The 55,405-nt window shown below is 62.9% G+C and carries 58 protein-coding genes and 3 pseudogenes (2 of these 61 running past the window's edge); 42 read left to right on the plus strand and 19 right to left on the minus strand.

What is annotated here, in order from left to right; translation table 11 throughout:
- Positions 1 to 256: the start of a porphobilinogen synthase gene (gene hemB, locus AB7951_RS10520; RefSeq protein WP_120292157.1), read on the minus strand. Its footprint begins 806 nt before the window's first position; 256 of the gene's 1,062 nt are visible here — the first part of the coding sequence; it begins with the start codon at positions 254 to 256; the stop codon falls past the left edge of the window.
- A gap of 230 nt (positions 257 to 486) precedes the next feature.
- Here hemB and AB7951_RS10525 point away from each other — a divergent pair, with 230 nt between their 5' ends.
- The 6 genes from AB7951_RS10525 to AB7951_RS10550 all read left to right on the plus strand — a co-directional run bounded on the left by AB7951_RS10525 (position 487) and on the right by AB7951_RS10550 (position 4,692).
- Entirely contained in the window at positions 487 to 966 is a 480-nt protein-coding gene (locus tag AB7951_RS10525; RefSeq protein ID WP_089263845.1) for a DUF6163 family protein, read from the plus strand.
- Positions 967 to 1,021: 55 nt separating this feature from the next.
- Positions 1,022 to 2,587 (plus strand): AMP-binding protein, encoded by a 1,566-nt coding sequence (locus AB7951_RS10530; protein WP_439061698.1) that lies wholly within the window; start codon positions 1,022 to 1,024, stop codon positions 2,585 to 2,587.
- Positions 2,588 to 2,926: 339 nt separating this feature from the next.
- On the plus strand, positions 2,927 to 3,439 hold the full coding sequence (ldtR, locus tag AB7951_RS10535; RefSeq protein ID WP_068732529.1) for a transcriptional regulator LdtR: 513 nt from the start codon (positions 2,927 to 2,929) through the stop codon (positions 3,437 to 3,439).
- 201 nt (positions 3,440 to 3,640) lie between these two features.
- Complete coding sequence (locus AB7951_RS10540; protein ID WP_439061697.1) at positions 3,641 to 3,997, plus strand: hypothetical protein; 357 nt, start codon at positions 3,641 to 3,643, stop codon at positions 3,995 to 3,997.
- Between the two features lie 207 nt (positions 3,998 to 4,204).
- Complete coding sequence (locus AB7951_RS10545) at positions 4,205 to 4,435, plus strand: hypothetical protein (protein WP_089263849.1); 231 nt, start codon at positions 4,205 to 4,207, stop codon at positions 4,433 to 4,435.
- 35 nt (positions 4,436 to 4,470) lie between these two features.
- Positions 4,471 to 4,692 (plus strand): hypothetical protein, encoded by a 222-nt coding sequence (locus AB7951_RS10550; protein WP_068732570.1) that lies wholly within the window; start codon positions 4,471 to 4,473, stop codon positions 4,690 to 4,692.
- Positions 4,693 to 5,665: 973 nt separating this feature from the next.
- Here AB7951_RS10550 and AB7951_RS10555 read toward each other — a convergent pair.
- Positions 5,666 to 6,034, minus strand: a complete 369-nt coding sequence (locus AB7951_RS10555) for a nuclear transport factor 2 family protein (protein WP_120292163.1) — start codon at positions 6,032 to 6,034, stop codon at positions 5,666 to 5,668.
- Positions 6,035 to 6,256: 222 nt separating this feature from the next.
- Between AB7951_RS10555 and AB7951_RS10560 the strand changes: the two genes are divergently transcribed.
- From AB7951_RS10560 to AB7951_RS10615, 12 genes are all read left to right on the plus strand, one after another.
- A complete protein-coding gene (locus tag AB7951_RS10560) occupies positions 6,257 to 6,883 on the plus strand; it encodes a glutathione S-transferase (protein WP_120292165.1) in 627 nt (208 codons plus the stop codon).
- A gap of 54 nt (positions 6,884 to 6,937) precedes the next feature.
- A complete protein-coding gene (locus tag AB7951_RS10565) occupies positions 6,938 to 7,198 on the plus strand; it encodes a BrnT family toxin (protein WP_120292167.1) in 261 nt (86 codons plus the stop codon).
- Positions 7,188 to 7,472 carry a BrnA antitoxin family protein gene (locus AB7951_RS10570; RefSeq protein ID WP_120292169.1) on the plus strand — a complete coding sequence of 95 codons (285 nt, stop codon included), beginning with the start codon at positions 7,188 to 7,190 and terminating at the stop codon, positions 7,470 to 7,472. Before AB7951_RS10565 ends, AB7951_RS10570 begins: the two co-directional genes overlap by 11 nt.
- 203 nt (positions 7,473 to 7,675) lie before the next feature.
- Entirely contained in the window at positions 7,676 to 8,977 is a 1,302-nt protein-coding gene (gene glyA / locus AB7951_RS10575; RefSeq protein ID WP_120292171.1) for a serine hydroxymethyltransferase, read from the plus strand.
- Positions 8,978 to 9,049: 72 nt separating this feature from the next.
- Positions 9,050 to 9,532, plus strand: a complete 483-nt coding sequence (gene nrdR, locus AB7951_RS10580) for a transcriptional regulator NrdR (protein ID WP_068732542.1) — start codon at positions 9,050 to 9,052, stop codon at positions 9,530 to 9,532.
- Positions 9,529 to 10,683, plus strand: coding sequence for a bifunctional diaminohydroxyphosphoribosylaminopyrimidine deaminase/5-amino-6-(5-phosphoribosylamino)uracil reductase RibD (gene ribD / locus AB7951_RS10585; RefSeq protein WP_120292173.1), 1,155 nt, complete (start codon positions 9,529 to 9,531; stop codon positions 10,681 to 10,683). The genes nrdR and ribD overlap by 4 nt, the downstream gene beginning before the upstream one ends.
- Entirely contained in the window at positions 10,683 to 11,297 is a 615-nt protein-coding gene (locus tag AB7951_RS10590; protein ID WP_120292175.1) for a riboflavin synthase, read from the plus strand. The genes ribD and AB7951_RS10590 overlap by 1 nt, the downstream gene beginning before the upstream one ends.
- A gap of 212 nt (positions 11,298 to 11,509) precedes the next feature.
- Positions 11,510 to 12,001, plus strand: a complete 492-nt coding sequence (gene ribH, locus AB7951_RS10595; protein ID WP_089263855.1) for a 6,7-dimethyl-8-ribityllumazine synthase — start codon at positions 11,510 to 11,512, stop codon at positions 11,999 to 12,001.
- A 4-nt stretch (positions 12,002 to 12,005) separates the two neighbouring features.
- Positions 12,006 to 12,548, plus strand: a complete 543-nt coding sequence (gene nusB, locus AB7951_RS10600; RefSeq protein ID WP_093761462.1) for a transcription antitermination factor NusB — start codon at positions 12,006 to 12,008, stop codon at positions 12,546 to 12,548.
- Between the two features lie 2 nt (positions 12,549 to 12,550).
- Complete coding sequence (gene thiL / locus AB7951_RS10605; protein ID WP_439061696.1) at positions 12,551 to 13,549, plus strand: thiamine-phosphate kinase; 999 nt, start codon at positions 12,551 to 12,553, stop codon at positions 13,547 to 13,549.
- Positions 13,550 to 13,957: 408 nt separating this feature from the next.
- Positions 13,958 to 16,078 carry a sodium-translocating pyrophosphatase gene (locus tag AB7951_RS10610; RefSeq protein ID WP_120292179.1) on the plus strand — a complete coding sequence of 707 codons (2,121 nt, stop codon included), beginning with the start codon at positions 13,958 to 13,960 and terminating at the stop codon, positions 16,076 to 16,078.
- Positions 16,079 to 16,158: 80 nt separating this feature from the next.
- Positions 16,159 to 16,602, plus strand: coding sequence for a hypothetical protein (locus AB7951_RS10615; protein ID WP_320444484.1), 444 nt, complete (start codon positions 16,159 to 16,161; stop codon positions 16,600 to 16,602).
- Positions 16,603 to 16,688: 86 nt separating this feature from the next.
- Here the strand turns inward: AB7951_RS10615 and AB7951_RS10620 are convergent, their stop codons facing one another.
- Positions 16,689 to 19,061: a xanthine dehydrogenase family protein molybdopterin-binding subunit gene (locus AB7951_RS10620; protein WP_120292181.1), complete on the minus strand. Its 2,373-nt coding sequence runs from the start codon at positions 19,059 to 19,061 to the stop codon at positions 16,689 to 16,691.
- A 217-nt stretch (positions 19,062 to 19,278) separates the two neighbouring features.
- Between AB7951_RS10620 and AB7951_RS10625 the strand changes: the two genes are divergently transcribed.
- Together AB7951_RS10625 and AB7951_RS10630 are read left to right on the plus strand one after the other, a co-directional pair.
- A complete protein-coding gene (locus AB7951_RS10625; RefSeq protein WP_120292183.1) occupies positions 19,279 to 20,358 on the plus strand; it encodes a Ppx/GppA phosphatase family protein in 1,080 nt (359 codons plus the stop codon).
- Positions 20,359 to 20,448: 90 nt separating this feature from the next.
- On the plus strand, positions 20,449 to 21,159 hold the full coding sequence (locus AB7951_RS10630) for an RlmE family RNA methyltransferase (protein ID WP_068730972.1): 711 nt from the start codon (positions 20,449 to 20,451) through the stop codon (positions 21,157 to 21,159).
- Between the two features lie 21 nt (positions 21,160 to 21,180).
- Here AB7951_RS10630 and AB7951_RS10635 read toward each other — a convergent pair whose 3' ends face one another.
- The 4 genes from AB7951_RS10635 to AB7951_RS10650 all read right to left on the minus strand — a co-directional run bounded on the left by AB7951_RS10635 (position 21,181) and on the right by AB7951_RS10650 (position 24,596).
- Positions 21,181 to 22,047, minus strand: coding sequence for an EamA family transporter (locus AB7951_RS10635; protein ID WP_441255772.1), 867 nt, complete (start codon positions 22,045 to 22,047; stop codon positions 21,181 to 21,183).
- Between the two features lie 66 nt (positions 22,048 to 22,113).
- Positions 22,114 to 22,650 carry a TetR/AcrR family transcriptional regulator gene (locus AB7951_RS10640; protein WP_439061695.1) on the minus strand — a complete coding sequence of 179 codons (537 nt, stop codon included), beginning with the start codon at positions 22,648 to 22,650 and terminating at the stop codon, positions 22,114 to 22,116.
- 203 nt (positions 22,651 to 22,853) lie between these two features.
- Positions 22,854 to 23,117, minus strand: a complete 264-nt coding sequence (locus AB7951_RS10645) for a hypothetical protein (protein WP_120292185.1) — start codon at positions 23,115 to 23,117, stop codon at positions 22,854 to 22,856.
- A 3-nt stretch (positions 23,118 to 23,120) separates the two neighbouring features.
- Positions 23,121 to 24,596: an MFS transporter gene (locus AB7951_RS10650; protein ID WP_115029190.1), complete on the minus strand. Its 1,476-nt coding sequence runs from the start codon at positions 24,594 to 24,596 to the stop codon at positions 23,121 to 23,123.
- A 310-nt stretch (positions 24,597 to 24,906) separates the two neighbouring features.
- Here AB7951_RS10650 and guaB point away from each other — a divergent pair, with 310 nt between their 5' ends.
- From guaB to AB7951_RS10665, 3 genes are all read left to right on the plus strand, one after another.
- Entirely contained in the window at positions 24,907 to 26,394 is a 1,488-nt protein-coding gene (gene guaB, locus AB7951_RS10655; RefSeq protein ID WP_089263865.1) for an IMP dehydrogenase, read from the plus strand.
- A 245-nt stretch (positions 26,395 to 26,639) separates the two neighbouring features.
- Complete coding sequence (locus AB7951_RS10660; RefSeq protein ID WP_089263866.1) at positions 26,640 to 27,266, plus strand: hypothetical protein; 627 nt, start codon at positions 26,640 to 26,642, stop codon at positions 27,264 to 27,266.
- An 87-nt stretch (positions 27,267 to 27,353) separates the two neighbouring features.
- The gene (locus AB7951_RS10665) at positions 27,354 to 28,376 is read left to right on the plus strand and encodes an NADP-dependent oxidoreductase (RefSeq protein ID WP_120292187.1); all 1,023 of its coding nucleotides are present in this window, start codon (positions 27,354 to 27,356) and stop codon (positions 28,374 to 28,376) included.
- 24 nt (positions 28,377 to 28,400) lie between these two features.
- Here the strand turns inward: AB7951_RS10665 and AB7951_RS10670 are convergent, their stop codons facing one another.
- Both AB7951_RS10670 and AB7951_RS10675 read right to left on the minus strand, forming a co-directional pair.
- Positions 28,401 to 29,252, minus strand: a complete 852-nt coding sequence (locus AB7951_RS10670; RefSeq protein ID WP_439061694.1) for a metallophosphoesterase family protein — start codon at positions 29,250 to 29,252, stop codon at positions 28,401 to 28,403.
- Between the two features lie 70 nt (positions 29,253 to 29,322).
- On the minus strand, positions 29,323 to 29,976 hold the full coding sequence (locus tag AB7951_RS10675; RefSeq protein WP_439066565.1) for an acriflavin resistance protein: 654 nt from the start codon (positions 29,974 to 29,976) through the stop codon (positions 29,323 to 29,325).
- A 211-nt stretch (positions 29,977 to 30,187) separates the two neighbouring features.
- Here AB7951_RS10675 and AB7951_RS10680 point away from each other — a divergent pair, with 211 nt between their 5' ends.
- The 4 genes from AB7951_RS10680 (at position 30,188) to rpiB (ending at position 34,178) form a co-directional block, all read left to right on the plus strand.
- Positions 30,188 to 30,538 (plus strand): hypothetical protein, encoded by a 351-nt coding sequence (locus tag AB7951_RS10680; RefSeq protein ID WP_120292191.1) that lies wholly within the window; start codon positions 30,188 to 30,190, stop codon positions 30,536 to 30,538.
- A 40-nt stretch (positions 30,539 to 30,578) separates the two neighbouring features.
- Positions 30,579 to 31,886 (plus strand): RsmB/NOP family class I SAM-dependent RNA methyltransferase, encoded by a 1,308-nt coding sequence (locus tag AB7951_RS10685; RefSeq protein ID WP_120292193.1) that lies wholly within the window; start codon positions 30,579 to 30,581, stop codon positions 31,884 to 31,886.
- 172 nt (positions 31,887 to 32,058) lie between these two features.
- The gene (guaA, locus tag AB7951_RS10690) at positions 32,059 to 33,666 is read left to right on the plus strand and encodes a glutamine-hydrolyzing GMP synthase (protein ID WP_120292195.1); all 1,608 of its coding nucleotides are present in this window, start codon (positions 32,059 to 32,061) and stop codon (positions 33,664 to 33,666) included.
- Positions 33,667 to 33,728: 62 nt separating this feature from the next.
- Entirely contained in the window at positions 33,729 to 34,178 is a 450-nt protein-coding gene (rpiB, locus tag AB7951_RS10695) for a ribose 5-phosphate isomerase B (RefSeq protein ID WP_120292197.1), read from the plus strand.
- 101 nt (positions 34,179 to 34,279) lie between these two features.
- On the opposite strand, the pseudogene AB7951_RS10700 reads toward rpiB, so the two are convergent.
- The 3 genes and pseudogenes from AB7951_RS10700 to AB7951_RS10710 all read right to left on the minus strand — a co-directional run.
- A pseudogene (locus AB7951_RS10700) lies at positions 34,280 to 34,480 on the minus strand (PIN domain-containing protein); the annotation flags it as partial.
- A gap of 108 nt (positions 34,481 to 34,588) precedes the next feature.
- A complete protein-coding gene (locus tag AB7951_RS10705) occupies positions 34,589 to 35,188 on the minus strand; it encodes an NAD(P)-binding domain-containing protein (RefSeq protein ID WP_199712116.1) in 600 nt (199 codons plus the stop codon).
- Between the two features lie 108 nt (positions 35,189 to 35,296).
- Positions 35,297 to 36,031, minus strand: coding sequence for an SDR family oxidoreductase (locus tag AB7951_RS10710; RefSeq protein WP_120292201.1), 735 nt, complete (start codon positions 36,029 to 36,031; stop codon positions 35,297 to 35,299).
- A gap of 260 nt (positions 36,032 to 36,291) precedes the next feature.
- Here AB7951_RS10710 and AB7951_RS10715 point away from each other — a divergent pair, with 260 nt between their 5' ends.
- From AB7951_RS10715 to AB7951_RS10730, 4 genes and pseudogenes are all read left to right on the plus strand, one after another.
- A complete protein-coding gene (locus AB7951_RS10715) occupies positions 36,292 to 37,188 on the plus strand; it encodes a LysR family transcriptional regulator (RefSeq protein WP_441255773.1) in 897 nt (298 codons plus the stop codon).
- 312 nt (positions 37,189 to 37,500) lie between these two features.
- Positions 37,501 to 40,287 carry a bifunctional aconitate hydratase 2/2-methylisocitrate dehydratase gene (locus tag AB7951_RS10720; protein WP_120292529.1) on the plus strand — a complete coding sequence of 929 codons (2,787 nt, stop codon included), beginning with the start codon at positions 37,501 to 37,503 and terminating at the stop codon, positions 40,285 to 40,287.
- A 76-nt stretch (positions 40,288 to 40,363) separates the two neighbouring features.
- Positions 40,364 to 40,426, plus strand: a pseudogene (locus AB7951_RS10725) (GMP synthase (glutamine-hydrolyzing)); the annotation flags it as partial.
- A gap of 73 nt (positions 40,427 to 40,499) precedes the next feature.
- Complete coding sequence (locus AB7951_RS10730; RefSeq protein ID WP_120292205.1) at positions 40,500 to 41,153, plus strand: alpha/beta fold hydrolase; 654 nt, start codon at positions 40,500 to 40,502, stop codon at positions 41,151 to 41,153.
- 85 nt (positions 41,154 to 41,238) lie between these two features.
- Here AB7951_RS10730 and AB7951_RS10735 read toward each other — a convergent pair whose 3' ends face one another.
- The 3 genes and pseudogenes from AB7951_RS10735 to AB7951_RS10745 form a co-directional block, all read right to left on the minus strand.
- Positions 41,239 to 41,664 carry a type II toxin-antitoxin system VapC family toxin gene (locus AB7951_RS10735; protein ID WP_199712117.1) on the minus strand — a complete coding sequence of 142 codons (426 nt, stop codon included), beginning with the start codon at positions 41,662 to 41,664 and terminating at the stop codon, positions 41,239 to 41,241.
- A pseudogene (locus AB7951_RS10740) lies at positions 41,664 to 41,906 on the minus strand (type II toxin-antitoxin system Phd/YefM family antitoxin). Before AB7951_RS10740 ends, AB7951_RS10735 begins: the two are co-directional and overlap by 1 nt.
- 70 nt (positions 41,907 to 41,976) lie before the next feature.
- The gene (locus tag AB7951_RS10745) at positions 41,977 to 42,627 is read right to left on the minus strand and encodes a glutathione S-transferase family protein (RefSeq protein ID WP_120292210.1); all 651 of its coding nucleotides are present in this window, start codon (positions 42,625 to 42,627) and stop codon (positions 41,977 to 41,979) included.
- Positions 42,628 to 42,990: 363 nt separating this feature from the next.
- Between AB7951_RS10745 and AB7951_RS10750 the strand changes: the two genes are divergently transcribed.
- From AB7951_RS10750 to AB7951_RS10785, 8 genes are all read left to right on the plus strand, one after another.
- Positions 42,991 to 44,244, plus strand: a complete 1,254-nt coding sequence (locus AB7951_RS10750; protein WP_120292212.1) for a serine hydrolase domain-containing protein — start codon at positions 42,991 to 42,993, stop codon at positions 44,242 to 44,244.
- A gap of 873 nt (positions 44,245 to 45,117) precedes the next feature.
- On the plus strand, positions 45,118 to 46,275 hold the full coding sequence (locus AB7951_RS10755) for a substrate-binding protein (RefSeq protein ID WP_158596848.1): 1,158 nt from the start codon (positions 45,118 to 45,120) through the stop codon (positions 46,273 to 46,275).
- A gap of 91 nt (positions 46,276 to 46,366) precedes the next feature.
- The gene (locus AB7951_RS10760) at positions 46,367 to 46,711 is read left to right on the plus strand and encodes a Lin0512 family protein (RefSeq protein WP_089263881.1); all 345 of its coding nucleotides are present in this window, start codon (positions 46,367 to 46,369) and stop codon (positions 46,709 to 46,711) included.
- Positions 46,712 to 46,839: 128 nt separating this feature from the next.
- Positions 46,840 to 47,163, plus strand: a complete 324-nt coding sequence (locus AB7951_RS10765) for a metalloregulator ArsR/SmtB family transcription factor (protein WP_120292533.1) — start codon at positions 46,840 to 46,842, stop codon at positions 47,161 to 47,163.
- Positions 47,160 to 47,570, plus strand: a complete 411-nt coding sequence (locus AB7951_RS10770) for an SRPBCC family protein (RefSeq protein WP_120292216.1) — start codon at positions 47,160 to 47,162, stop codon at positions 47,568 to 47,570. Before AB7951_RS10765 ends, AB7951_RS10770 begins: the two co-directional genes overlap by 4 nt.
- A gap of 56 nt (positions 47,571 to 47,626) precedes the next feature.
- Positions 47,627 to 47,854 (plus strand): hypothetical protein, encoded by a 228-nt coding sequence (locus AB7951_RS10775; RefSeq protein WP_120292218.1) that lies wholly within the window; start codon positions 47,627 to 47,629, stop codon positions 47,852 to 47,854.
- A gap of 12 nt (positions 47,855 to 47,866) precedes the next feature.
- Positions 47,867 to 48,526, plus strand: a complete 660-nt coding sequence (locus AB7951_RS10780; protein WP_199712118.1) for a TenA family protein — start codon at positions 47,867 to 47,869, stop codon at positions 48,524 to 48,526.
- 27 nt (positions 48,527 to 48,553) lie between these two features.
- A complete protein-coding gene (locus AB7951_RS10785; protein WP_120292223.1) occupies positions 48,554 to 49,153 on the plus strand; it encodes a YdeI/OmpD-associated family protein in 600 nt (199 codons plus the stop codon).
- Between the two features lie 30 nt (positions 49,154 to 49,183).
- Here the strand turns inward: AB7951_RS10785 and AB7951_RS10790 are convergent, their stop codons facing one another.
- Both AB7951_RS10790 and AB7951_RS10795 read right to left on the minus strand, forming a co-directional pair.
- Entirely contained in the window at positions 49,184 to 49,822 is a 639-nt protein-coding gene (locus AB7951_RS10790) for a DUF5074 domain-containing protein (protein WP_120292225.1), read from the minus strand.
- A gap of 31 nt (positions 49,823 to 49,853) precedes the next feature.
- Positions 49,854 to 51,074: a helix-turn-helix domain-containing protein gene (locus AB7951_RS10795; protein WP_120292227.1), complete on the minus strand. Its 1,221-nt coding sequence runs from the start codon at positions 51,072 to 51,074 to the stop codon at positions 49,854 to 49,856.
- A gap of 122 nt (positions 51,075 to 51,196) precedes the next feature.
- On the opposite strand from AB7951_RS10795, the gene AB7951_RS10800 reads away from it, so the two are divergent.
- Both AB7951_RS10800 and AB7951_RS10805 read left to right on the plus strand, forming a co-directional pair.
- Positions 51,197 to 51,946 (plus strand): DUF899 domain-containing protein, encoded by a 750-nt coding sequence (locus AB7951_RS10800; RefSeq protein WP_120292535.1) that lies wholly within the window; start codon positions 51,197 to 51,199, stop codon positions 51,944 to 51,946.
- Complete coding sequence (locus AB7951_RS10805) at positions 51,939 to 52,232, plus strand: hypothetical protein (protein WP_439061691.1); 294 nt, start codon at positions 51,939 to 51,941, stop codon at positions 52,230 to 52,232. Before AB7951_RS10800 ends, AB7951_RS10805 begins: the two co-directional genes overlap by 8 nt.
- Before the next feature lie 15 nt (positions 52,233 to 52,247).
- Here AB7951_RS10805 and AB7951_RS10810 read toward each other — a convergent pair whose 3' ends face one another.
- Positions 52,248 to 52,739, minus strand: a complete 492-nt coding sequence (locus tag AB7951_RS10810; RefSeq protein WP_439061690.1) for a peptide deformylase — start codon at positions 52,737 to 52,739, stop codon at positions 52,248 to 52,250.
- The gene (locus tag AB7951_RS10815) at positions 52,736 to 54,316 is read right to left on the minus strand and encodes a winged helix-turn-helix domain-containing tetratricopeptide repeat protein (RefSeq protein WP_120292232.1); all 1,581 of its coding nucleotides are present in this window, start codon (positions 54,314 to 54,316) and stop codon (positions 52,736 to 52,738) included. Before AB7951_RS10815 ends, AB7951_RS10810 begins: the two co-directional genes overlap by 4 nt.
- A gap of 255 nt (positions 54,317 to 54,571) precedes the next feature.
- On the opposite strand from AB7951_RS10815, the gene AB7951_RS10820 reads away from it, so the two are divergent.
- On the plus strand, positions 54,572 to 55,405 hold the 5' portion of the coding sequence (locus AB7951_RS10820) for an alpha/beta fold hydrolase (RefSeq protein ID WP_439062667.1). The gene runs 171 nt beyond the window's last position; only the first 834 of its 1,005 coding nucleotides appear in the window; it begins with the start codon at positions 54,572 to 54,574; its stop codon lies beyond the right edge, outside the window.

A 55,405-nucleotide genomic window follows, 5' to 3' on the forward strand; every position in this document is an offset into this window, starting at 1 on the left:
CCGCCTGATCGACGCTGAGGCGTTCCACGCCGGGCATCGAGGCAATCGCGGCGCGCTGGTTGTCGCCGTCGATCACGAAAAGCGGCCAGATCAGGTCGTCGGTGGTCAGCACGTTCTCGCGCACCAGCCGGCGGGCCCATTCGGACTTGCGGTTGCGGCGGGGGCGGGTGGTCAGGCCGAGGGAGGGGGCATCATAAGTGGCCGGGCGGGGGGCGTGATCGCGCAATTCGATGGGGCGCCCGAACTTGATTGCCATAATACCGTCTCTCCCGCGGGCCTTCGTGAGGTCGAAAGCCCCTTAAATTCGACCTGTTCTAAGTCTAGCACCTTGATGCCCCGGCGTCACCGCGATCATGCACGTCATGCGCGCGTGACGTGACGGGCTGGGTCATTGATTTTGCAGGCCCAAAGGCTCACAAAAAGCCCCCATGAATCGCTCAAACCATCGCCCAAACGTCCAGTTCCCACCCGTGAGATCGCATTCGCATGTCTGAGCAGATGCCGCGCGACCTCGGGTCGAGAGACCCCACGTCGCGGGACCATGCCATGTCGGTTGCGGCGATCTCGTCCGGACGCATCGAATCCGACGAAAACATCTGGACCCGGCGTCTGGTCCTGTTCCTGCGCGTGATGGCCGTCGTCTCGATGATGCAGGGCCTTTATCACTGGGCGCAGGTCACCGGCTTTGTCGGCACCGAGGATGACGCCTTCGAAGTCCAGACCATGGGCTGGCAGACCGCCACGGTCTATTTCGCCGTCATCGAACTGGTCAGCGCCGTCGGCCTCTGGCTCGCGACGCCGTGGGGCGCCGTCGTATGGCTGACGACCGTGGTGTCCATGGCGGTCATCGAGCTGATGTTTCCGACCATCTATGGCGGCAATCTCCTGATTGTCGGCGTTCAGGCTGCGTTTCTCGCAGGCTACCTTGCGCTGGCATGGATGGCGGCGCGCGAACGGCCGCCATAGGCTCAGGACGTCAAGCAGAGGCCTCGCAGAAGGCCCTGCATTCAGGGAGGTCATTTTGAACCAGCTTTATTCCGGCGGCACCGCCGGCAGCATCATTGTCAGCGCCATCGCCCGCTATGGCGACCAGCCCGCGCTCGCGGACGGCCATGTCCGCTGGAGCTACCGCGAATTTGGCGACGTGGTCGCGCGTTTCATCAGCCTGTTCCGCAGCCTTGGCCTGAAGAAAGGCGATGCGCTGTCCATTCTCTCCGGCAACCGCGCCGAGAGCTGGGCCGCGATATCAGCCGCCGCCGTGATGGGCCTGCGCTACACGCCGCTGCATCCCATGGCCGCCGAAGACGATCACGCCTTCATTCTCGAGGATGCCGAGATCTCCGCGCTGATCGTGGAGGCCGGCAAGTTCGCCGCGCGCGGCCTCGCGCTGCGCAGCCGCGTGCCGGGCCTGAAACATCTGCTGTCCTTCGGCGCGCTCGATGGCGCGCGCGATCTCCTGGCCGAACTGCCGGGCGCGACGCCGGCGCCGCTGGTCGACGAGAGCAGCACCGGCGATATCTGCTGGCTGGCTTATACCGGTGGCACCACGGGCCGTTCCAAGGGCGTGATGCTGCCGCATCGCGTGCTGGTGGCGATGTCGCTGGCGATCTACGCGGACTGGGACTGGCCGGCCGATATCCGCTATCTCGCGGCGACGCCGATCAGCCACGCCGCCGGCATCACGCTGTTTCCGGTGATGCTGCGCGGCGGCTTCGCGCGGCTGGTGCAGGGCTTCGATGCGGAGACCTATTGCCGCGTGGTGCATGAGGAGAAGATTACCGCGACCTTCCTGGTGCCGACGCTGATCTATGCGCTGATCGACGCGCCGGAGCTGCGCGCCAAATACGACATGTCGTCATTGCAGATGATCGTCTACGGCGCGGCGCCGATGTCGCCGGACCGATTGCGCGAGGGCGTTGGCATCTTCAGCAATGTGTTCGTGCAGCTCTACGGCCAGACCGAAGCGCCGCAGATCATCACCACCATGCGCAAGATCGATCACGACGACTCAAAGCCGGGCCGTCTCGGTTCCTGCGGCCGCGCCAATCCGATGGTCGAGGTCAAACTGTTCGATGCCGAGATGCGCGAAGTGGCGACAGGGGAGCCCGGCGAGATCTGCGTGCGCGGCTCGCTGGTGATGGATGGTTACTGGAAACGGCCGGATGCCACCGAAGACGCGTTTCGCGGCGGCTGGCTGCACACCGGCGATGTCGCGGTGAAGGACAGCGACGGCTTCTTCTATATCGTCGACCGCACCAAGGACATGATCATCTCCGGCGGCTTCAACATCTATCCGCGTGAAGTCGAGGATGCCTTGATGGCGCATCATGCGGTGGCGTCCGCTGCGGTCATCGGAATTCCCGATGCGAAGTGGGGCGAGGCGGTGAAGGCCTTTGTCGTGCTGAAAGCCGGCGCGAATAATTCCGCGGAGGAACTTCAGGCGCATGTGAAAGACAAGCGCGGCGCGCCGTGGTCGCCGAAGACCATCGATTTCGTCAGTGAGATCCCCGTGACGGGCCTCGGCAAGATCGATCGCAAGGCATTGCGGGCGCCATATTGGGACGGGCGAACGCGCGGAGTTGCGTAAAATTGTCGAATTAATTTTCGGGGCGTTGGCGGTAAGACTTCGGTCACCCTAACGCCCCGGTTACGAACCTTACGCGAGTGTTTCGAATTTTAGGCAAGCTGTTCCGCTATGCGACAGATCGGGCGGACAAAGCTGGAACATGGGCTTCGCAGCATGAATCAAACCTTGCGAAAACCCCTTGTTTCACCGGCTTAATCTCAGATTCACTGTCTCAAATTCATGATCTCTTTATTGTCTTATTTAAGCGGTTCTTCAAACGCTCCCCCTTAAGTTGGCCCTATCAGACGGGACACAAGTTTCGTCGAATAAGTCGATAAAAACGACAACAGGGGTAGTGTCATGATGAAGACCGTTGCGACGGTGGAAAGCGTCGATCTCGTTCCGGGCCAGGCGCCGGTTCAGCCGCTTTATCTGGAAGCCTTGACGTTGGTGGAGCGTCTGCATCGCCGTCTGCTCGACGTCATCAAGGACGAATTCGATCGCCGCGGCCGCGCTGATATCAATTCGGTCCAGGCACTCCTGCTCTACAATATCGGCGACAAGGAATTGACCGCCGGCGAGCTGCGCACCCGTGGTTACTATCTCGGCTCCAACGTGTCCTATAACCTGAAGAAGCTCGTCGAACTCGGCTTCCTCGATCATCAGCGCTCGCGCGTCGATCGTCGTTCGGTTCGCATCCGTCTGACGGCGCAGGGCCAGGAAATCCGCCACATCGTCGACGCGCTGTATCAGAAGCACGTCAAGACGGTCGAGCAGGTCGGTGGCATCTCCAACGAGGAATTCGCGACCCTCAACAAGTCGCTGCACCGCCTCGAGCGCTTCTGGACCGACCAGATTCTGTATCGTCTCTGAGACTTTCGACCTCCAAGTCGCCGAACCACTGCCGACGGATTGCCCTCCGAAAGCACATCGAAATGCGCGCAAGACGCATGCGAGACTGAAATTGATCAAGGCGCCCTCGCAGGGCGCCTTTTTCTTTGGCGTTACGCCCATCCCACGCCTGCTGAACGAAAACACCTCCAAGACAGACACAGAGATATTGGAGATGATTTCATGAAGCGCTTGTTGATCTTTCTGCTCCTCTTTCCTGCCGTTGCGACTGTCGCGTTCTACGCAGTGACGTACGTCCTGACCGGCGCAGCGGTGGATAGCGGTACAGGGCCGGTGTTCATGTATCTCGTCTTTATCGTGCCGGGGCTCCTGGTCGCTTTGCTCGACTGGCTGATTGCCAGAACATCCATGCCTGCGGTCATGACGACGACACTTCTTACCTACGGTCTATCGGTGTTGGTGATGGCCTTGCTTCTCGGCTCCAGCAAGCAACTCGTGGCACTCGGTCTGATCGGCGCAATTCCAGCCGCCGTGTGTTCGTGGCTGTCAAATAAGCCAGAGGAAATCGTAAATGCGTGAGCGATGCATCGCTCGTGCCAGGCCTTGATGGGTTTTGCGGAGTTTATCATCGGGCGCGCTTCGTGTGACCTGTTGGCTCACTCCATCCCGGGGTTGTCGGCGGAGAGCGCGCAGCGTTCCGTTCTGCCCGCTCGCGAAATTTCCTTCGTCTCTCGTGGAACCGGTTCCATTCTCGCGGCTTATCGCTTAGTCGGAAGGGATCAAGTCATGCTGGTCGAACGCGGTCTGAAAGTGATGAATGTCGAGGCGGTGGGCGACGCCTATGCCATCGCTGCGAACTACCTGCGCAAGTCCGGCGCTATCCCCGACACTTATCTCACCAACGATCGGCTGCTCGAAATCATCGTTCGGATGTTTCATCGCGGCGAAGACAACAAGCTTCGCCTTGCGAACAGAGCGATCGCGCAATTCCAGGCTGCACGGGCTGAAGCCGCGTAGCCGGTTTTCTGATGTCCAACGGGGAAAATGACGACATGCAGATTGCCATCGACCGCATCATGCACACCTATGACCTGATGATGAGCCGCACCCAGGCGGCATCCGACGAAGCCCGCACCAAGGTGACCGACTATGTGCAGTCGCTGTTCGACGGCGGCGAGAAGGATCCGCACCGGCTGACGGTGTTCGGCTTGACCTATTTGCGTGAGCTTGATGGCAGCAACGATCCGGTGAAGGCCGGGTTTACCGGCCTTTGAGGGAGTAGGGCGCAATAGCGCTGCGTTTAAGCGCTGGCGCCCTGTCCAGGGCTTCATCAGATTCAAATTCAAACAGCCACGGCCCTTCAGACATGCGTCATCGCCCCCATTGTTTGCGGCGCGGGGGCGCCGTCGTCTCTTGCATTCCCGCCCCCTTGTGAGAGGGCGTGCGGAACGCCGGGTGCCCGTTGCACCCTTGGGCCTGATGCGATGCGGTCTTCCGCAATCTAGAGTGCATCAGGACTTTCGGAGGCGCCGAGCGATTGCCCGACGTTCCGCCTGCGGTGTTTTTTCGGTTGCTTGCACTTTGCCTCGACGAACGCTCCGATCGCGAATTAAAGTCCCAAGGCGATGGGAAGGGAGCCTCAAGCGACTGGGCCGAACGCGTTTTGACTTGGTCGTCCGTCACACTGTCCAGGGGTCTTTCCATCCGAAGGCCAACGTCTCCTTGCTAGTGGCAGTGCTGGCGCAGATCCGTCCTGCCCGAAGACAGACGTTCCCCCATGAACCGCGTGACGCCGCATCTCCGGCGTCCACCGCATCCTGCCCCGCGAACGTGACGATCGCGATCGCCCCTCTCGGTGAGGCAGGACGGAGGGGAATATAAACCTGATGGGGATGGTGTCAACGGGAATAGGAAAAAATGTTTAGGTGCTGTCTTGCCGCCTCACGCTGTCATTCCGGGGCGTGCGTGCATCTTTGCGCGCGCGAACCCGGAATCCCAGCATGGGAGTCTCTAGTCAGCGCCAAACATGTCGGGATTCCGGGTTCGCGCTCTGCCGGCTTCGCCGGCGACGCACGCCCCGGAATGACGATGGTGGCTGAACACATCGGGATGCCGGCTCATGCCGACCGCTTCGCAGTCCGGACTGCCCTCGGGCACACCAGTTGGTGGGGAATGACGAGCGGGACGCGATGCGCTCATCACACGCGTGCTCATCGAAGCACTGTCGTCGCGGTTCTGCTACTCGAACTATCGCTCGACAAGATGCGCGCGCGAGACTGCAGGTTCAAACCGATCGGCGAAATACTGCGTTTCGTTGGCCACCCGTCCTTCGCGGAACTCCATGATGCTCACCGCGTAGGATGGTATACCGTCATAGGTCAGGATGAATTCGGTGACCCATAATTCGCCGCTGCCGATAATCCGCCGAACCGTAAAACGTTTCTCGTTTGGCTGGACAAGCCGGCTCATCTGAATGTTGTGCCGACCGCGGATGCGTTCCCCCGATTGGGGATAATAAAGCATCGCATCCTCATGGTAGATGTCATGTTCGATATCGAAATCGTTCGCGTCCGATGCAGTCCAATGACGCTCCAGGGCGGCCCGTACATCGTCCATCTCAACCTCCTGCGATAGGCCTCAGGTTGGCGGCTTGGCTTGGTGCAGAGGGGAAGGAGAGCCGAACCTCTCCACAACGACAGACAGTCGCCTTACCGGCAAACTAGCATGGAAAAGCTCGCGAAGATTTTCTTGTTCGCTGTTTCCGCGCGATAATCCTCGAAGACTTCTCTCACGCCGACGGTCTACAGATCCGGCCGGGGACAACACAAGGACACGCCCATGCTCACGCTTCATCATCTCAACGACTCCCGCTCGCAGCGGATTATCTGGCTGCTGGAAGAACTCGGCGCGCCCTACGATCTGACAACCTATCAGCGCGATGCGCAGACGCGGCTGGCGCCACCGGAACTGGAAGCGGTGCATCCGCTCGGCAAGTCGCCGGTCATCGTCGACGGCGATGTGACCATCGCGGAATCCGCAGCCGTCGTCGATTACGTCATCCGCCGCTACGGCAAGGGCGCGATGCGGCCGGCGGAAGGCACTCCGGAGCATGAGGCCTATCTCGAATGGCTGCATTACGCCGAAGGCTCGGCGATGTTGCCGCTGATGCTCAATCTCTACGTGTCCCGCTTGAAGGAGGCCGGCGCGCCGCTGCAGCAGCGGATCGACAGCGAGATAGCCCGGCATCTCGGTCATGCCGACCGCGCGCTGCAGGGCCGTGCGTTCTTCGTCGGCGACAGCCTGACCGGCGCGGATATCCAGATGAGTTTCGTCGCCGAGGTTGCCGGCAGCTTCGACCGGCTCAAGGCCTATCCCGATCTGGCCGCCTGGATTGGCCGGATGCATGCCCGCCCGGCGTTCCAGCGCGGCGTCGAGAAGGGCGGGGTATACCGGCTGGCGAAATAGGGACGGAGCGCTCCGGACGTTGACCGATGATTATAATGTATCTACATTATAATCATGAAAATCCTCTGGGACGAGCCGAAGCGTCTCGCCAACCTGGACAAGCACGGGTTGGATTTCGCCGATCTCGATGAGGCCTTTTTCGAAAGCGCTCTGGTTCTGCCGTCACAGGTGAAAGCCAAGCGTTGGATTGGCGTCGGCCGGAATATCCGCGGCGTCATTGTGGTGGTGTTCGTGGTTCTCGGAAAGGAGGCCTTGAGCGTGATTAGCATGCGTCCCGCCAGTAAGAATGAGAGGAGGCTCTACAATGACCGTTAAAAAGCGGGGTTATAGCGCCAAAGATATGCGAGAGGTCAGCGACACCCCGGAATTGACGAAGGACGACTTTGCCAAGGCTAAGCCCTTTGCTGAAGCCTTGCCGGATCTGGCCAAATCGATCCGCAAGGGGCGTGGTCCCAACAAGGCGCCCACCAAAACGCTCGTGTCGCTGCGGCTGAGTCCGGACGTCCTGACCCATTTCAAGTCTAAGGGGCCGGGCTGGCAATCGAAGATCGATGAGGTCCTGCGCAAGGCGGCGGGCGTCAAGCGATAGGGGCGGAATCGCCGTTTACTTCGGGCGGTAGGCAATCGGCATGTGCAATCGCCGCATTTGCCGCTGCTGCCTAAATATCGCGCCCTGAAGCGCAAAACCTTGGCCCCGCCAGCCAGATATGGTATTCGGGGCACCGTTTCCTGATCGCCACTCGTGACCGTCCGCACGCCGAAAGAAGGCCGCGGCGGTGGAGATATTGCCCTATGACCACTTCGGCCAAAACCGGCTCCGCGCCCGACTCGTTCTTCTCCGCCACGCTTGCTCAGGCCGATCCCGAGATTGCCGAGGCGATCAAGGGTGAACTCGGCCGCCAGCGTCACGAGATCGAGCTGATCGCGTCGGAAAACATCGTCAGCCGCGCCGTGATGGAGGCGCAGGGCTCGGTGATGACCAACAAATATGCCGAGGGTTATCCGGGCGCGCGCTATTATGGCGGCTGCGAATTCGTCGATATCGCTGAGAACCTCGCCATCGAACGCGCCAAGAAGCTGTTTGGCGCCCAGTTCGCCAATGTGCAGCCGAATTCCGGCAGCCAGATGAACCAGGCGGTGTTCCTGGCGCTGCTGCAGCCGGGCGATACCTTCATGGGTCTCGACCTCGCAGCCGGCGGCCATCTCACCCACGGCTCGCCCGTCAACATGTCCGGCAAGTGGTTCAAGCCGGTGCACTACACCGTGCGCAAGGACGACCAGATCCTCGACATGGATGCGATCGCCAAGCAGGCGGAAGAGGTGAAGCCGAAGCTGATCATCGCCGGCGGCTCGGCCTATTCGCGCTCGTGGGACTTCAAGCGCTTCCGCGAGATCGCCGACAGCGTGGGCGCGTATCTGCTGGTCGACATGGCCCACTTTGCCGGCCTCGTTGCCGGCGGCGTCCATGCCTCGCCGGTGCCGTATGCCCATGTCACCACGACGACGACGCACAAATCGCTGCGAGGTCCGCGCGGCGGCCTGATCCTCACCAATGACGAGGCGCTGCACAAGAAGCTGAACTCGGCGATCTTCCCGGGTCTGCAGGGCGGCCCGCTGATGCATGTCATCGCGGCGAAGGCCGTGGCCTTCAAGGAAGCGCTGCAGCCGGACTTCAAGGTCTATGCCAAGAACGTTGTCGAGAATGCCAAGGCGCTGGCTGAGACGCTGCGTGCACAGGGCTACGACATTGTCTCGGGCGGCACCGATAACCATCTGATGCTCGTCGACCTCCGGCCGAAGGGCCTGAAGGGCAACGTCTCGGAGAAGGCGCTGGTCCGCGCCGGCATCACCTGCAACAAGAACGGCGTGCCGTTCGATCCGGAAAAGCCGTGGATCACCTCGGGCATCCGTCTCGGCACCCCCGCCGCGACGACGCGCGGTTTCGGCATTGCCGAATTCAAGGCAACCGGCGAGATGATCGCCGAAGTGCTGAGCGCGGTGGCGCAGGCCGGCGACGGCAGTGCACCGCTGGTCGAAGCGGCCGTGAAGGAGAAGGTCAAGGCGCTGACGGATCGTTTCCCGATCTATCAGTAAGGCCTGCTACGAGGCGGAGACCTGCGCGGTCAGAAGGTCGCGCAGGAATGGCTCTTTGGAAGGTTCTTTGGAATGCGCTGTCCGAACTGCAATAGCCTCGATACGCAGGTGAAGGACTCGCGTCCCGCGGAAGATTCCGCCGTGATCCGCAGGCGGCGCGTCTGCGTTACCTGTAACTTCCGCTTCACGACCTTCGAGCGCGTGCAACTGCGCGAACTCACGGTGATCAAGCGCAATGGCCGCCGCGTGCCGTTCGACCGCGACAAGCTGGTGCGTTCGCTGTCGATCAGTCTGCGCAAGCGCCCGGTCGATCCGGAGCGCGTCGAGACCATGGTCTCGGCCATCGTGCGTGAGCTGGAAAGCGGCGGCGAGGCGGAGATTTCGTCGGAGACCATCGGCGAGATCGTGATGGAGCATCTGCGCGGACTCGACGATGTCGCTTATGTGCGCTTCGCCTCGGTCTATCGCAATTTTCGCGAGGCGAAGGACTTCGAGGCCGTGCTCGGCGAATTGCATGCCGACGACGACGGCCGGCCGGTGGTGGTCCGAAAATGATCTTCCGGATCCTGGAAGATCAATACGCTCAAAAATCTGCCGACGCGAAAGCAACCGACCTGCGCTTTATGCAGCTGGCGCTGACGCTTGGCCAGCGCGGGCAGGGCCGGACCTGGCCCAATCCCGCGGTCGGCGCGGTCATCGTGAAGGACGGTGTCATCCTCGGCCGTGGCTGGACGCAGCCCGGCGGCCGTCCCCATGCCGAGCCTGTCGCTCTGGCGCAGGCCGGCGAAGCCGCACGCGGTGCCACGCTCTATGTGACGCTGGAGCCATGCTCACATTTCGGCAAGTCGCCGCCTTGCGCGGATGCGATCGTCGCTGCGGGCATCGCGCGCGTCGTCGCGGCGATTGAAGATCCCAATCCGGACGTGGCGGGCCAAGGTCATGCGCGGCTGCGTGCGGCGGGCATCAGGGTCGATGTCGGGCTCTGCGCCGAACAGGCCGCGCGCGATCACGCCGGGCATTTTCGGCGTATCCGCGACAAGCGCCCGCATGTCGTGCTGAAGCTCGCGGTGTCGCCGGACGACAAGATCGCTGCGGCTGGCCACAAGCCTGTCGCCGTCACCGGCGAGATGGTGCGGTCGCGCGTGCATCTCTTGCGGGCGCAATGCGATGCGGTGCTGGTCGGCATGGGCACCGTCATCGCTGACGATCCTGAACTGACCTGTCGCTTGCCGGGCATGATGAAGCGCTCGCCGGTGCGCGTGGTGCTGGATCGTGCGCTGCGCATTTCCGGTAACAGCAGACTGGTGCATTCCGCGCGTACGACGCCGCTGTGGGTGATGACCTCCAGCCTGTCGGAAGCGCCCGCCGCGATGGCGCTGGGCGCGGCCGGCACGCAGGTGCTGCGCGTGCCGACCACGACCGCGCCGCCGCCGGGGCTGGATTTGCTCGCCGTGCTGCATAGCTTGTCGGAGAAGGGCATTACGAAGCTGCTGGTGGAAGGCGGATCGAGAGTCGCGGCGTCTTTCGTGACGGCGGGACTGGTCGACGAGGTCTGGCTGTTTCGCGGGCCGAAGGAGATCGGCGAGGGTGGCATCGCCGCGCTGGATGCATTGCCGCTATCGGCGATCACCGGGTCGCCGGACTTCGTGCAGCGTGCTAGCGAGACGATCGAGAAAGATACTCTGACCATCTACGAAAGAAGCTAATGTTCACCGGCATTGTCACTGACATCGGCGAGATCGAGAGCCTTCAGCAAATCGCACAGGGCCAGCTGCACCGGCTGCGCATTCTCTGCGATTACGATCAGACCACCATCGCCGATGGCGCCTCGATTGCCTGCAATGGCGTCTGCCTCACAGTGGTCGGCTCCGGCGTGGCCAATGGCAAAACCTGGTTCGACGTTGACGCTGCCGCCGAGACGCTGGGCATAACCACGGCGAAGCACTGGAAGCTGGGCACCCGCCTCAATCTCGAACGCGCGCTGAAGATCGGCGACGAGCTTGGCGGCCATATCGTCGCCGGCCATGCTGACGGCATCGCCACCATCGTATCGCGCGAGAACCTGCCGGACATGGCGCGGATTACCTTCCGCACCACGCGCGAACTGGCGCGTTTCATCGCCACCAAGGGCTCCATCACGCTGGATGGCGTGTCGCTGACGGTGAATACCGTCGATGACGTGCAGTTCGCGGTGCTGATCATTCCACACACGCTGAGCGTCACCACGCTGGGCAAGGCGTGGGAAGCAGGCGCCGAGGTCAATATCGAGGTCGACCTGATGGCCCGCTATGCGGCGCGGCTGAGCGAAATGCCGGTTTAAGGCTCCGACCTCTCGGCCGTCATGGCCGGGCTTGTCCCGGCCATCCACGTCTTCGTGCTCGGCCAAGACGTGGATACCCGGCATGCGCCGGGCATGACGGCGCTAAATTGCCGAGTATTGCCCTTGGCTTCGCAGCCGCACACGACTAAAACCGCGCGATTGTTGACATACACCGTAAGCGGATGTTGTCAGCGTTTTTAACAGGTTGAGATATGGCAGACGCGCGACGCGCTCATTTGCAGGACCAGACCGACATCACGGGCGCGCGCGTCCTGATCGTCGAGGCGCGGTTCTATGACGACATTCAGGATGCGCTGCTGGAAGGCGCGATCGTTGAGCTGAAGGCAGCCGGCGTCACCCATGACGTGTTGACGGTGCCCGGCGCGCTGGAAATTCCTTCGACCATCGCGATTGCGGTCGATGCTGCCGCGAAAAGCGGCAAGCCTTATGAAGCGGCAATCGCGCTCGGCTGCGTGGTACGTGGCGAGACGTTCCATTTTGAGATCGTCTCGATGGAGTCGTCGCGCGGGCTGATGGATCTGTCCGTCGATCTGCGGCTGCCCCTCGGCAACGGGATCATCACGGTGGATACCGACGAGCAGGCCTGGGCGCGTGCGCGCGCCGGTGAATTGAACAAGGGCGGCGATGCGGCCCGTGCGGCACTGTCCGTGCTGCGCATCAAGCGCCGTCTGGCGAAGGCCTGAGCCGATGTCTGAGAAGAAAACGGCTGACAAGAAATCGTCCGACAAGAAAGCCGACCTCAAGAAGCCGGTCCCCAAGGGTGATCGCAAGGCTAACCGGCGCGGCGCCGCGCGTCTCGCCGCCGTGCAGGCGCTATATCAGATGGATGTCGGCGGCGCTGGCATCAACGACGTCTTCGCCGAGTTCGAGAGCTTCTGGCTCGGCAGCGAGATCGAGGGTGACCAGTATCTCCCCGCCGAGGAGGCGTTCTTCCGCGACATCGTGTCCGGCGTGGTGCGCGACCAGAACAAGCTCGATCCGCTGATCGACGATGCGCTCTCCAGGGGCTGGCCGTTGCAGCGGATCGAGGCGATCCTGCGCGCGGTGATGCGCGCCGGTGCCTATGAACTGGAACATCGCAAGGACATTCCCGGCCGTGTCGTGGTGTCGGAATATGTCGATGTCGCGCATGCCTTCGTGGAAGGCGACGAGACCGGCATGGTCAATGCGGTGCTCGACCAGATCGCCCGGCAGTTTCGCGCGGAAGAGTTTTCGCGCGCAGGACACTGATCATGTCAGCCGGGTCCAACGCATCCGGCGAAGACACCCTGATCGCGCGCTACTTCAAGCCGCTGGCGACTGATCCCGGCGCGTTCGGGTTGACCGACGACGCCGCGGTGCTCAAGGCAGACGGCGAGGATATCGTCGTCAACACCGACGCCATCGTCGAGGGCGTGCACTTTCTCGCCGACGATCCCCCCGACACCATTGCGCGCAAGGCGCTGCGGGTGAACCTGTCGGACCTCGCCGCGAAGGGCGCAGTGCCGGCCGGCTTTGTGCTGACGCTGGCGCTGCGGACACATGATGAGGCGTGGCTGGCGGAGTTCGCGCGCGGTCTCGGCGAAGACATCGCAACATTCGGCTGCGCATTGCTCGGCGGCGATACGGTCTCGACGCCGGGACCGCTGATGGTCTCAGTCACCGCCTTCGGACGCGTTCCGATGGGCAAGATGGTCCGCCGCCACGGTGCGGCGGTGGGGGACCGCGTGGTCGTGAGTGGCACGATCGGTGATGCCGCGCTTGGCCTTGCGGCGCTGAAAGGCGGCGCGGTCGCGACGGCGCTGGCTGGTGACAGTAACGCACATGACGCGCTCGTGGCACGCTATCGCGTGCCGCAGCCACGCAACGCGCTGGCATTGGCGGTGCGCGATTTCGCGACGGCGTCGATGGATGTCTCCGACGGATTGGCCGGCGATCTCGCCAAGCTCTGTGCCGTTTCGGGTGTGTCCGCCGTCATCGATGCATCGGCTATTCCGCTGTCGGATCCGGCGGCAGCACTGCTGGATCGCGGTGTGATTGGTCTCGAAACGGTCGTTGCCGGCGGCGACGATTACGAAGTCCTCTGCACCATCCCAGAGAATCGCACGACCGGTTTCGTGCAGGCCGCGCATCAGGCGGGCGTGCGGGTCGCGGTCATCGGGACGATTGTTGCAGGTGCGTCATCGCCGCGCTTCGTCGACCAGGCGGGCAGGGACATCGTGTTGAAGCGCCTGTCCTACAGCCACTTCTGACTAGCCTCACTGTTCCGGCAAGCGCGGACTTAACCTCTCCCCGCATCTTGCGCGGGGAGAGGTCGCCGCGTCTTCGCGGCGGGTGAGGGGCGGGGCACGCGGTTTGACCAAGTAATGCTGTTGCTGGTTCGGAACGATCTGAAGCTGCCGACCAGGGGAGGGGCCATTGCCATGCCCCTCACCCGACCCGGCTTCGCTGCGCTACGCCGGATCGACCTCTCCCCGTGCAGAACGGGGAGAGGTTAAGAGCCCCTCCAAAAATCCTGCATTAGCCCATTGGCAGCGTTGCACGGCGATACCGATTTTGCCATGCTCATCAAACGAGAGGCCGTCCTCACGTGCTGGGCAGGCCTCCTTTTTATGCGCCAACTAACAAGGCGCCGGGCAGGAAGGACTGAGGCAGATTCCATGACAGCATTGTGGGTGATCGTGCTCTGCGGGGCACTGTCGATCGTTTACGCGATCTGGGCGACGAGTTCTGTGTTGAAGGCCGATGCGGGTAACGCACGGATGCAGGAAATTGCAGAGGCCGTGCGAGAGGGCGCACAGGCCTATCTGAAGCGACAATATCTCACCATCGGCATCGTCGGCGTCGTGATCTTCGCGCTGCTGGCTTACTTCCTCGGCATGCTCGTTGCCTTCGGCTTCCTGATCGGCGCCGTGTTGTCAGGCGCAGCCGGCTTCATCGGCATGAACGTCTCGGTGCGTGCCAATGTCCGCACCGCGCAGGCGGCGACGATCTCGCTGGCCGGCGGCCTCGAACTCGCCTTCAAGGCGGGTGCGATCACCGGCATGCTGGTGGCGGGTCTGGCGCTGCTCGGCGTCACCATCTACTTCGCCTATCTCACGCACGCCCTCGGCCTCGCTGCCAACAGCCGCACCGTGATCGATGCGCTGGTGGCGCTCGGCTTCGGCGCATCGCTGATCTCGATCTTCGCGCGTCTCGGCGGCGGCATCTTCACCAAGGGCGCTGACGTTGGCGGCGATCTCGTCGGCAAGGTCGAAGCCGGCATTCCCGAAGACGATCCACGTAACCCGGCAACGATCGCCGACAATGTGGGCGACAATGTCGGCGACTGCGCCGGCATGGCCGCCGACCTGTTCGAGACCTATGCGGTGACTGCGGTCGCCACCATGGTCCTGGCGGCGATCTTCTTTGCGAGTTCGCCATTGCTGGTCAACATGATGACGCTGCCGCTCGCCATTGGCGGCATCTGCATCCTGACCTCGATTGCCGGCACGTTCTTCGTCAAGCTCGGTGCCAGCCAGTCGATCATGGGCGCGCTGTATAAGGGCCTGATCGCGACCGGCGTGTTGTCATTGTTCGGCGTTGCCGCCGTAATCTACTGGCTGATCGGTTTCGGTCCGCTGGCAGGCGTGAAGTATACGGGTCTGGCGCTGTTCGAATGCGGCGTCGCCGGCCTCGTCGTCACGGCGCTGATCATCGTGATCACCGAATACTACACCGGCACCGACTATCGGCCGGTGAAGTCCATCGCGCAGTCGTCGGTCACCGGCCACGGCACCAATGTGATCCAGGGCCTTGCGATCTCGATGGAGTCGACGGCGGGCCCGGCGATCGTCATCATCGCCGGCATTCTCGTCACCTACAGCCTCGCGGGTCTGTTTGGTATCGCGATTGCCACCACGACGATGCTGGCGCTGGCCGGCATGATCGTGGCGCTCGATGCGTTCGGTCCGGTCACCGACAATGCCGGCGGCATTGCCGAAATGGCCGGTCTGCCGAAGGAGGTCCGCAAGGCCACCGACGCGCTTGACGCGGTGGGCAACACCACCAAGGCGGTCACCAAGGGCTATGCCATCGGCTCGGCAGGTCTGGGCGCACTGGTGCTGTTCGCGGCTTACAATGAAGACCTCAAATTCTTCATCGCCAATGCCGCGAAGTATCCGTACTTCAAGGATGTGCTGCCGGACTTCTCGCTGACCAATCCGTATGTGGTGGTCGGCCTGCTGTTCGGCGGTCTGCTGCCTTACCTGTTCGGCGCGATGGGCATGACGGCCGTGGGCCGTGCGGCCAGTGCCATCGTCGAGGAAGTGCGTCGTCAGTTCCGCGAGAAGCCGGGCATCATGCAGGGCACCGACAAGCCGGATTACGGCCGCGCGGTGGATCTGCTGACCAAGGCCGCGATCAAGGAAATGATCATCCCATCGCTGCTCCCGGTGCTGTCACCGATCGTCGTCTACTTCATCATCTACGCCATCGCCGGTGGTGGCGCAGTCGGCAAGTCGGCGGCATTCTCGGCGGTCGGCGCCATGCTGCTCGGCGTGATCGTCACGGGTCTATTCGTGGCGATCTCGATGACCTCGGGCGGCGGTGCCTGGGACAATGCCAAGAAGTATATCGAGGACGGTCATTTCGGCGGCAAGGGCTCCGACGCCCACAAGGCCGCGGTGACCGGCGACACCGTCGGCGATCCCTACAAGGACACGGCGGGCCCCGCGGTGAACCCGATGATCAAGATCACCAACATCGTGGCGCTGTTGTTGCTGGCGATCCTGGCGCACTAGACGGCCGAGAGCACGAATGCAAAAATCCCGCGGCGCAAGCCGCGGGATTTTTCGTTGTTCGTTTGATCAGGTAGGACCACATGCAGCCGTTGCCCCATGGTCGGGTTCGTTTTCGTCATAGTCTCGTAGCCATCGGACTGTTTGTGGCCTGCAGCGCACCGGCCTCGGCCGCCGAGCAATGCCCGGTCTCCGAGGCTGCGATCTCGAAAGCCGGCGGTCTCCACCAGGCGATCATCGCCGCGATGAAGACCGAGTTCAGCTGCGAAGGCGCATACCGGATTCTCGAACTCTGCCAGCTTGGTTCGTCCGGTGATAATGCATTCTCCAGCATCGTGCTGTCGAAATGTGAACCGCGCTTTCTCCCCAAGGCGCTCCCCGCGACCAAGGCCGCCTATGAAAAGGCGCGTGCGAAATGCGATAAGATCGCAGAGAAGAACGAGGGCTCGATGTATCAGAGTCAGGCCGCGATCTGCATCGCGCGCTCCGGGCGGGATTTCGCGCGGAAATACGGGACGAAGAGCTAGGGGGCCTGCCGGCCACGGCGCGTTAGCGCAGACGACACAGAAGCCCCGCGATGTGATCGCGGGGCTTCTTGTTCAGATAGTCGACCTTACGCCGCCTTGCTCTGCTTGCCGTCCTGGATGGCGCGCCAGATGCGCTCGGAGGTCAGCGGCATGTCGATATGCGTGACGCCGTAGTCACTGAGCGCATCGACCACCGCATTGACGATGGTGCAGAGCGAGCCCGCGCAGCCGGCTTCGCCGCAGCCTTTGGTGCCCAGCGGGTTGGTGGTTGCAGGCGAGGGATGATCGCCGACCAGCATCAGCGGAATGTCGCCGGCGCGGGGCATGGCGTAATCCATGAAGGAGCCGGTGATCGGCTGACCCGACGCGTCGTAGCTGACTTTCTCCATCAGCGCCTGGCCGATGCCCTGGGCCACGCCGCCATGCAACTGGCCGGCGACGATCATCGGATTGACGATGGTGCCGAAGTCGTTGACCGCCGCGTAATTGACGATGGTCAGCACGCCGGTGTCGGGATCGATCTCGACTTCGGCGACATGACAGCCGTTCGGGAACGTCGATGGCACGTCCGATGAGGTGTGGTCGACATCGAGCGAGGAGGGCACGCCGTCCGGCATCTTGCCCTCGCGCACACGCTGCGACAGTTCCATGATGTCGATGGAGCGGTCAGTGCCGGCAATGGTGAAGCGGCCGGCCTTGAACTCGATATCAGCTTCGGATGCTTCCATCAGATGCGCGGCGGCAGCCTTGCCCTTGGCGATGACGAGATCCGAGGCCTCGACGATGGCCTGGCCCGATGCGGTGATCGAGCGCGAGCCGCCGGTGCCGTTGCCCATGCGGACGAGATCGCTGTCGTTCTGCTCGAGGCGGATGGCATCGAACGGCACGCCGAGCTGCGTCGACAGCACCTGCGCGAAAGGCGTAGCGTGGCCCTGGCCATAATCCAGCGTGCCGGTGGTCAGCGTCACGGTGCCGTCTTGGCCGAATGTGAGCTTGCCGAGTTCGCCGGAGGGGGGAGCAGTGACTTCGAGATAGGAGCCGACCGCAATGCCGCGCAGCTTGCCATTCTTGCGGCTGTCCTTCTTGCGCCTGGCGAAGCCGGCGTGATCGGAAATTGCAAGCGCCTTGTCGAATACGCCCTGGAAATCGCCGCTGTCATAGGTGACGCCGGAGGCGGCCGCGAAGGGTAGCTGCGACGGCTTGATGAAGTTGCGCTTGCGTAGTGTGAAGCGATCGATGCCCATCTCGTCGGCAGCGCGGTCGATCAGCCGCTCCATGAAGTAGTTGGCTTCGGGGCGCCCGGCGCCGCGATAGGCGCCCATCAGCGTGGTGTTGGTGAGCACGCATTTGATGTCTACCGACAGCAGCGGCGTCTTGTAGACGCTGGCGAGATTCTTGCCGGTGTTGAGCGACAGCGGGCTTGGCGACACGCCGGTGATATAGGCGCCGAGATTGCCGTAGCCTTTCAGGCGTACCGCGAGAAACTTGCCGTCCTTGTCGAGGGCGAGTTCGGCATGGATATCCTGCGCGCGGCCGTGGCTGTCGGACAGGAAGCTGGAGGAGCGCTCGTCGAGCCACTTTACCGGCTTGCCTAGTTCCTTCGCCGCATGCAGCAGGCAGATATATTCGGGATAGCTGATGTTCTTCATGCCGAACGATCCGCCGACATTGCCGGTGAGGATGCGGACCTTGTCGGGCGCGACGTTGAGCTGCTTGGCCAGCGTATTGCGATTGCCGGCGACGCCCTGGGTCGGCACCTGGATCACATAGCGGCCGCCGGATTTCTCGTATGTCGCGAGGGCGCAGCGTGGCTCCATGGACACCACGGCGACGCGGGTGTTCTCGATGTCGAGTTTGGCGACATGGGCGGCAGAGGCGAATGCCGCCTCGACGGCGTGGGTGTCGCCATAGTGATAGTCAAGCGCGACATTGTTCGGGATGTGGTCGTAGAGAACAGGCGCGCCGGGCTTGGTCGCGGCCTCGCAATCGGTGACGGCGGGCAGGGCGTCGATGTCGAGGACGACGGCTTCGGCGGCATCGCGGGCCTGCGCGACCGTTTCAGCCACCACGAAGGCAACGGGGTCGCCGACATAGCGCACCTTGTCGGTCATCAATGCATGGCGGTTGGTCTGGAACAGCGGGGTGCCGTCCTGGCTCTTGAGCGGCAGGCCGCAGGTGAAGGGGCCATAATTGGCGGCTTCGAGATCCCGTCCGGTCCAGACGCCGCGCACGCCGGGCATGGCCTTGGCAGCTTCGGTATCGATGCCGCGGATCACGCCATGGGCATGGGGACTGCGGACGATCCAGGCATAGAGCTGGCCGGGCAGGTTGATGTCGTCGGTATATTTGCCCTTGCCGCGGACGAGGGTGTCGTCCTCCTTACGGCGGACAGGCTGGCCGACCCCGTATTTCTGCATGGCGATGGCGTTGTTGACGGGCGAGCCGGTAAAATCTTGCATGATGAATCCATCAAATGTGGATGATTCCAGGATTTGGCACGGGCGCGCGCCCCTGTAAGTCCCTGAGATAAGGCAGCGTGACCTGTACGACAACGGACGATTGGGCATGGGGGTGCGCCAAGGTTGCGCTGATCCTGTGCCCTGCTAAACTTTCCGTGAAAGATATTTCCAAGAAGGTTTCCACGCCGGCCGGAACGGTCGCGGAAAGACAGATTGAATGGATGATGACACGCGGCTTCGCGGCGGCCATGAGGTGGACAACGCTCGGCCGGGCGAGGGTGTGCAGGGATTGGTTGCGGCATTGGCCGACGGCGGGCGCGAAGCCGCATGCGCCAACACCTATGCCGCGCTCGATCTCGGAACCAATAATTGCCGTCTCCTGATCGCCTGTCCCACGGGCGACAGTTTTCGCGTGGTCGATTCGTTTTCACGGATCATCCGGCTGGGCGAGGGCGTCTCGACATCCGGCGTGATCAGCGACGCCGCGATTGCCCGCGCGATCTCGGCGCTCAGCATCTGCCGCGACAAGATCCGCGCGCGGGACGCACAGCGGCTGCGGCTGATCGCAACCGAGGCCTGCCGCGCGGCCTCGAATTCGGACGCGTTTCTCGACCAGGTGGCGCGCGAAACCGGCATCACGCTGGAGATCATCGACCGCGAGACCGAAGCGGCGCTGGCTGTGATTGGCTGCTCGCCGCTGATCGATCCGCAGGGCCGCGGTGCCATCCTGTTCGATATCGGCGGCGGCTCGTCGGAACTGGTGCGCATCGAGCGTGATCCCACGGATCCCAAGGGCAAACCGCTGATCAAGGCGTGGATGTCGATCCCGCTCGGCGTGGTGACGCTGGCCGAGAAATTCGGCGGCAAGCACGTGACCCGGGACAGCTACACGCAGATGATTGCGGAGGTCGCCAGACACGTGGCGCCGTTCGCCGCCGAACATGCCGGCGATCTCGACGGCATGCACATGCTGGGCACCTCGGGCACCGTAACCACGCTGGCCGGCGTCCATCAGGGGTTGGCGCGCTACGACCGCCGGCGCATCGACGGCATCTGGCTCAGCAATGCCGAGCTCGACGAGACCATCGCCAGGCTGCTCGACATGACCTACGCGGAACGCGCCGCCAACCAGTGTATCGGCCCCGACCGTGCCGATCTGGTGCTGTGTGGCTGTGCCATTCTGGACGCCATCCGCAACGCGTTCCCCCTGCCGCGGCTGCGTGTGGCGGATCGGGGGCTGCGCGAGGGCATGCTGGTGGAAATGATGCGCGAGGACGGCGCGATCCGCGCCTCCTGAGCCTGATTTTCCCGATTCAGAGCGAATATTCGGGTTTCCCGCCATGCCGTGCTAAGGGAAACGCGAATAGCTGAAAGCAAGCACGAGACCATGGCCAAAGACACCACCGGACGCCTGCGGATCCAGGTCAAGAGCGCCGGCAGAATGAAACTGTCGTCGAAGCTCTGGCTCGACCGCCAGCTCAATGACCCCTATGTGCAGCAGGCCAAGAAGGACGGCCTGCGGTCGCGCGCGGCCTACAAGATCATCGAAATCGACGATAAGTACCGCTTCTTGAAGCCCGGCCTGTCCGTGGTCGATCTCGGCGCTGCGCCTGGCGGCTGGAGCCAGATCGCGGCGCGGCGCGTCGGCTCGGCCGAGGGCAAGGGGCAGGTGGTGGCCATCGATCTCCTGGAAATGCCGGAGATCGTCGGCGTGACTTTCGCCCAGATGGACTTTCTCGACAATGATGCGCCCGACAGATTGAAGGCGATGATGGGCGGGCTCGCCGATGTGGTGATGTCCGACATGGCGGCCAACACCACCGGTCACCGCAAGACCGATCAGCTCCGCATCGTCGGCCTCGTCGAGGATGCTGCGGCCTTCGCCGCTGACGTGCTCAAGCCCGGCGGCACCTTCGTCGCCAAGGTGTTCCAGAGCGGCGCCGACGCCACGCTGATGACCCAGCTGAAGCGCGACTTCGCGACGGTGAAACATGTGAAGCCGGCCGCGAGCCGCAAGGACTCGTCGGAGCGCTACGTGCTGGCGATGGGTTTTCGCGGCGTGGCGGGTGATCACCGGCTCGGTGAGCACGACAACTAGGCTGTGAGCGCATACGCGACTCTAAGTCCGATTTGGTAGAGTGCTCGATCTCACTTGTGTGACGGCAACACCGGAGATGGCGAGCAGCGCCCCGACAATCAACGTTGGAGTGATGTGCTCGTCAAGGAACAGCACGCTTGAAATCAGGGCAAAGACCGGAAGAAGCAAACCGAATGGCGCCACGCGGCCCATGGTGCAGCGAGCGATGAGCCAGAACCAAAGGCCAAATCCAACAATTCCTCCGATGAAAACGGTGTAGGCGAGCGCGAGCCAACCACGTTCATCCGCCGTGACGAGGGACGTCAATTGTCCATCTTCAAGGACAAACGACATCAGCATCACCTGCGGCACCGTGAAGAGAGAGGACCAGCCCGTCAACATCAAGGGGTCAAAGGGTCCGTGCCGCTTCGTTAAGACGTTGGCGACCGCGAAGGCGAGTGCTGCCCCGACCACCAGCAGAATCGGAATAGCGTTTGCAGACAGACCAGGCCCCGCTGCAAGCACGACCACGCCGAGAAATGCCAGCAACACCCCACTAGACGTTACGAGAGACGGTCTCTCCGCGAGCAGCGGCCAAGCCAATAGGATGGTGAAGGGCGTGGCGAGTTGATATGCGACGGCCGAAATACTTCCGGAGCCGAGCCCGAGGCCGACATAGAAGAGGCCGAAGTTCAGCCCACCAAGAAAGACCGAGATCGCGGCGACAGGGCTGAGCTCCTGACGTGCAGGCTTTTTGACGAACGGAACGAGCAGCAATGCCATAGCCAGAAAGCGCAGGCCAAGGAAGAAGAGCGGCGGAAATTCCACAATGCCCACCTTGATGACCACGAACTGATAACCCCAAAGCAAGGGCACCATCACCGCGCAGACAATCTGGATGAGCGACATGACACTTTCCATTCAAGACTGTTCAGTCCAGATATAGGTGCGTTCAACCAGCAGCGCGTTGACGCGTTACCTGCTGAAGCGTTCGAGAAGAGCGTCAACGGTGGCTTGCGATGTGCTTCGTGTCGGACGTGTTTTACCTACGACACGTAGCCCTTCGACAAAGCAGACCAGCAGTCGCGCCGCGCTTGCAGGCTCGACACCATGAGCCAACTCGCCTGCGGCCTTCGCGCGCGACAGCGCATTGGCTACTTTGGCCTCCATAGTTTTGAAAAAGCTGCCGATGCGGCGATCGACTTCCGGGTCGCGGCCACCCAACTCCATGGCTGTCGCGACCAGCAGGCATCCGCGGCGACCATTGGCGCCACTCGTCCGATCGACGTAACCAGCAAGGTAGGCCCGTAGACCAGCGACTGGCGCGCCACGCGGGTCGAGTTCGATGTCCATCCGTAGCAGGGCGTCGGCAATGTAGCGATCGAGCGCACGCAGGAAGAGTCCGCGCTTGTCACCGAAGGCGGCGTAGAGACTGCCACGCGAGAGGTTCGTCGCCTGAAGAAGGTCCGGAAGCGCCGTGGCATGATAGCCGCGCGACCAGAACACGTTCATGGCGCGCTCGATAGCAGCTTCCGTGTCGAAGCCTCGGGGGCGGCCGCGCGGCAACCGCACAGGGGGATGATGTTCCATTAGTGATATATGGACCGATTGGTCGTTAATTGCAAATGACAGCTTAAGGTGATGGGCGCGGGGAGTTTATGACAGGGCGCGCTTTGGGCGATCTGTCGGCTCTCGTCATCTTACGGTCGGATGATTTACTTCGCGCTCTCGCACTTCGGCGACAGCATCGGCACGTTCGGCCATGACCAGTTTCGCCAGGATCCATCACGCTCGACGCAGGCCGGCGGTGTTTTAGCGGCAGCCGGATCGGTCTGCGCTTTGGCGTCCTGCTCGGTCACCTGCTCAACCGGCGCGGGCTTCGGCGGAAATCGCCTGTTCACATAATCGAACGACATGACGCCGGCGATGATCGTGAGGACGATCGTGGCGATGCCGATGGCCCATTGCGAGCGCGTCACAACTCACCCCAGCTTCTGATCCCTTGCATCTGCGGTGCCTTCGCTGGCCGCCTTGACTGCGGCTTTTGCCTCGCCCTTGCGGCTGGCGATATCGATCACCTTGCGGCCGGAGATTTCGTGGCCGGCGTCGTCCGGCATCTGCCAGAAGAACCAGGCCGAGGCGGCCGAGATCACGGACACCACGAGGAAGGCCGGTGCAAAATCGGCGGCCGACAATTCGGTCATGCCGCGCATCAGCATGGTGGATTCCACAGAGAATGCACCGATCGCGACGCCGGCGGAGATCGACAGCTGCTGGTTGACGCTGACCAGCGTGGTAGCGCGGCTCATCTGTGCTGTCTCGACCTCGGCATAGGCAACCGTGTTGATCGCGGTGAATTCGAGCGAGCGGAAGAAGCCGCCGACCACCAGGATGATCAGGATCAGCATCAGCGGCGTGGTCACCGTGAACAGCGCACAGGCAGCAAGGAATACCGAACTCACCACGGCGTTGACGGTCATCACATTGCGAAAGCCGAAGGCGCGGATGATGCGCGCCGCCAATGTCTTCATCCCCATGGCGCCCACTGCCGAGCCGAAGGTCACCATGCCCGACTGGAACGGCGACAGGCCGAAGCCGACCTGCATCAATAGCGGCAGCAGGAAAGGCAATGCGCCGATGCCGAGCCGGAACAGGAAGCCGCCGATGATGGCGGCGCGCAAGGTCACCAGCCGCATCAGCGAGAAGTCCAGCACGGGAGACGCCGTGCGCCGGGCGTGGATCACGTAGAGGGTCATGGACACCGTGCCGATGCCGACCAGTGCGGCGACGATCGGCCATGGCAGCAGATTGAGGCCCGCGACCGAGAGGCCGAAGGCAATGCCGGCGAGCCCGACGCCGGCCAGCACCAGGCCCAGCAGATCGAAGCGCTCCGGATCCTCCGAGCGGATCGGATCGATGAAGCGCAACGCAAGATAGATGCCGAGGCAGCCGATCGGGATATTGATCAGGAAGATCCAGTGCCACGAGAAGTAGGTGGTGATGAAACCGCCCAGCGGCGGTCCGATCACCGGGCCGATCAGCGCCGGCACCGTCATCCACGCCATGGCACTGACGAGCGCGCTTTTGTCGATGGAGCGCAGCAGCACGAGGCGTCCCACCGGCGTCATCATGGCGCCGCCGAGGCCCTGGATGATACGGGCGATGACGAAATGCGTGACCGATTGCGACAGCGCGCAGCCGATCGAGCCGATCATGAACACGCCGATGGCGATGGAGAACACGGCGCGTGCGCCGAAGCGGTCGGCGGTCCAGCCGGAGGCCGGAATGAACACCGCGAGCGAGAGCAGGTAGGAGGTGATCGCCAGCTTCAGCGTCAGCGGGCTGGTGCCGATATCGGCGGCGATGGCTGGCAGTGAGGTCGCGATCACCGTGGAGTCCATGTTTTCCATGAACAAAGCGGAGGCGACGATCAGCGGGATCAGGCGTTCTTTATTCATGAAATTATTGATGATTCTTACGAGTGCCCAAGCTGCGGGCGCTTTAACATCCTGCCGGGGCGTGGGCTATTGCGAGAGGCCGAATACCTCCTAAATCATCCGTGACTGCGCCCGCCCGGCTGAAGGCCGAAAACGCCTAAAATCCCTGTGCATGGCAGCCAAACGCTTTGATTTCGCGCAGCAGCATGCTATCGACCACCGCCAATCCTACTTATGGGTTCAGATTCGACGACGGTGTCCTGCGCCGCCGTCGAATTGGTGCATCCAGAGGTTTCTACCGCGATCCCGAGGTCGCCGCATGGAGTTGGCAATGGCAGTCGTTCAGAAGATCCGCGAAGCGTACACGTTCGATGACGTTCTGCTGAAGCCCGGCCTGTCGGACATCCTGCCTTCCGACGCCGATATCCGCTCCCACGCCACCCGTGCCATTCCGCTCAATATTCCGATCATCGCCTCGGCGATGGATACCGTCACCGAGGCCCGCATGGCGATTGCCATGGCGCAGGCCGGCGGCCTCGGCGTGATCCACCGCAACTTCGATCCGGAAGGCCAGGCTGCCCAGGTGCGCCAGGTCAAGAAGTACGAGTCCGGCATGGTGGTAAATCCGCTCACCATCGGCCCCGATGCCAAGCTGGCCGAAGCGCTGGCGCTGATGAGCGAGCACGGCTTCTCCGGCATTCCCGTCGTCACCGGTGCGAGCAAGGACGTCCCCGGCAAGCTGGTCGGCATTCTCACCAACCGCGACGTGCGCTTCGCCAGCAATCCGAACCAGAAAATTTCCGAACTAATGACGCACGAGAATCTCGTGACCGTGCGTGAAGGCGTCAGCCAGGATGAAGCCAAGCGCATGCTGCACAAGCATCGCATCGAGAAGCTGCTCGTCGTCGACGATCAGTATCGCTGCGTTGGCCTGATCACCGTGAAGGACATGGACAAGGCCGTCGCGCATCCCCTTGCCAGCAAGGACGCGCAGGGACGTCTGCGTGTAGCTGCCGCAACCACTGTGGGCGAGGGTGGTTTCGAGCGCACCGAACGTCTGATTGATGCCGGCGTCGATGTCGTCGTCGTCGACACCGCGCATGGTCATTCCATGCGCGTGCTGGAAGCCGTGACGCGCATCAAGAAGATTTCGAACTCCGTGCAGGTGATCGCCGGCAATATCGCCACCACCGAAGGCGCGCAGGCGCTGATCGATGCGGGCGCCGATGCGATCAAGGTCGGTATCGGCCCGGGCTCGATCTGCACCACGCGCATCGTCGCCGGCGTCGGCGTGCCGCAGCTCACTGCGATCATGGATGCGGTGGAAGCCGCGAAGAAGCACAACATTCCGATCATTGCCGACGGCGGCATCAAATTCTCGGGCGATCTCGCCAAGGCGCTCGCTGCCGGCGCTGACATCGCCATGGTCGGCTCGCTGCTTGCGGGCACCGACGAGACCCCCGGCGAAGTGTTCCTGTGGCAGGGCCGTTCCTACAAGGCCTATCGCGGCATGGGTTCGGTTGGCGCCATGGCCCGCGGCTCGGCGGATCGCTACTTCCAGCAGGACATCAAGGACACGCTCAAACTCGTGCCGGAAGGCATCGAGGGCCAGGTGCCCTATAAGGGCCCGGTGGCCAATGTGATGCATCAGCTCGCCGGTGGCCTGCGCGCCGCCATGGGCTATGTGGGCGCCAAGACGCTGACCGAATTCCACGACAAGGCAGAATTCGTCCGCATCACCAGCGCCGGACTGCGCGAAAGTCACGTGCATGACGTGACGATTACCCGCGAAAGCCCGAATTATCCGGGTGGTGCTTAACTATCACGACGCTATTGCAGTGCCGCATAGGCATCGCTGCCTAAATTGAGCCCCACAGATCGGCGAAAACGCGCTACTGTTCGCGCGTCACGTGCGCTGTCGGCCATGGATGTCCCGTTATGGATTTCCAGGGCCGGACGGACCCGGCCGCGGAGCTTGGCTCCGCGCCGCGTTGTGATGCTCATTTTCGACAATGACCTCGTCACGCGTCGAAGTAACACCCGCAGAAAAGAACGTTGGATACTATGGCCATTGAATGGACGGACGAACGCATTGCGGCTCTCGACACCGCGCAACTGAAAAACCTGCGTGAGAACGCCACACGCCGCGAGGTCACGGCGCTGGTGGAGCTTTGCACCACCGAGCTCGCCAAGCGTAATGCCGACAAGCCGCGCAGGATCGGCCAGCCGCGCAGCGAGGCCAAGCAGTTCGAGCATGACATGTCGGCGGAGCTCGCAACCGTCGGCAAGGCGATGGCCGAGAAATACGATCTCTCCGAAGCGACCGCCAAGGCGAAGTCCGAAGGCGTGAAGGGCTTCAAGGCGCACAAGCTGCTCGGCTCCGATGGCCATGCCAAGCTCGGCGGCATGCAACGCGACGGCTCGGTCGCAGTGGATCGCTACATCTCCTATCGCCGCGGCACGGATATCGCGTCGCTCAGCGTGTTCCTGCTCAAGGATCAGCCGATCGAGGCGCATGAGTTTCAGGTGATCGCACCGCTGACGATGCTCGATGGTGGCAAGCCGGTGGCTGAAATCCGTCCGACGGCAACGGCGGCGCAGAAGCAGTCGGCCGATGGCGGTCTGTCCTTCAAGGATCTCGACAGCGCAGCTGCAGCATTCGACAAGGTGCTGGCGAAGATCACGGCCTGATATTTGCCGGTTTACGTTTTGAATGCGGCGCGCGATCATCGCGCGCCGCATTTTTTTGCGATCAAGAAATAGAAACGGAGAAGTCCCATGTCAGCAGCCAAACGCGTCGTTCTCGCATCGCGCCCGCACGGTGAGCCCGGCCCATCGAATTTCCGCCTCGAGGATTATGCGGTGCCGACGCCAGGCGCAGGCGAAGTGCTGCTGCGCACGATCTGGCTGTCGCTCGATCCCTATATGCGCGGCCGCATGAATGACGGCCCGTCCTATGCCGCGCCGGTGCCGGTGGATGGCGTGATGGAAGGCGGCACGGTGTGCGAGGTGATCGCCTCGAACAATCCGGGTTTTGCCAAGGGCGATATCGTGCTCGCCCATGCCGGCTGGCAGACCCATGCGATCTCCGACGGCAAAGGCCTGCGCAAACTCGATCCGAAGCTGGCACCGATCTCGACGGCCGTCGGCATTCTCGGCATGCCGGGCATGACCGCCTATACGGGCCTGCTTGCCATTGGAAATCCGCAGGCCGGCGAGACAGTGGTCGTTGCCGCAGCCTCCGGCGCGGTCGGCTCTGCGGTCGGCCAGATTGCGAAGATCAAGGGCGCACGTGCCATCGGCATCGCGGGCGGTGCTGACAAGTGCCGTTATGTGAAGGAGGAGCTCGGCTTCGACGAATGCCTCGATCATCGCGATCCGGATTTTCCGGCGAAGCTGAAGGCTGCATGCCCGGGCGGCATCGACGTGTATTTCGAAAATGTCGGCGGCGCTGTGTTCGAGGCGGTGTTTCCGCTGCTGAATTTCTTCGCACGCATTCCGGTATGCGGGCTGATCGCGCAATATAACGACACGACGTCGGAAGCACCGAAATGGGCCGGCGCGATGATGCGCAATGTCCTCACCAAGCGTCTCAACATTCGCGGCTTCATCGTGCGCGACTTCGCCTCGATGCATGGCGACTTCCTGCGTGACATGTCGCAATGGGTGCGCGAGGGCAAGGTGAAGTACAAGGAACACGTCACCGAAGGTCTCGACAACGCGCCGACGGCGTTCATGGGGCTGCTGAAGGGCGCGAATTTCGGCAAGCAGCTGGTGCGTGTCGGCGCCGACAAAGCGTAAGGCGAATACGCCTTCAGGCTGTCATCACTGCGTGCGCGCTGTGCCGTCCGCATTGATGACGGTGAACAGATCGATGTCAGTCTGGCCCGGCGCGCGGCGGTGGCGAACTTCAAAGCCGCCGGGCTGGAAACTGTATTCGACGAGCCCGACTTCCTTGACGCCGATCGTCTCCTGCCTGTCCTCCGGACCAATGATGAAACTACTTGAAGGCGCCCAGATGTGCCTGACGCCGCGCCATATGTAGTCGCGCCGCTGGTGCACATGACCACAGGCGACGAGCCGCAGATCGACGCGGTCAAGCAGATCGATGAGACGACGGCGCGCCGGCATCGGGACATAGCGGATCGACGTCGCGGCCAGTTCCGGATCGTCCGGGGCATTCAGAAATAGCGGTTTGTGGATGAACAGCGCCAGCGGTCGTCCGTTCAGGCCCGCCAGTTGCGAGGCGAGCCAGTCGAACTGCTCCTCTTCGCAGGCGAGCCCGCTATTCATGATCAACGAGTTCAGACCGATGAAACACCAGCCAGCCGCGTTGAAGCGCCAGTGGTCGTGTCCAAAGACCGACACGAATGCCTGCCGGTTCTGCTCGGAAATCAGCTGGCTTGGCGGCGGGGCGACCAGAGTCGGGTTGTCGCCGATGTCGTGATTGCCCGGCAGATAGCGGCAGGCGACGGGAAGGGCGTCATGCTGTGACCTGGCGAAGGCGAGGTCATCGGGATGGCCCGGGCCATCGAAGGCAAGGTCGCCACTATTGATGACGAGGTCAGGCTTTGCCGCGTCGATGAACGCGCAGACGCGCTGGAAATTTGCGACGAATTGCGGAAAGCCCGCGCTAAGATGCGTATCGGTGATCTGGATCAGGCGGAATTCGGACATGGCTGGAACTCCTCTGGCGGGGAGTGTAGCCATCTCGGATGTCAGTCAGATGGCTCGGGCGACCGAAAGGTTAGATCACGCGATATCTGATCGCATAGCCGTCGTTGGCGCGGGCCGTCTTGCCTGCACGGGCTGAGGCGCTCACTTGATCGACCAGATGCCACGGGCTGAATTCGGTGGAGTGGCTCGGGCTTGCGGCCAGACGCAGTTTGAAGATCAGCGGTGCTTCGCCGGGCACATTCACGATCATCACACGCTGCGCGGTGCGAAATTTCAGCGGCACCGTACCCCTGAGAATGCTCTCGCCCTTGTTCGTGAAAGTCGGGCCTTCGCTGATGGCGGCGAGGGCCTGGTTGCGGTCGGTATGCAATTCGATCTGCGTGGCTTCCGCGATGATCTTCGCCGCGACCGCGTCGGGCAGGCGGATTTCGAATTCGACAGCGGGCCTGGTCGGATTGATGCCGAGATAGCCCAGTGCCGTGTGGCGCATGTCGGTGGCGGCGAAGACCAGCAGGCCCAGCACGGCCAGCGCCGCGACGCCGTGGTGGACCACGTCATGGACCGAGCGATACCGGGCTCGGAAATAGAGATTCAGCAGGATGGCCACCGCGAGCGCCGCGGCGGCACCGGCCAGCGCCGACATCGTGAGGCCGGCCCAGCTGTCCGGATCGCCGGGCGTCAGCATCGCAAAGAGGGCATCGAGATAAGCCATGGCAGTGCTCACGGGCAGAACTCTTGAGGCTGGCGCGCCGCCGGGCAGCGCCTGCAAATGGGTGTCGAGGGCCGCCCAGCCGGTTCAATGGAACCGAAACGGAACCTGCATGGAACCGATATGGAACTCTTGGGCCGGTTAATCGTCATGTTCCAAGGGGGCGGGTCTGTAGCGCGAGCGGGGTGCCGCGCGGCTCTGAAATCCCCGGGCTGAGGAAATTTCAATGTCGATTCAATGGGTTTTGTTGCCGGTCTTCGTGCTGGTGGCGATTACGCTGGGCATGTTCTTCTGGACCGGCCGGCGCGGCGGCCTGCTGAGCCGCAAGGATACCAGCGACCTGCCGAATACCGCTCCGCAGCTCGATCTGCTGTTCTACGCGCTGATCGCCATCGGCCTGCCGCTACGCAAGATCGATCTGGTGCTGCTCTGCCTGTCCTGGATCTTCGTCATCGCCCGCTTCGTGGGCGCTGGGTTCATTGCCAATAGCCGGGGATCGCAGGCCTGGCTCGCCAGCGCGCTTGTGTTGTTGGCGATGTGGTTCTACTTCGCGCTACGGATGCTTCTCCTGATCTGATCGGGAGCGGCGTCGCGCCTCTCTCCGTTGAAAGATTGCCATGACTCCCGCCGCCCGCCTCTCCGCCGCGATCGAAGTGATCGAGGCCATCGACACCCAGCGTGTCCCCGCCGCCAAGGCGCTGAAGGAATGGGGCACCGCGCACCGCTTCGCCGGCTCCGGCGACCGGGCCGGAATTTCCGGGCTGGTCTGGGACGTGCTGCGGCGGCGCGCCTCCAGCGCCTGGATCATGGACGACGACACGTCGCGGGCGCGGCTGCTCGGCATGCTCAAGGCCGAGCGCAGGATGGATGTCGATACGATTGCCGCGCTCTGTGACGGCAGCGGTTTTGCGCCGGAGCCGCTGTCTGACGCGGAGCGCTCGGCGCTGGCGTCGCGCACAGTGGCGGATGCACCGGCGCATATCGCCGGCGACTATCCGGAATGGCTCGATGGCCAGCTGGCCGATGTATTTGGCGACGATCGCGTGGCCGAAGCCACCGCCATGGCCAGCCGCGCGCCGCTGGACCTGCGCGTCAACACGCTGAAGGCCAAGCGCGACAAGGTGCTGGGCTCGCTGCGCCATCTCGGGGCCACCGAGACGCCGTGGTCACCGCTGGGGCTGCGGATCGATCTCGGCGCCGACGCGCGCAATCCCGGCATCCATGCCGAGGAGGATTTCATCAAGGGCGGCATCGAGGTGCAGGACGAGGGCTCGCAGCTCGCAGCATTGCTGTCCGGCGCCAAGCCCGGCGAACAGGTCATCGATCTCTGCGCCGGAGCCGGCGGCAAGACGCTGGCGCTGGCGGCGATGATGCAGGGTAAGGGCCGGCTGATCGCTACCGATGCCGACAAGCGCCAGCTGGCGCCGATCCACGAGCGCCTGTCGCGCGCCGGCATCCACAATGCCGATATCCGCACCCCGAAGGGCCCGGATGATACGCTTAGCGACATCCACAACTCCGCGGACCTCGTGCTGATCGATGCGCCCTGCACCGGCACGGGTACCTGGCGCCGCAATCCCGACGCCAAATGGCGGATGCGGCCGGGCGCCCTCGAGGTCCGGATCAAGGACCAGGCCGAGGTCCTCGACCGCGCGGTGGCGCTGGTGAAGCCGGGTGGCCGGATCGCCTATGTGACCTGTTCGGTGCTTCCCCAGGAAAACCGCGACCAGATCCGCGCCTTTACCGCCCGCCAGCCGGAGTTTTCGGTGGTCCCGCCGGCGCAGGTGATGTCGGTGCTGTGGGACAAAGCCGAGGATTTCGCCGCCGCGACCTATCAGAGCCCGGAAGGCCTGATGATGACCCCGCGGAAGACGGGAACGGACGGGTTTTTCGTGTCGGTGATGAAGCGCCAGCCGGTAGGCTGAGACCCCTCCGCCGTCATTGCGAGCGCAGCGAAGCAATCCAGAAGGCCACAAGCGAAGACTGGATTGCTTCGTCGCAAGGGCTCCTCGCAATGACGGGGATAGGCCGGTGCAGGGCTGCCATGACAGCCTTTTCAGCCTTGCGACCCCGCCATGAGTCGCGTAATTCCTCGCTATGACAGCCCCCAGCAAAACCTCATCTTCGCCCGCCGATCCGTCACCCCATGTGGCCTCGGCGCATGACAAGATTCTGATCGTCGATTTCGGCTCTCAGGTGACGCAGCTGATTGCGCGGCGCGTCCGCGAGGAGGGCGTCTATTCCGAAATCGTGCCGTTCAACAAGGCGGAGGCTGCCTTCGCCGAAATGAAGCCGAAAGCCGTGATCCTGTCCGGCGGCCCGGCCTCGGTGCTCGACGACAATGCGCCGTCGGCGCCGCTGTTGATCCTCACCGCCGGCGTGCCGGTGCTGGGTATCTGCTACGGCGAACAGACCATGGCGCAGCAGCTCGGCGGTACCGTCGAGGCTGGGCACCATCGCGAATTCGGCCGCGCCGCGATCGAGATTACCGACACCTGCGCGTTGTTTGACGGTGTGTGGGAAGTGGGTGGCAAATACGACGTCTGGATGAGCCATGGCGACCGCGTCACCAAGATGCCCGACGGTTTTCGCGCTGTGGCGAAAGCGCCTGGCTCGCCGATCTCGATCATCGCCGACGACACCAGAAAATTCTATGCGATGCAGTTTCATCCGGAAGTGGCGCATACGCCCGACGGCGCGAAACTGATCCGCAACTTCGTGCGCAACATCGCCGGCTTCACCGGCGACTGGACCATGCGCGCGTTCCGTGAGGAAGCCATCGAGAAGATCCGCGCCCAGGTTGGCAAGGGCAAGGTGATCTGCGGCCTGTCAGGCGGCGTTGACTCTGCCGTTGCGGCTGTGCTGATCCATGAAGCGATCGGCGACCAGCTCACTTGCGTGTTCGTCGATCACGGCATGCTGCGCAAGGACGAGGCCAAGACTGTCGTCGATCTGTTCCGGCACCACTACAACATTCCGCTGGTGCATGTGGATGCGTCGAAGACTTTCTTGGGCGAGCTCGAAGGCGTCACCGATCCCGAAGTGAAGCGCAAGACCATCGGCCGCCTGTTCATCGACGTGTTCGATGCCGAGGCCAAGAAGATCGGCGGCGCGGATTTCCTCGCGCAGGGCACGCTATATCCCGACGTGATCGAGAGCGTCTCCTTCACCGGCGGACCTTCAGTCACCATCAAGTCGCATCACAATGTCGGCGGGCTTCCGGCGCGCATGAACATGAAGCTGGTCGAGCCGCTGCGCGAGCTGTTCAAGGACGAAGTCCGCGATCTCGGCCGCGAACTCGGCCTGCCGGACATCTTCGTCGGCCGCCATCCGTTCCCGGGCCCGGGCCTCGCCATCCGCTGCCCCGGCGAGATCACGCGTGAGAAGCTGGACATCCTGCGCGAGGCCGATGCCGTCTATATCGACCAGATCCGCAAGGCGGATCTCTACGACACCATCTGGCAGGCCTTCGCCGTGCTGCTGCCGGTGAAGACCGTCGGTGTGATGGGCGACGGCCGTACTTACGAATACGTCGTCGGCCTGCGCGCCGTGACCTCCACCGACGGCATGACTGCCGACTTCTATGCGTTCGACATGAAGTTCCTCGGCGAGACGGCAACGCGCATCATCAACGAGGTGAAGGGCGTGAATCGTGTGGTGTATGACATCACGAGCAAGCCGCCGGGGACGATCGAGTGGGAGTGAGGGGGAGTTGATCCAACTCGCCCAAGCCGCCAAATTGCTTCGGGAAACGAGACGACTTCTCCATGACAGGCAGCAACCGCATCGTCCTCTCCAGCGACCACGCCGCCATTCAGCTCCGACAGGCCGTTGCCGCTCATATCGCGGCGCATGGCTGGGTGGTGGTCGACATCGGACCGACGACGCCGGAGAGCACACACTATCCTAAGCACGGCGAAGCGGCGGCGCGGCTCGTCGCCTCCGGCGATTGCCGGTTGGGCATCATCCTGTGCGGCACCGGCCAGGGCATCATGATGGCGGCGAACAAGGTAAAGGGCATCCGTTGCGGCGTTTGCGCCGACACATTCTCAGCCCGCATGATCCGCCAGCACAACGATGCCAACATGCTGTCGATTGGCGCGCGCGTGGTGGGCGAAGGGCTGGCGCTCGATATCGTGGATGCGTTCCTGACCGCTCAGTTCGAGGGCGGCCGGCATGCGACGCGGGTGGAGATGATTGGGGCGCTGGAGGGGTAGTGCCGCTCCTTGCTTCTTCTTCGGGAGCGAATAGCGAAGCGTATTCCGCCGAATCCGCCGCTATCAGTTTTGAATGATTGGTGGGGCAGGGCGCGCTGCCGTCACGCCAGCAACTTCGTCATCACGCCCAGCACCGGCTCGGCTTCGGCCAATCGCTGATCCAGCGTCTGCACCGTGGCACCATGCTCCGAAGAGATCGCAAGATGCAGCGCGTCGCCGGCACGGAGCCCGAGCGTGTGTTGATCGACAAATTTTGCTGCCGTCCGGAAGTGTGAGCCAGTCAGAGGCGACACGGTAAAACTGTCGACGATACGTCTTTTGATCATAGAGCAGCACCGGATAGCCGGGGACACTAGGGCGCATCCTCGGCCATCGACAGCGGTCGACCGATTCTCACGGTCGTAGATCGATTACTGCTCCTTCTTGAACAAATCCTGGAAGATCAGCTGGCCCCACGTGCGGCCGCGTGCGTGCACCAGCGCGCCACCTTCGTTGAGCTTTCCCAGCTTGACGGGTGCGAAGCCGAGTTGCTTGGCCAGGGCCGCCACGGGAGCGATCGCGTCCTCGTCGTCAGCAGACAGAAAGACGACCCGATGCCCGCCCGCGACGATCGGATCGGTAGCCAGAGTGGCTGCGCCCAGGTGATTGAAGCCTTTCACGAACCTGGCGCCGGTGAATGCCTTCGCGACGACGGCGGAGCCCGGGAGACCGTCCGGCTCGTCGGGGCCCGGAAACAGGTTCATCGCGTCGATGACCGTCTTGCCGTCCCAGCTCGGCAGGATCTTCGCAACCTCGCGATGCTCGCCGAAAGGGACCGCCAGGATGATGGTGTCGGCCTCGAGCGCATCCCGCAGCGACCTGGCGACGACCGTGGGTCCGATCGCCCGGGCCTGTGGCGCCAATGCCTCGGGCGGCCGGCTGCTCGCGACGGTCACGTCGATGTTTTTGCGGGCGAAGGCGTGGGCGAGGGCCTGGCCAATCTTGCCGAATCCTATAATTGCGTAGCTCATCATCTTCTCCGATTTGTTTTGATATTGATTCACGGCCTTCGAGGGCGCCGGGTTATTCGGTCCGCGGTGGCGCCCGCGTAGAGGTCCTGCGGTGAACGAGGTGCGATTTCAGATCGCCGAGAAGCCGCCGTCGACAGACAACTCCAGCCCATTCACGAAGCTTGAATCGTCTGACGCAAGAAACAGTGCGACCGCCGCAATTTCCTCAGGGCGACCCATCGTTCCGCGCGGGATCAGGGATTCGAACATCTGCTTCGCCTCCGGGGTGAGAACCTGGTCCTGCATCGGTGTGGCGATCGGTCCCGGGTGCAGCACGTTCACCCGGATATTCCTGCTCTTGAGTTCGTTGAGCCATCCGCGTGCGAATGCGTGCAGCGTCGCCTTGCTCGCCGCATACACGCTGTAACCGGGAAAACCTTTCAGCGACGCGACCGACCCGGTCATGAAGATCGATCCGCCATCGTTGAACAGCGGCAACGCCTTCTGCACGGTGAACAGCGTGCCGCGCGTATTCAGGCCGAAGGTCGCATCGAAATGCTGCTCGGTGATCTCGCCCAATGGCACGGCTTCGCCCGTGCCGGCGCTCGCGTACAGGACGTCGATCCTGCCCTTTTCCCGCTTGACCGTATCGAACAGGCGGTCGAGGTCGTCGAGATTGGCCGCGTCGCCGCGTACGCCGGTCACATTCCGGCCAATCAGCTTGACGGCCTCATCGAGCGTCTCCTGCCTCCGGCCCGTGATGAACACATAGGCGCCTTCTTCGACGAACAGCTTGGCGCTCGCCAGCGCCATGCCGCTCGATCCACCCGTGATGACTGCAACCTTACCGTCTAGCTTTCCCATAACTTCTCCTGTCGTGGTGTCGGGACTGTCCCCGAGAACCTGGAGATGGGTCTGCCGGCGTCAGGCGTTGAGTGCGGAAGCGCGCACATCCGTGGTGCGAAATCGATCCGGATGGACGACTAACGCTAGCCGCGGCGATCGGTGTCCGCCGGTCGGAATTGGACCGCGCTCGTCGCCATAGGCTATGATGACAGCCCGTATTGTTGCACCATGTTTGGATACGGGCTTGGAAGGCGCGCCGCACGGTGCGAGATTGCACCATGATCGACTGGGATGACGTTCGCTACTTTCTTGCCGTCGCGCGCGGAGGCTCGGTGCGGGCTGCCGCCGAGCGCCTCGGGGTGAACCACGCGACCGTGTTGCGACGCATCGCCCAGCTCGAGGCACGCCTCGGGGTGCAAATGTTCGAAAAGCTGCCTTCGGGCTACCGCCTGACGACTGCGGGCGAGGAGGTTCTCGAGTTCGCGGACCAGATGGAAGCGTCGTCGCATTTGCTGGAGACGCGCATCTTCGGTCGCGACCAGAGCGCGCGCGGGCTTTTGCGGGTGACGCTTCCACCGTTCCTCGCGACACACCTGCTCATGCCGGATCTCGCCGATTTCGCGCGTCTGCATCCGGACATCGAGATGGAAATCATGTCGACCGGCGAGGTGGCAAATCTGACCAACCGAGAGGCCGACGTGGCGATCCGCATTGTTGCCGACCGCAAGACTCTGCCGCTCAATCTTCACGGCCTGAAGGGACCGGGGCTGTTCAGCGGTGTCTACATGTCTCGCGATCGACTGGCCGCGTGGCGTGCGGGCACGCCTGATCCCATGCGGTGGATCGTCATAGACAATCATGGACTCCCGGCCTGGGCGCGCGACGGAGAGGTTCACACCACGGGAGTTCCGTTCAGGACCCCGGACGCCGAGGCCCAGATCGTTGCTGTACGGCAAGGGATCGGGATGACAAAACTGCCGTGCTTCGTCGGAGATGCTGACGCTCTATTGGTGAGGGTGCCGGGCACCGACCTGCCCATGCATGGGACGCTCTGGCTTCTCACGCAGGGGGAAACACGCAAGACGAAGCGCGTGCGGCTCTTTACTGAGTTTGTATCCGGAAGGCTCGCCGCCTACGCGCCGCTGCTCGCGGGGCTGTCCGTATCGCGCGACTGATGCGCGGCGGGTCGCCGACCACCAATTTGCTGACGGTGGCGGGTCAGACCGACCTTTCGGACGTGTCTTCGGAGAGTTTCCTTGCGACAGGTCGGGTGAGAACCAGCATTTCAGCCCGGCAAGCATGCCTGCCGTCATGTTTTGACCGTTGAACGCTGAATTTAAAGGGCTATTTTTACTGCAATGCAGTATCTTGTCAGTCGGTCGCGATTGACGTACTCGAAGCCGAATTCGCCTTTAGACCGGTTTTAACAATAACGGTTGGTGGCGCTGCGTTTCCAGCGTCAACCACCTCATGACGTTGGGATGACGATGAGCCTCTATTCAGATTACCTCGCTGAAATCGAAAGCAGAAAAGCTCAAGGCCTCGCTCCCAAACCGATCGACGATGGCGCGCTCACCGGCGAAATCATCGCCCTGATCAAGGACACCGGCAGCGAATACCGCGCCGACGCCCTGAAATTCTTCATCTACAACACCCTGCCGGGCACCACGAGCGCCGCAGGCGTCAAGGCCGCGTTCCTGAAGGAGATTATCCTCGGTGAGGCGATCGTCCCGGAAATCACGCCGACCTTCGCGCTGGAACTGCTGTCGCATATGAAGGGCGGCCCCTCGATCGGCGTGCTGCTCGACGTCACGCTCGGCAGTAATACCGGGCTTGCGAAGCAGGCCGGTGAAGTTCTGAAGACCCAGTTCTTCCTCTACGACGCCGACATGTTCCGGCTGCGCGATGCCTTCAAGGCGGGCAATGCGGTCGCCAAGGGCGTGCTCGAAAGCTATGCCAAGGCCGAGTTCTTCACCAAGCTTCCGGACGTCGCGGACGAGATCAAGGTCGTGACCTACGTCGCCGCCGAAGGCGATATCTCGACCGACCTGCTGTCGCCCGGTAACCAGGCACATTCGCGTTCGGACCGGGAGCTGCACGGCCAGTGCATGATGACACCGCAGGCGCAGCAGGAAATCGTGGCGCTGCAGAAGCAGCATCCCGACAAGCGCGTGATGATGATCGCCGAGAAGGGCACGATGGGCGTGGGCTCCTCCCGCATGTCCGGCGTCAACAACGTGGCGCTGTGGACCGGCAAACAGGCCAGCCCCTATGTGCCCTTCGTCAACTTCGCGCCGATCGTTGCGGGCACCAACGGCATCTCGCCGATCTTCGCGACCACCGTCGACGTCACCGGCGGCGTCGGTGTCAATCTCAAGAACTGGGTCAAGAAACTCGACGCGGACGGCAAGCCGATTCTCAACAACGACGGCAACCCGGTCCTCGAGCAGAAATTTGCGGTCGATACCGGTACCGTCCTGACGCTCGATGCCAAGGGCAAGAAGCTGCGTGACGAAAATGGTAAGGAACTGGTCGACGTCGCTGCCGCCTTCACGCCGCAGAAGATGGAGTTCATGAAGGCCGGCAGCTCCTATGCCATCGTGTTCGGCAAGAAGCTCCAGACCTTTGCAGCGGAAACCCTGGGCGTCGAGCCGACCCCGGTTTTCGCGCCGAACAAGGAGATTTCGGTCGAAGGCCAGGGCCTGACCGCGGTCGAGAAGATCTTCAACCGCAACGCCGTGGGCGTGCTCGGCGGCAAGGTGCTGCATGCGGGCTCGGACGTGCGCGTCAAGGTCAACATCGTCGGCTCGCAGGACACCACCGGCCTGATGACCGCGCAGGAGCTGGAAGCGATGGCGGCCACCGTCATCTCGCCGATCGTCGACGGCGCCTATCAGTCGGGCTGCCACACGGCATCGGTGTGGGACAAGAAGGCGCAGGTCAACATTCCGAAGCTGATGAGCTTCATGAACAATTTCGGCGTGATCACTGCGCGCGATCCCAAGGGCAGCTATCATGCGATGACCGATGTCATCCACAAGGTGCTGAACGACATCACCGTGGATGACTGGGCGATCATCATCGGCGGCGACAGCCACACCCGCATGTCCAAGGGCGTGGCCTTCGGTGCCGATTCCGGCACCGTGGCGCTGGCGCTGGCGACGGGCGAGGCGACGATGCCGATCCCCCAATCGGTCAAGGTGACGTTCAAGGGCGCGATGCAGCCGCATATGGACTTCCGCGACGTGGTGCATGCGACCCAGGCGCAGATGCTCAAGCAATGCGGCGACAATGTTTTCCAGGGCCGGATCATCGAGGTCCATCTCGGCACGCTGCTGGCCGACCAGGCCTTCACCTTCACCGACTGGACGGCCGAGATGAAGGCCAAGGCGTCGATCTGCATTTCGCAGGACGACACGCTGATCGAGTCGCTGGAGATCGCCAAGTCGCGGATCCAGATCATGATCGACAAGGGCATGGACAATGCCGCGGGCACGCTGAAGGGCCTGATCGCCAAGGCCGATGCGCGCATCGGCGAAATCCGTTCGGGCGAGAAGCCCGCGCTGACGCCGGACGCCAATGCGAAATACTTCGCCGAAGTCGTCGTCGATCTCGATATCATCGACGAGCCGATGATCGCTGATCCCGACGTCAACAACGCCGATGTGTCCAGGCGCTACACCCACGACACGATCCGTCCGATTTCTTATTACGGCGGCACCAAGAAGGTGGACCTCGGCTTCGTGGGCTCGTGCATGGTGCACAAGGGCGACATGAAGATCGTCGCCCAGATGCTCAAGAACATCGAGAAGGCCGAAGGCAAGGTCGCGTTCAACGCGCCGCTGGTCGTCGCCGCCCCAACCTACAACATCATCGACGAGCTGAAGGCCGAAGGGGATTGGGAAATCCTGCAGAAGTATTCCGGCTTCGAATTCGACGATGTGAAGCCGAAGACCGCGAACCGTACCGCCTACGAGAACATCCTGTATCTCGAGCGCCCGGGCTGCAACCTGTGCATGGGCAATCAGGAAAAGGCGGAGAAGGGCGATACCGTTCTGGCGACCTCAACCCGCCTGTTCCAGGGCCGCGTCGTGGAAGACACCGCCGAGAAGAAGGGTGAATCGCTGCTGGCCTCGACCCCGGTCGTAGTGCTGTCGGCGATCCTCGGTCGCACGCCGAGCGCCGAGGAATACAAGGCCGCCGTCGAAGGCATCGACCTGACCAAGTTCGCACCGCCGAAGGTCGGTGCGATGGGCGCCTCCGTCCATTACTAAGGGCGGACAGCGATAGTTGTTCAAAAATTGGCGCGGCAGGTGAAGGCCTGCCGCGCCGCAGGGCTGGTACGCGAGCGGCATCAATCGCGTGGTGTATGACATGACGAGCAGGCCGTCCGGGACGATCGAGTGGGAGTGATGTTGAGCGCCGTCGTCTGATTGTAGTCGATCGGACTGTCGGCGCTTCAAGCTCAGAGCCAGGAGTGAACAATATGGCCACCTTTATTCTCATCCCCGGGGGCTGGCAGGGTGGCTGGATCTACCAACAGGTCGCCGAGATTCTCACAGCGCACGGTCACAAAGCCGTACCGATGACTCTTGCAGGGCTGGGCGATGCTCCTGCCCCAACGGCTAATCTTGATACTCACATTGGTGAAGTCGTCGCTACCGCAGGGGCGCAACACGATGACCTGGTCATTGTTGGCCAGTCCTACGGTGGAATGATCGTGAGTGGCGCCGCTGATACTGAGCCATCGCAAATCCGGGCGCTAGTCTATGTGGACGCCTATGTACCTGATACAGGCGATTCCGTATGGTCACTGACGACGCCTCGCTTTCGTGATCTCTTTGTCGCGGGGGCTGAGGCTGATGGCCTCACTTGCACGCCGCCTCCCAATCTCGATCCGCGATGCCGGCCGCAACCAATCGGGACGTTTCTCCAATCGATCAAGCTCCGCGGACGTTGGCATGACGTGCCGCGCAAGACCTTCGTCGGTGCATTTGGATGGGAAGGAAGCCCATTTCATGATCTGCACAAACGCTTGAGTGACGATCCGGAGTGGTCGACCTTTGCCTTTGATTGCGGGCACAATATCGCGCGGCACAAGCCCGAGGCGCTGGCCGATATATTGCTGGCTCACGTCTGATCAGCAAGTGGCGCAGAATAGCGAAGCATATTCCGCCGCATTGCAGATGGGTGGCGCAATACGCTTCGCTATTGCGCCCTACGTCTCACGCCAGCAATTTCGTCGGTACACCCAGCACCGGCCCGGCGTCGGCCAAGCGCTGATCCAGCGTCTGCACCGTAGCGCCATGCTCCGCGGCGAGGGCAAGATGCAGCGCCTCGCCGGCGCGGAGTCCGAGCGTGTGTTGATCGACGAACTTTGCGGCCGTTCTGAAGTGTCTGCCAGTCACCGGCAACACCGTAAAACTCTCGACGACCAGTCTGCTGAACATGGCCAGCGCAGCCGCGCGCTGTTTCGGATGGATCTGCAAGGTTCGCAGCTTCATTGCCAAGGTTGAGGACATCTCGGTGATGGTCCAGTCGCTGATCAGAAGCTGCGCGGGATCCTGTTCGGCAAGCCAATCCTGGACGTATGACGTCATCGCCGCGTTCGAAAGCGTGGCGACAATCAGCGACGTGTCCAGATAGAGCATCAGGAGCGGTCGCTGTCCCGCATCGATCGCACCAGATCGGCGGCGGCCTGTGTCTGCAACGGCATGCTCGCTGTCAGGGACTGGAGCTGGGCCGCGTCAATCGGCTTGCGCGGCCTGGCCACGGCCGTGAGCCGCGCGACCGGCTTTCCGCGCCGGGTGATGCGATCGAATCTCCCGCCTCGACCCGATCGACAAGTTCGCTCAAATGGGTCTTTGCAATCTGCCAGATTGATCGCGTTCATATGCCGCTCCTGACCATCTACATGGTCATATAGCTCTGGAGAGTTCCAGTGACCCCAGAGCGGACTTTTGTTAGCCGGTCGGTGGCTTGCCGGTGAAGACCGCCAGTTGATCGGCGAAGGCGCGCTTGTAGGCGGGCCGTGCTTCGCCGCGGGCGATGTAGGCGCAGAGGTTCGGATAGTCCTCCAGTAGTCCCGACCCGTTCAATCTGCGCAGCACCGTCACCATCAGCAGATCACCCGCGCTGAACCTGCCGTCGAGCCAGTCGGCGTCGCCAAGGCGGGTGGACAGGTCTCCCAGTCGGGCGCGGACGCGATCGTCGAGAATCGGCAGGCGCGTCGCGTACCACGTCTTGTCGCGCTCCGTGAGCGTGGCGGCTCCGCGTTCCACGATCGGCGGCTCCACGGTGCTGAGCGCGGCGAACATCCAGGCGATCGCGCGCGCCCTGGCATTCGCATCGTCTGGCAGCAGGCCCGGATGGCGCTCGGCGATATGGAAGACGATCGCCCCCGACTCGAACAGCATGAGGTCGCCGTCTTCGTAGGTCGGGATCTGTCCGAAGGGATGAAGCCTGCGATGTGCGGGTTCTTTCATCTTAGCGAACGACAGTAGACGGACGTCGTAAGGCTGGCCCACCTCTTCGAGCGCCCAGCGAACGCTCATGTCACGCGCCAATCCCCTTCCGCGATCGGGAGACCGTTCAAAGGCGCTAATCGTGGGCATTGTTTCTCTCCACCTGGGTGTTTCGCATCCTTAGGACGAACGAGCAGCGCCTCTCCCGACAACCGATTTCGATTTTTGGCCGCGGAATTTCGCGGGCCGAACTTGTCATCGGACCCCGCCGGACCACGGATATTCTTCGAAACCGAGAGCATTGAGCGAGCTGCTAACTTAGAGATGAAATTACGGAGCGTCACACGCTCGATTCAGAATGATCAAGATGAGGTGGCTGTTCGAGTGAAGGACGGTCGCCTGCGGCAGTCGCCAGACGACATGCGACTGATCAATGCACCCCCGCTCAAACGCGGGATGTGCGTCATTCTCCGCGATGTTACGACTGGCTCATCATCCTCCCGGAGCCCCTTCATGTCTGACGCGCCTGCACCGAGCCAAGCCCCTACCGCCGCCGAGACCGATCCGAACACGCTCGGCTTCATGCAAGGCTTTCCGCCGCCGCAAGACAGGCTCATCACCTTCCACGACGGCTCGTTCCGCAACTTTCCCGAACTGCGCTGGGCCTGGAGCAATGTCCGCCAGCTCGTGCCAACGGTGAATGTCTGGCGCGGCGCAGGCGGCGCTTCGGTGCTGCCGCGCGCGGAGCGCGATATCGGCGGAATCGCGTCGACCACCATGGACGGCCGGCCGATGACCTTCGCGCGCATGTTCGACGAGACTTATGCCGACGGCATCGCCGTGCTGCACAAGGGCAAGTTGATTTACGAGCGCTATGCCGGCGCGCTGAAGCCGCACAAGCCGCATATCGCCATGTCGGTGACCAAGTCGTTTACCGGCACGCTGGCCGGCATTCTGGTGGGCGAAGGCAAGATCGATCCGCAGGCGCCGGTCACCGACTATGTGCCGGAGCTGAAGGCGAGCGCCTTCGGCGATTCTGATGTGCATGAGGTCATGGATATGACCACGGGGCTCAAATACACCGAGGTCTATACCGACAAGAATTCCGATGTGTGGGGACTGCGGCGCGCCAATGGCATGGCGCCGATCCCTCCGGATTACGAAGGCGCGAGCGACATCTTCGCCTTTCTCTGCACGCAGCAGAAGCAGGGCGAGCATGGCAAGGCCTTCGCCTACAAGACCGTCAACACCGACGTACTGGCCTGGATCATCCGCCGTGCCAGCGGCATGACGCTGTCCGATCTGTTGTCGGAACGCATCTGGGCGCCGATGGGGGCGGAGGAGGACGCGCATTATCACGTCGACCGCATCGGCACCGAGAGCGGTGGCGGCGGGCTGTCGACGACGCTGCGCGATCTCGCGCGCTTCGGCGAGGTGATGCGCAATCACGGGCGCTTCAATGGCCGCCAGATCGTGCCTAGCGCAGTGGTCGAGGACATCGAACGCGGCGCCGATCCCGCCAAGTTCAAGCCGGCCGGCTACACCACGCTGCCTGGCGCGTCCTATCGCAACCAGTGGTGGGTGACCCATAATGAACACGGCGCGTATATGGCGCGCGGCGTCTACGGGCAGGGGCTCTATATCGATCCGAAGGCCGAGATGGTGATCGCGCGCTACGCGTCGCATCCGGTCGCTGGCAATGCCGCTAACGATCCGGTGACGCTGCCGGCCTATATGGCGCTGGCGAAGGAACTGATGGCGGGCTGACCATCAGGGTTCGTGGAACTCGAGGGAACCCGGTCGGGAACCTTGGGGCAGGTTGGGCGTATGCTTGGCGGCCGACATCTTCCGTCGGCGCCAGGCGGACCCCTCCAGAATGATAAAACCCTTGTCCATCGCTCCGTGGCTGCGCTGCTGGTGTGCGGCGCTGTTGATGTCATGCACCGGCGTAGCAACGGCGCCTCTGTATGCGCAGGAGCGGGCGTCTGGCGCCCGGGCCGCCCGCAGCAATCCGGCTGTCGCCACTGACGGCGCGACGCTGATTCATGGCAATTACTGCGGTGCCGGCAATCGGCCGGGCAAACCGCCCATCGATGCCCTCGATCTCGCCTGCATGAATCACGATGCCTGCACACCGGCGAGCGGCATTCCTAACTGCGACTGCAACGCCAGGCTTCGCGACGAAGCAGCCGCAGTGGCCGGGGACCCCCGACAAGCGCCGGAGCTCCAGAGTCTGGCAGCATTGACCTCAGCGGCTGCGGCCGTGATGCTCTGCAAGCCGATGATCGATGCCGCAGTCCCTCCGGTGGTTGCTCCTGTCCCTGTGGCTCGGGACGCTCCTGCAGCAGGCGCGCCAGTGGCAATCACGCCGGCTCCCGTTGCTGGAGCACCTGTGTCGATTGTCCCTGATAGTGTTGCGCCCGTGGCTGCCGCTCCCGTAACGGACGTATCTGAAACCCCGCTGCCTGTCGCGCCAGTCACTGACGCTCCCGCGCCTGCTGTACCCGTGCCCAGGTCGACCGCGTTGCCCTGAGCAGGCAGAGTCTTGATCGCCTCTTGCGCGCTGCGATCTTTCCGGGGCAATCATGACCGCGAGTCCAGATGCGCCGACAGCGCAGCTCATGGCAGAGGGGATCGCGCATGAAATTACTTGTCGCACGAGTCATGACGCTCGCATCCCTGCTGGGGCCTTTGGCGCTTGGCTCCGCAGCGCTGGCGGCGGATCCCATCCGTGTCGGCGCGGTGCTGCCGTTTTCCGGCGGTGTCGAACTTTATGGTGAGCAAGCAAAACTCGGGCTCGATCTCGCTGCCAGGGAGATCAACGCGGCGGGCGGCATTCTCGGCAGGCCGCTCGAGGTCATCTATGTCGATGACAAGACCCGGCCGGCCTCCGCCGAAAGCGCGATGCGGTCGGTGATCGACAGCGGCGTCGTGGCGGTTATCGGCCCTGTCACCTCGGCCAACTTCAATGCGATCAGGCCGCTTGCCGAGAGCACGAAGACGCCGCTGCTCTACGCCACCAATTTCGAAGGCGGCACATGCAGCCGCTACATCTTCTCGTTCAGCACGGTGCCGAACCAGGATCTCGGCCAGTTGCTGCCCTATGTGAACGAGGCTGTCGGCAACACCTACTTCCTGCTCGGCGCCGATCGCGTCTGGCCGCACCAGATGTTCGATATTGCCAAGCCGCTGATCGAGAAGCTCGGCGGCAAAATCGTCGGCACGCAATATACGCAGGGGACCGAGACGGACTTCACGCCGCTGATCAAGCAGGTGGCGGCGGCCAAACCAAAGGTGCTGCTGTTCGCGCTGAAGGGTGACGGCATCGATTTCATCCGGCAGGCCGACGATCAGGGATTGTTCAAGGACACGACGGTTGCGTTCCTGGGACTGTCCGAGATCGATCTCGGCATCTTCAAGGGGAAGGGCCAGAACATGATCACCGTGGTGCCGTCGCTGGCGACCAGCGATGCGCCGGAGATGAAGGCCTTCGTCGCCAGGGTGCGCGCTGCAACCGGAAATGACGTGCTGGTGTCGAACTATGTGATGACGCACTACAACACGCTGATCGCGCTCAAGGCTGCGATCGAGAAGGCGGGTCGTGTCGACAAGGAGGCCATCGTCGATGCACTCGGTGGGCTTACCATCCCGTCGCCGACTGGGCCGGTCACCATCGATGCAAACCACTATGCGACCATGAGCATGTTCATCGCCAGGACGCAGGGCAGTGAATTGGTCACCGTCCGTGCGCTCGGCAGAATTTCGCCGCAGCCGGGTTGCACATTGGCTGGTCGCTGATCGCAACTGGCGAGCAGACGGCTGGTGTAAGTCGCGCGAGATTGCTTAACTCGGCATCGACACAATTCTGGATGAGCGAAGAGGACAATGAATGGCACGTGTGCGCTGTATCACCGAGATGGGCATGGGCGTCGACGTCCACGGCCGCGATGCCACCAAGGCTGCGAAGCGCGCGGTCTCCGATGCAATCCGCCATTCCAGCGTTGGCTTCTTCCGGATGGTCGGCAAGACGCCGCATGACATGTTCGTCGATGTGACCGTCGCGGTGCCGAATCCGGACGACGTCGACACGGCGGCGGTCGCGAAGGAATTGCCTTACGGCACCGTGACCGTGACCGCGGTCAAAGGTGGCCTCGACATCCCGGCCGAGAGCGGCGGCGACGGCATTCTCATTGCCAATGCGGCGGTGATCGTGAGCCTCGACGACGGCAAGTAGATCGGCCGCCTCGGACGACGCCCGCGCTTTCCGCGATCCCGAAAACTGCCTTCCATCCAATTTGGGCTTGACCAATCCATAGCTCGCCGGTTATTGATCAAATCGATAACTGACGGGTTATGGATGCGATGCTGACCACCTTCGATGTGCTCTTCAAGACGCTCGCCGATCCGACCCGGCGTGCGATCTTCGAGCGGCTCTGTCGTGACGGGGAGCAGACCGTCGCGGCACTGACCGCGCAAGCCGGGGTTTCGCAGCCGGCGGTCTCCAAACATCTCGGCGTGCTGAAGCAGGCGGGGCTGGTGCTCGATCGTCAGAGCGGCCGTCAGACACATTATCGATCGCAACCGGCGGCCCTGGCGCCGCTGCTCGACTGGACCAGTCAGATGGCTGGGTTCTGGGAGAGCCGGTTCGACGATCTCGAACAACTGCTGAAGAGGATGGACAATTGACCAATACTGCAGCCGAAACACGTTCTGTCGTCGTCGAGCGGGAATTTGGCCATGCGCCGGAAAAGCTCTGGCGCGCGCTGACCCAGCCGCATCTGATCGCCGAGTGGCTGATGAAAAACGATTTCCAGCCCGTCCTCGGGCATCGTTTTGATCTGAGCGCAAACTGGGGCGTGGTCGCTTGCCGGGTCACGGAAGTCGAGCCGAACCAAAAGCTCGCTTACACGTGGGAGGCCCTGGGTCTCGAGAGTGTCGTGACCTGGACCCTTACGCCTTCCAGCAACGGGACACTGCTGCGGATGGAGCAGGTCGGCTTCCGGCCGGATCAGGAGCAGGCCTATCAGGGCGCCAAGTTCGGATGGCCGCGATTCCTGGCGTCGATGGAGCAGCTTCTGTCGCGACTGGACTGAATTCGGCCGACACAGAATCTCACGCCACTTCCGCATTGCACTGAGGGTCGCTCAACATGAGCCTATGGATCAGATACGCACACCGCTGGCTGTCGCTGGCCTTTACCGGGACGGTCATCGCCAATTTCGCTGTCCGCGGATTTGGCGAGCCGCCAGCCTGGGTGACCTTCTCGCCGTTGCCACCGCTGTTTCTGTTGATGTTCAGCGGTCTCTATATGTTCGTGCTGCCCTATACCGCAAAGTGGCGTAGAGCAACGCCGGGCAGTGGACGGATGAACGCGTGAATTGGAATGCGCATGGATATTTTTGATCGTCTCAAATCAGCTGCGGCCGATGACTGGTCCAGCTATGTCGATCATAGTTTCGTCCGCCAACTCGGCGCCGGCACGCTGCCTGAGCCCGCGTTTCGCACCTATCTGGTGCAAGACTATCTGTTCCTGATCCAGTTCGCGCGCGCCTATGCGCTGGCGACGTACAAGAGCCGCTCGCTTGACGACATGAAGGCGGCCCAAGGCGGACTTGCGTCCATCCTCGGCGAGATGGAGCTTCACGTAAAACTGTGCGGGAGGTGGGGATTGTCGCCGGCCGATATCGAGGCTGCGCCCGAGTTGCAGGCGACGGTGGCCTATACGCGCTTCGTACTGGATTGCGGCGCTGCCGGGGATCTGCTCGATCTGCATGTGGCGCTGGCGCCCTGCGTGATCGGTTATGCCGAGATAGGCAGGAAGCTTGCGCCTGACGGTGCCGACGCGCTCGGAGATCATCCGTATCGCGAATGGATCGGCGAATATGCCGGCGACGCCTATCAGGATATCGCGATGAAAGCACGCCGCCATCTCGACGATCTCGCCGCGCGTGCGATGACCGAGCGGCGCTTTACGGAGCTCGCAAAACTGTTCGGTCAGGCGTCGCGCCTGGAAGCCGATTTCTGGCAGATGGGGCTGGACGCGCGCTAGTGCGACGCGCAGCGGTCAGGACAGAGCATGGCACCCGTCAAAGTCGATCCCGCGAATGTGCGCGAGTTCAAGAGCGCCGACGCCTTCTATAAATGGCTCGGCAAGAACCACGACAGGGCCGGTGAGATCTGGATCAAGGTTCACAAACTGAAATCTGGTCTCGCATCGATCACGCCGAAGGAGGCGATCGATGTCGTGCTGTGCTGGGGCTGGATCGACGGCATCCGCAAGGGGCTGGACGAGACGAGCTTTCTGCAACGCTATTCACCGCGCGGGAAGAAGAGCGTGTGGAGCAAGATCAATGTCGACAATGTTGCGCGCCTCGTCGCAGAGGAGCGCATGACCGAGCATGGCCTTGTCCATGTTGAGGCGGCCAAGGCCGATGGTCGCTGGGATCGCGCCTATGGCAGCGGCAAGGACATGGCGATTCCCGCCGATCTGCAGGCCGCGATCGACGCCGAGCCGAAAGCCAAAGCGATGCTGGCCAAGCTCAGCGCCCAGAACCGCTTCTCACTGGCATTTCGGGTCCACAACATGAAGACCGAAGCCGGCCGCAAGAAGCGGATTGCGGCCTTCGTCGAGATGCTCAAGAAGGGCGAGACGATCTATCCGCAGGGGAAGAAGTGAGCCGCGACGGGACGCGGCTCATGCTACCGATCACTTCCGCTTCGGCCTCCTGATCGCGCGTACCTTGCCGCTGGCTCCGCCGCCGGCGAAGAACTGATCGGCACCATCTGACTCGAGGCCGGAGACGCCACTGCCTGCCGGCAGTGCGAGCTTCTCCAGCGCTTCGCCGGTTTGCGGATCGATGCGCCTGATGTCGCTCTCGTCGTTTTCCCAGGTGCCGTGCCAGAGTTCGCCGTCGACCCAGGTCACGCCGGTGACGAAGCGGTTGCTCTCGATGGTGCGCAGGATCTTTCCGGTGTCGGGATCGATCTGGTGGATTTTGCGCTCGCGATATTGCCCGACCCACAGCGTGCCTTCGGCCCAGGCCATGCCGGAGTCGGCACCGCCGCCGGGCGCAGGGATGGTATTCAGCACGCGGCCGGTTTGCGGATCGATCTTCTGGATACGGTCCTCGGCGATCTGGAACAGATGCTTGCCGTCGAATGCCGTGCCGGCATGAGCGGCGACGTCGATGGCGCGCACCGTCTTGCCGCTTGCGGGATCGAGTGCGTGGAGTTTGTTTCCGGATGCGAACCAGACTTGCGTGCCGTCATAGGTGACGCCATGCACGCCATCGACGCCCTCGAAGGGGCCATATTCACGAACGATTTCTGCTGCGGATGTTTTCATGAGTGTTTCCCTCGTGACGATGGCGACGACCCTAATGATCCGGTAGCGGCGGCGGGAGTAACAACATCGTCGCGAGTCCCGGCAGGGACGGCGACATCCAGCGGCGCGCCCGTCCGCGGCCGAATGGTTGTACCTTATTAGTGGCGGCAAGTTCGTCGAGTGCCCGCTGAACGCTGCGCTGGCTGGTATCGAGCGCGAGCGCCAGTGCAGAGCTCGACCAGGCTTCTCCATCGGCGAGAAGCGCGAGCACTGCGGCGTGTTCTTCCTCGACGGGCCGCGCCAGCACGACGACGTCGCGGGCGCGGCGCAGTACCAGCGCAAAACCGGGCTTGGTCGCGTTCACCTCGGCCAGCGGCGCAAGCAGTTTGCGCAGTCGTCCCATCTCGACGCGGAGTCGCGCGCGATGGGAGTCATCGGCATGTCTGGCGCGGAATGCGCGCGCCAGCAGCGTTTCGCGCGAAACATCCGCAGGCCATGCTTCGCCGAGTGCGCGGGCGAGGGCGAACAGGACGGGCCGGGTCGCCAGCGACAGCTCTGTTTTCTGACAGCGGATGACATGCCGGCACGCATCGATGACAATGGCTTTCGAATTCTGCAACGCCTCGACATCGTCGAGCAGCAACACGCGTTCGCCGCCACGTGCGATCAGACGCGCAGCGGGAGCGTCGAGGAGCCGGGATGCAGTGTTCACTTCGGCCGTTAGCGCCGGAATGCGGGCAAGCCTGGCGGCACGCTGCGCGTCGGCAATGGCGGCGCGTGATTTTTTCGCCTGCAGGCGGCGCATCGCAATGCCGGCGACGACCAGCGCGTGAGCCGTACGCAAGGCGGGCGGCAGAGGCGCGGGATCGAGCGCGCCGAGCTTGCGCTCGGCTTCGTCGAGACGCCCGATGAGCAGAAGGCGCCTGACGTCGAGATAGCCGCCATAGGCTGCATTCACGTGGTCGCCGTGGGCGTCGAGTGTGAGCCGTGCGGCGTCGAGCGTCTTGGTGGGCCAATGAAGATCGCGCGAGACGAGGGCGATTTCGGCCTCGGCGACGATGCACCGCGCACGCGCCACCGGTTCCTTCGCACCGAAGGCACGCGCGGCTCGTTTCACGAGATCCTTCGCGCGTGCGAAATCGCCGAGCTGTGCCATTGCGATGCCGCGCAGCGCGAGTGCCGGCGCGTCATCACGCAATGCAACACGCTTCAGGGCACCGAGCGGATCACCCGCCGCGAGCGCATGACCTGCGGCGGTGATCAGGGAGTCCATTCAAATCCCGCCACACTTGTCACTCCCACCCGTCCATTGCCGGATCCTAATCTACCTCACGACGATCAACCGGCAAGTCGTGCCGGCAACGCATGACGATGGACGAAAGTGGAGAGAAGACCATGACGGCACCGATGAAAACACCACCGATTGTGTCACCGCAGGCATGGGAGGCGGCGCGAACGGACATGCTCGTGAAGGAGAAGGCTGTCATGCGGGCGCGCGACGCGCTCGCTGCCGAGCGCCGGCGGATGCCATGGATGGAAGTGGAGAAGACCTATGCATTCGAGGGGCCTGATGGAACGGCAAGCCTGCGCGACCTGTTCGACGGTCGCCGCCAGTTGATCGTCTACCGCGCTTTCTTTGAGCCCGGTGTGTTCGGTTGGCCCGATCACGCCTGCCGCGGCTGTTCGCTAGGGGCTGATCAGGTTGCCCACCTCGCGCATCTGAATGCCCGCGATACCACGCTCGTCTATGCCTCGCGGGCACCGCAGGCGGATATCGCGCGTTTGAAGGCGCGGATGGGCTGGGAGATGCCGTGGGTCACCATCACGGACAGTTTCGACGCCGACTTCGGTGTCGACGAGTGGCACGGCCACAACGTGTTCTTCCGCGAGGGCGACCGCGTGTTCCGCACCTATTTCATCAACAGCCGCGGCGACGAGGCGATGGGGACCACCTGGAGCTATCTCGACGCGACGCCGCTCGGCCGCCAGGAGGTCTGGGAGGATTCGCCCGAAGGCTATCCGCAGACTCCGACCTACAAATGGTGGAACTGGCACGACAACTATGTCGCTGGCGCCGCACCCGACAAGAAATGGGTCGAGGTCTCGGATGCCGGCGAGGCGACATTCCGGAAGACCGATGAGTAGCGCCCTCGACGATGTCATGGATCGTGCGAAGGCCTATCGCTGGAAAATGGGTAGCCTTGCGCCGGCCGCCGACTGGCTATGCCTTGCGGCCGCACCGGCCTTCGCATTGATGGCGCTGCTGACGGGTGTGCTCGATGGCAGTTCGCCGGACCTACTGTGTTCAACGTCGCGTTCATCGCCGTGGAGTGGAATGGCGATGATGTATGCCTTCATGAGCTTGTTCCATACCGTGCCCTGGCTCAGGCTGATATCCGGCCGATGCCGCCAATCGCAGTGGCGGACGTGACGGTTGTCGCGCGCTTCAGGCGCGCGGCAACTTCTCGAACCGCTTGATCAGCCGCTCGCGCTTGAGGCGCGACAGGCGCTGGATCCAGAACATGCCGTTGAGCTGGTCGATCTCGTGCTGGTGGCAAACCGCACGCAGGCCGTCGGACTCTTCGAGCTGTGTATTGCCGTCGATATCCTGATAGGCGAGTCGGATACGCGCATGACGTTGGATGTCGTCATTCACACCGGGCATCGAGACACTGCCTTCCTGATGCATGATCAGTTCGGGCGAGGCCCATGCGATCTCCGGATTCACATAGGTCTTGGCGCCATCGCCGAGATCGAGCACGACGACGCGCAGGGATACGCCGATATGCGGCGCGGTGATGCCGATGCCAGGAGCGGCATGCATGGTGTCGCGCAGATCGTCAGCGAGCGCGCGCAGCGCATCGTCGAACACGGTGACATCAGCAGCCGGCTGCGCGAGAAGCGGATTGGGATAGCGGACGATAGGGCGGATGGTCATTCCGGCAGTCCCGCAGCCTTCAGCGCATCCGCATAGGTCTTCGCCATGGATTCGACGGGGACGGGGATGCGCGCAAAGAAAGCGGAGACCGTGAGCTCCGGTTCGATGGTCAGCAGTTCCTCGACTACCTGCGCTGCACGTTCGTGCGCGCCGGTTTTCACGAGCGCCACGGCGAGCGCGCGGAGTGCAACGGCGAAACGCCGATTCTGCAGCAGCGCCTTGTCGGCCCAGTTGATCGCTTCGGGATAGTTCTCGTCGATGATCGCGGCGATGGCCAGCGCACCGGAGACGAACCAGCCGTGCGGATCCAGCGGGTTCAAACGTCGTGCGCGATCGAGCAGAGCGCGGCCGGCCTGCTGCTGTCCGCGCATGGTCTCGATCCATCCGGCCAGTGCAAGTGCAGTGGCGGAGTTTGGATTGATCGCGAGCGAGCGGCTGAACAATTCGACGGCCGCGTCCTTCGCCGTCTGTGGCTCGGCGAGATTCCAGATCGCAAACGCGGCCATCCAGAGGATTTGCGGATCGTTCGGCATCCGCTCGATGGCGCGATGCGCCAGCGCGAGGCCTTCGCTGCGATGGGCGTCGTCCGGGCTGATCCAGCCCTGGAAGTGTCGCTGCGCATGGCAATAGGCGGCCGCTGCCATCGCGGGCGCGTAAGCCGGATCAATGGCCAGAGCCTGATGCAGGCAATCCAGCGCCGCGGTCATGCTTTCGGGCGTGAAATCGTGTTGGTAGCCGGAGGCGCGCAGCAGCAGGTCATAGGCATCGGGCTTGTTCGGACGGCTGTGCTTGCTGCGTTCGATCTCGGCGATGCGCAGCGTGGGCTCGATGGCGGCGACGGCTTGTTCGGTGATGCGGTCCTGCAGGTCGAACACGTCGCTGCGGTCGCTATCGAACTTGTCGGCCCAGAGATGCGCACCGGAACGGGCGTCGATCAATTGCGCAATGATGCGAAGCCGCTCGCCGGCGCGGCGGACGCTGCCTTCGAGCACATAGTTGACGCCAAGCATGCGGCCGACCTCGCGGATGTCGACCGGCTTGGATTTGTAAATGAAGGACGAGTTGCGCGCGATCACGAACAGTCCGCTGCAGCGGGACAGCGCGGTGATGATTTCCTCGGCGATACCGTCGCCGAAATAATCCTGCTCGGGGTCGGCGCTCATATTGGTGAAGGGCAGCACCGCGATCGACAGACCTGCGGGATCGGCGGTAGCGGGCAGGAGTGCAGTTGCGGGCGTTGTCACCACGAGCGGAGAGGGGCTGTCGGTCTGTTCGATGACCTCGCCGACGAAGCGAAACCCCTTCCGCGGCAAAGTGCGGATCAGCCGCTGCTGCTCGCCATTGTCGCCGATGGCGGTACGGGCCGCGTTGACCCGGCTGCTGAGCGTCGCCTCGGACACGATGCGGCCATGCCAGACTTCGGCCAGCAGATCGTCACGGCTGACGACCTTGTCCCGGGCGCGGATCAGGAATTCCAGCACATCGAACACCTGCGGCTCCACCGCCACCGTGTTCGTGCCCCGCCGCAGCTCCCGCCGGTCAGTGTCGAGGACGAATTCGTCGAACCGGAACAGCAAGATAGGGGGTCCAATACCTGTTGTCGCGCCAAGGCCTTGTGCGCAGGAGCGTCCCCTAGCACACCCCGTCTCAACGATAAATCATGGCCTTCTCAAGAGAAAATCGGAGAAATCTTCAAGCGAGGATGCCGGTACCGCGGCATGGTCCGCACATCGACGGCCTCAACCGTCATTGCCCGGAGGACCTGCACCATGACGAATGACAAGCGCGACACCAGTCACTTCAACCGCCGCAGCCTGCTGGGCGCGGCGCTCATGGGCATCGCCGCGGCTCAGTTCGGCGGCATCGGCTCCGCCGCGGCGCAGGCCGCCAAGGCCGGCAAGCAGCTCCCGGCCATCAAGCGCGGCACGCATACGTCGTTCAAGCCGCTGAAGCAGATCAATGCCGGCGACCTCAGTGTCGCCTATGCCGAGGACGGCCCGGCCAACGGCCCCGTTGTGCTGCTGCTGCACGGCTGGCCCTATGACATCTATAGCTATGTGGATGTCGCGCCGCTGCTGGCCTCGGCCGGCTACCGCGTCATCATCCCGTATCTGCGCGGCTATGGCGGCACGCGCTTCCTCTCCGACGCGACGGTGCGCAATGGCCAGCCGGCAGCGCTTGCCACCGACATCGTCGCGTTCATGGACGCACTGAAGATCGAGAAGGCGGTGGTCGGCGGCTACGACTGGGGTGGCCGCACGGCCGACATTCTGGCTGCGATCTGGCCCGAGCGCGTCAAGGCGCTGGTCGCCGTCAGCGGCTACCTGATCGGCAGCCAGGAGGGCAACCGCATGCCGCTGCCGCCGAAGGCTGAACTGGAATGGTGGTACCAGTTCTACTTCACCACGGAGCGCGGCCGGCTGGGCTACGACAAGTACCGGCACGACTTCGCCAAGCTGATCTGGAAGCTGGCCTCGCCGAAGTGGAATTTCGACGACGCCACCTATGACCGCTCGGCCAAGGCGTTCGAGAATCCCGATCACGTCGCCATCACCATCCACAACTATCGCTGGCGGCTCGAACTCGCCCAGGGCGAGGCGAAGTATGATGAGCTGGAGAAGCGGCTGGCGCAGGGGCCGGTGATCTCGGTGCCGACTATCACCATG

Origin of the sequence: Tardiphaga sp. 285_C5_N1_2 (assembly GCF_052076065.1) — a bacterium.
GTDB lineage: Bacteria > Pseudomonadota > Alphaproteobacteria > Rhizobiales > Xanthobacteraceae > Tardiphaga > Tardiphaga robiniae.

Coding starts and splice junctions, on each gene's coding strand:
- AB7951_RS10525 (WP_089263845.1), top strand. CDS start 487: ATGTCTGAGCAGATGCCGCGCGACCTCGGGTCGAGAGACCCCACGTCG.
- ldtR (WP_068732529.1), top strand. CDS start 2,927: ATGATGAAGACCGTTGCGACGGTGGAAAGCGTCGATCTCGTTCCGGGC.
- AB7951_RS10540 (WP_439061697.1), top strand. CDS start 3,641: ATGAAGCGCTTGTTGATCTTTCTGCTCCTCTTTCCTGCCGTTGCGACT.
- AB7951_RS10545 (WP_089263849.1), top strand. CDS start 4,205: ATGCTGGTCGAACGCGGTCTGAAAGTGATGAATGTCGAGGCGGTGGGC.
- AB7951_RS10550 (WP_068732570.1), top strand. CDS start 4,471: ATGCAGATTGCCATCGACCGCATCATGCACACCTATGACCTGATGATG.
- AB7951_RS10555 (WP_120292163.1), bottom strand. CDS start 6,034: ATGGACGATGTACGGGCCGCCCTGGAGCGTCATTGGACTGCATCGGAC.
- AB7951_RS10560 (WP_120292165.1), top strand. CDS start 6,257: ATGCTCACGCTTCATCATCTCAACGACTCCCGCTCGCAGCGGATTATC.
- AB7951_RS10565 (WP_120292167.1), top strand. CDS start 6,938: ATGAAAATCCTCTGGGACGAGCCGAAGCGTCTCGCCAACCTGGACAAG.
- AB7951_RS10570 (WP_120292169.1), top strand. CDS start 7,188: ATGACCGTTAAAAAGCGGGGTTATAGCGCCAAAGATATGCGAGAGGTC.
- glyA (WP_120292171.1), top strand. CDS start 7,676: ATGACCACTTCGGCCAAAACCGGCTCCGCGCCCGACTCGTTCTTCTCC.
- nrdR (WP_068732542.1), top strand. CDS start 9,050: ATGCGCTGTCCGAACTGCAATAGCCTCGATACGCAGGTGAAGGACTCG.
- ribD (WP_120292173.1), top strand. CDS start 9,529: ATGATCTTCCGGATCCTGGAAGATCAATACGCTCAAAAATCTGCCGAC.
- AB7951_RS10590 (WP_120292175.1), top strand. CDS start 10,683: ATGTTCACCGGCATTGTCACTGACATCGGCGAGATCGAGAGCCTTCAG.
- ribH (WP_089263855.1), top strand. CDS start 11,510: ATGGCAGACGCGCGACGCGCTCATTTGCAGGACCAGACCGACATCACG.
- nusB (WP_093761462.1), top strand. CDS start 12,006: ATGTCTGAGAAGAAAACGGCTGACAAGAAATCGTCCGACAAGAAAGCC.
- thiL (WP_439061696.1), top strand. CDS start 12,551: ATGTCAGCCGGGTCCAACGCATCCGGCGAAGACACCCTGATCGCGCGC.
- AB7951_RS10610 (WP_120292179.1), top strand. CDS start 13,958: ATGACAGCATTGTGGGTGATCGTGCTCTGCGGGGCACTGTCGATCGTT.
- AB7951_RS10615 (WP_320444484.1), top strand. CDS start 16,159: ATGCAGCCGTTGCCCCATGGTCGGGTTCGTTTTCGTCATAGTCTCGTA.
- AB7951_RS10620 (WP_120292181.1), bottom strand. CDS start 19,061: ATGCAAGATTTTACCGGCTCGCCCGTCAACAACGCCATCGCCATGCAG.
- AB7951_RS10625 (WP_120292183.1), top strand. CDS start 19,279: ATGGATGATGACACGCGGCTTCGCGGCGGCCATGAGGTGGACAACGCT.
- AB7951_RS10630 (WP_068730972.1), top strand. CDS start 20,449: ATGGCCAAAGACACCACCGGACGCCTGCGGATCCAGGTCAAGAGCGCC.
- AB7951_RS10635 (WP_441255772.1), bottom strand. CDS start 22,047: ATGTCGCTCATCCAGATTGTCTGCGCGGTGATGGTGCCCTTGCTTTGG.
- AB7951_RS10640 (WP_439061695.1), bottom strand. CDS start 22,650: ATGAACGTGTTCTGGTCGCGCGGCTATCATGCCACGGCGCTTCCGGAC.
- AB7951_RS10650 (WP_115029190.1), bottom strand. CDS start 24,596: ATGAATAAAGAACGCCTGATCCCGCTGATCGTCGCCTCCGCTTTGTTC.
- guaB (WP_089263865.1), top strand. CDS start 24,907: ATGGCAGTCGTTCAGAAGATCCGCGAAGCGTACACGTTCGATGACGTT.
- AB7951_RS10660 (WP_089263866.1), top strand. CDS start 26,640: ATGGCCATTGAATGGACGGACGAACGCATTGCGGCTCTCGACACCGCG.
- AB7951_RS10665 (WP_120292187.1), top strand. CDS start 27,354: ATGTCAGCAGCCAAACGCGTCGTTCTCGCATCGCGCCCGCACGGTGAG.
- AB7951_RS10670 (WP_439061694.1), bottom strand. CDS start 29,252: ATGTCCGAATTCCGCCTGATCCAGATCACCGATACGCATCTTAGCGCG.
- AB7951_RS10680 (WP_120292191.1), top strand. CDS start 30,188: ATGTCGATTCAATGGGTTTTGTTGCCGGTCTTCGTGCTGGTGGCGATT.
- AB7951_RS10685 (WP_120292193.1), top strand. CDS start 30,579: ATGACTCCCGCCGCCCGCCTCTCCGCCGCGATCGAAGTGATCGAGGCC.
- guaA (WP_120292195.1), top strand. CDS start 32,059: ATGACAGCCCCCAGCAAAACCTCATCTTCGCCCGCCGATCCGTCACCC.
- rpiB (WP_120292197.1), top strand. CDS start 33,729: ATGACAGGCAGCAACCGCATCGTCCTCTCCAGCGACCACGCCGCCATT.
- AB7951_RS10705 (WP_199712116.1), bottom strand. CDS start 35,188: ATGAGCTACGCAATTATAGGATTCGGCAAGATTGGCCAGGCCCTCGCC.
- AB7951_RS10710 (WP_120292201.1), bottom strand. CDS start 36,031: ATGGGAAAGCTAGACGGTAAGGTTGCAGTCATCACGGGTGGATCGAGC.
- AB7951_RS10715 (WP_441255773.1), top strand. CDS start 36,292: ATGATCGACTGGGATGACGTTCGCTACTTTCTTGCCGTCGCGCGCGGA.
- AB7951_RS10720 (WP_120292529.1), top strand. CDS start 37,501: ATGAGCCTCTATTCAGATTACCTCGCTGAAATCGAAAGCAGAAAAGCT.
- AB7951_RS10730 (WP_120292205.1), top strand. CDS start 40,500: ATGGCCACCTTTATTCTCATCCCCGGGGGCTGGCAGGGTGGCTGGATC.
- AB7951_RS10735 (WP_199712117.1), bottom strand. CDS start 41,664: ATGCTCTATCTGGACACGTCGCTGATTGTCGCCACGCTTTCGAACGCG.
- AB7951_RS10745 (WP_120292210.1), bottom strand. CDS start 42,627: ATGCCCACGATTAGCGCCTTTGAACGGTCTCCCGATCGCGGAAGGGGA.
- AB7951_RS10750 (WP_120292212.1), top strand. CDS start 42,991: ATGTCTGACGCGCCTGCACCGAGCCAAGCCCCTACCGCCGCCGAGACC.
- AB7951_RS10755 (WP_158596848.1), top strand. CDS start 45,118: ATGAAATTACTTGTCGCACGAGTCATGACGCTCGCATCCCTGCTGGGG.
- AB7951_RS10760 (WP_089263881.1), top strand. CDS start 46,367: ATGGCACGTGTGCGCTGTATCACCGAGATGGGCATGGGCGTCGACGTC.
- AB7951_RS10765 (WP_120292533.1), top strand. CDS start 46,840: ATGCTGACCACCTTCGATGTGCTCTTCAAGACGCTCGCCGATCCGACC.
- AB7951_RS10775 (WP_120292218.1), top strand. CDS start 47,627: ATGAGCCTATGGATCAGATACGCACACCGCTGGCTGTCGCTGGCCTTT.
- AB7951_RS10780 (WP_199712118.1), top strand. CDS start 47,867: ATGGATATTTTTGATCGTCTCAAATCAGCTGCGGCCGATGACTGGTCC.
- AB7951_RS10785 (WP_120292223.1), top strand. CDS start 48,554: ATGGCACCCGTCAAAGTCGATCCCGCGAATGTGCGCGAGTTCAAGAGC.
- AB7951_RS10790 (WP_120292225.1), bottom strand. CDS start 49,822: ATGAAAACATCCGCAGCAGAAATCGTTCGTGAATATGGCCCCTTCGAG.
- AB7951_RS10795 (WP_120292227.1), bottom strand. CDS start 51,074: ATGGACTCCCTGATCACCGCCGCAGGTCATGCGCTCGCGGCGGGTGAT.
- AB7951_RS10800 (WP_120292535.1), top strand. CDS start 51,197: ATGACGGCACCGATGAAAACACCACCGATTGTGTCACCGCAGGCATGG.
- AB7951_RS10805 (WP_439061691.1), top strand. CDS start 51,939: ATGAGTAGCGCCCTCGACGATGTCATGGATCGTGCGAAGGCCTATCGC.
- AB7951_RS10810 (WP_439061690.1), bottom strand. CDS start 52,739: ATGACCATCCGCCCTATCGTCCGCTATCCCAATCCGCTTCTCGCGCAG.